A 57,671-nucleotide genomic window follows, 5' to 3' on the forward strand; every position below is an offset into this window, starting at 1 on the left:
AAGGGGGCATTCGGACCACGATGAGGGTGTCAGAGCCTCGCCGTCATAGATTGCGCGAGAGCGCTCTGGTGACGACGTATCTGGCAGTGGCGCGCCTGTCCAGCATGTAGATGTGGTTATCCAGCTCCGGCACCAGTCGTTTTTTGCGCTTGTCGTCGCGCTTTCCCACTGTCATTAAATAGATCAGCGGCAGCGCAATCCCTCCCCACACCTGGCCAGACAGCAAGTATATAAACGGCCACGGGATCAACAGGACCGCCAAAATCCACCCGTTGCCGCGCATAGTCGGGATCAATTCCTGGTAGAGAAAATCACTCGATTCCAAGTCGAAACTGAGGGAAAGATTGTGATTGCGCAGAAGTACGGGGTACATGCCTTCCTTGTGTGAACTTGCGGCGTAGATCACGTAAACCTCATGACCTTTGCGTAAATGGAAATCTTCAAAAGCATAATCCAGGCGGAGATCATCGCCCTCCTTCGTTCTGATCCAGGCCACACGACGGCCCGGCGTGTTGCTGATCACCACCCCTTGCTCGATTTGGAAATGAATCTTGAACTTGCCGAAGGTGAAATCCTGCATGCCCACTCCTTGAAATGCTGTCACCGACACCGAGCCGATCAGCCGGTAAGCGGCGGATGCTACTAAGGTGCCACCAGACTGTCCAGAAACCGGGACTACCCCTACGTCGGAAGCGATACAAAAAACTATACGACACGATATTTTCTGTTTGATATTAAATTCTGTATCGCTTATAAAGTTCTCCATGCCCTCGATTCAGATTCAAGGCGGGAGACCCCCATGTACGCACAGCTCGTAGAAACCGGCGTAAAGCGCATCAAAGACCTGTCGGAAATGTCCGAACAGGAACGTGCCTTCCAGGAAAAAATCGATTCAGAAATCAAGATCGAAGCTAAAAACTGGATGCCTGACGCCTATCGCCAAACCCTGATCCGCCAGATCTCCCAGCACGCCCACTCCGAAATCGTCGGCATGCTGCCCGAAGGCAACTGGGTCACCCGCGCGCCATCGCTCAAACGCAAACTGCAACTGATGGCCAAGATTCAGGACGAAGCCGGCCACGGCCTGTACCTGTACAGCGCCATGGAAACCCTCGGCGCCGACCGCGACGAGGAAATCGCCAAGCTGCACAGCGGCAAGGCCAAGTACTCAAGCATCTTCAATTACCCGACCTTGAACTGGGCCGACATGGGCGCGGTGGGCTGGCTGGTGGATGGTGCTGCGATCGTCAACCAGGTCGTATTGCAGCGCACTTCGTATGGCCCCTACTCCCGGGCCATGGTGCGCATCTGCAAGGAAGAAAGTTTCCACCAGCGCCAGGGCTACGAAATCCTCCTGACCATGATGCGCCACGGCAATCAGGCGCAAAAAGACATGGTCCAGGACGCAATCAATCGCCTGTGGTGGCCGTCACTGATGATGTTCGGCCCAAGCGACGAACACTCGCCGAACAGCGCGCAATCGATGGCCTGGAAAATCAAACGCCAGAGCAACGACGAACTGCGCCAGCGCTTCATTGACCAGACTATCCCGCAACTCGAATTGCTCGGTTGCACCTGCCCCGACCCGGACCTGAAGTGGAACGCCGAGCGCGGTCACTACGACTTCGGCGAAATCCAGTGGAGCGAATTCTACGAAGTGCTCAAGGGCAACGGCCCGTGCAACCAGGAACGCGTCGCCACTCGCCGCAAGGCGATTGAAGACGGCGCCTGGGTCCGCGAAGCCGCCGTCGCCCACGCTCGAAAAAAACACAAGAAGAACGCCGCCTGACTCGGCACGTTTGACGATCTTTTGATCTTGATCTTCGGCGGCTGCCATACCGCCAAAAGATCGCAGGCTGCGCCAGCTCCTACAGGAGCCGGTGATCCCATGCAGGAGCTGGCGAAGGCTGCGATCTTTTGATCTTCAGCCCCGCCAGCAAAAACCGAACAGATGTGGAGTAACTGAAATGTCCGAATGGACCCTTTTCGAAGTCTTCGTGCGCAGCAAGCACGGCCTCAACCACAAGCATGTCGGCAGTGTGCACGCCGCCGACACCACCATGGCCATCGAAAACGCGCGCGAGTTGTACACCCGTCGCAGCGAAGGCGTGAGCCTGTGGGTGGTGCCGTCAGCGCTGATCACCGCGTCGTCGCCGGATGAAAAAGCCCCACTGTTCGACCCCTCGGACGACAAGGTCTACCGCCACGCCAGCTTCTACGAGCTGCCGGCCGAAGTCGGGCACATGTGAGGTCGACCATGAACAACCAGACTGATCTGATCGAATACCTGCTGCGCCTCGGCGACAGCGCCCTGATCCAGGGCCAGCGCCTGTGCCAATGGTGCGGCAAGGCCCCGGCGCTGGAAGAAGAACTGGCGTTGATGAATGTCGGCCTCGACCTCGTCGGCCAGGCACGCAACTGGCTGGAATACGCCGCCGAACTGCTGGACGACGGCCGCGACGCCGATCACCTGGCGTTCCGCCGCGATGAACGCGCCTATCGCAATCTGCTGCTGGTGGAACAACCCAACGGCGATTACGCGGTGACCATCCTCAAGCAATTTCTCTACGACGCCTGGCACCTTCAGGTACTCAGCGGCCTGAGCCAGTCCAGCGACGAACGCATCGCCGGGATCGCCGCCAAAGCGGTGAAGGAAGTCACCTATCACCTGCGTCGCTCCGGCGAGTGGGTCGAGCGTCTGGGTGACGGCACCGAGGAAAGCCACAAGCGCATGCTCGCGGCAATCCCTGAGGTCTGGCGCTTCACCGTCGAACTGACCAGCGCCGATGACAGCGAACAACGTTTGCACGCAGCCGGCATCACTCCAGACACCGCGCAAGTCGCGGCTGCCTGGCAAGCCAAGGTCAACGAGATTTTCGCCAGCGCCACCCTGCCCGTTCCCGCCGCACCGAGCTATTTCTACCTGAATGCACGTAAGGGGCTGCACACCGAACACCTCGGCATCCTGTTGGCGGAAATGCAATTTCTGCCACGAGCGTACCCCGATGCAACCTGGTGAGCTGATCGCCAGCGACCTCGGCGCCCGGCCGGCCCAACCGACCGACCTGGCTGCCGCGTGGGCGACTTTGGCGCAAGTCATGGACCCGGAAGTGCCGGTGGTCAGCGTGGTCGACCTCGGCATCGTGCGCGATCTCGATTGGCAGGCCGGTCACTTGCACGTGGTGGTCACGCCGACCTACTCGGGCTGCCCCGCCACCGAAGTGATCGAAAGCGATATCCGCGACGCGCTGGAACTCGCCGGTTTCCGGGCGCCGCAACTGGAACGCAAATTGACCCCGGCCTGGACCACCGACTGGATCACCGACAGCGGCCGTGAACGCCTGCGCGCCTACGGCATTGCGCCGCCCGAGGGCAGCACGAGCAAACGCAGCCTGCTCGGCGAAAGCCCGGTGATCGTCTGCCCGCAATGCGGCAGCGCGCACACCGAAGTGCTCAGCGAGTTCGGCTCCACGGCGTGCAAGGCGTTGTACCGCTGCGTCGATTGCCGCGAGCCATTCGATTATTTCAAGTGCATCTGAGCGGCGATCGGCCGTCCCAGCTGGAGAACAATAATGAGTAAATTTCACAGCCTGACCATCAAGGACGTACGCGCCGAGACCCGTGACGCGGTGTCCATCGCCTTCGAGATTCCGCAGCACCTGCAAGACAGTTTTCATTTCACCCAGGGCCAGCACCTGGTGATGCGCACGCAGATGGATGGCGAAGAAGTGCGTCGTTCGTATTCGATCTGCACCGGCGTCAATGACGGCGAACTGCGCGTCGCCATCAAGCGTGTTGCGGGCGGGCGTTTCTCAGCGTTTGCCAACGAGCAATTGAAAGCCGGACACAGCCTGGAAGTGATGCCGCCAGCCGGGCATTTCCATGTCGAACTCGATCCGGCTCGCCATGGCGACTACCTGGCGGTTGCAGCAGGCAGCGGCATTACGCCGATCCTGTCGATCATCAAGACCACCCTGCAAACCGAACCGCACAGCCGCGTGACCCTGATTTATGGCAACCGTTCGAGTTCCGGCGCGCTGTTTCGTGAACAGCTCGAAGACCTGAAAAACCGTTACTTGCAGCGTCTGAACCTGATCTTCGTGTTCAGTCGCGAGCAGCAGGATGTCGACCTGTACAACGGGCGGATCAACGCCGAGAAATGCGAGCAACTGTTCACCCGCTGGCTCGACGTCAAAGCCCTCGATGCAGCGTTCATCTGCGGCCCGCAGGAAATGACCGAAACCGTGCGCGACAGCCTGAAAGCCAATGGCATGCCCGCTGAACGGATCCATTTCGAACTGTTCGCCGCCGCCGGCAGCCAGCAAAAACGCGAAGCGCGGGAGGCTGCTCGCCAGGTGGATACCGCCGTCAGCCAGATCACCGTCATCAGCGACGGCCGCGCCCTCGCCTTCGACCTGCCACGCAACAGCCAGAGCATCCTCGACGCCGGCAACGCCCAAGGCGCCGAATTGCCCTACTCGTGCAAGGCCGGCGTGTGCTCGACCTGCAAGTGCAAGGTCATCGAAGGCGAAGTGGAAATGGACAGCAACCACGCCCTGGAAGATTACGAAGTGGCGGCCGGTTATGTCCTGTCGTGCCAGGCGTATCCGGTCAGCGACAAAGTCATCCTGGATTTCGACCAACTCTGAAGCTCGCCACACCCCTTAATCCCGGATTTCGACCAACGCTGAAGATCACCACACCCCTTGTAGGAGCCGGCTTGCTGGCGATCAGGCCTTTGAGATCACCGGTGGAAATCGGGCCGCCATCGCCAGCAAGCCGGCTCCTACAGAAAACCGGTTCCAGCAACATCACGTTCCGCAACACAACAAAAACAACAACAGAGAGCGCGCCATGACACCCACGGACATAGAACTCATCCGCCAGCACCCCGACTTCATCCAGCTGGTTCGTCGCAAACAAAACCTGTACTGGTCGCTGTCGCTGATCATGCTGGTGATCTATTTCGGCTTCGTGTTGCTGGTGGCGTTCTCCCCCAGCACCCTCGGCCAATCCCTGAGCGGTGGCGTGACCTCCGTGGGCATGCTGGTCGGCGTGGTGATCGTGGTGCTGGCCTTTGCGCTGACCGGTTTCTACGTCTATCGCGCCAACAACGTCATCGACCCACTCAACGAAAAACTGAAACAGGAGTGCGCCCGATGAGCCGTCTTTTTGCATTGCTCCTGCTGCCTCTGGCCTTCGTCGCTGACTTTGCGGCAGCGGCCGACGGCGCGTCCCGCCCACTGAACTGGAACGCCATCGGCATGTTCCTGGTGTTCGTGCTGTTCACCCTCGGCGTGACGCGCTGGGCCGCGTTGCGCACCCGTTCCGCCAGCGATTTCTACACCGCGGGTGGTGGCATGACCGGTTTCCAGAACGGCCTGGCGATTGCCGGTGACATGATCTCCGCGGCGTCCTTCCTCGGCATCTCGGCGATGATGTTCCTCAACGGCTACGACGGTTTGCTCTACGCACTGGGTGTGTTGGCGGGCTGGCCGATCATTCTGTTCCTGATCGCCGAACGCCTGCGCAACCTCGGCAAATATACGTTCGCCGACGTGGTTTCCTATCGCCTCGAACAAACCCCGGTGCGCCTGACCTCGGCCTTCGGCACCCTGACCGTGGCGCTGATGTACCTGGTGGCGCAGATGGTCGGCGCCGGCAAACTGATCGAGTTGCTGTTCGGCATCGACTACCTCTACGCGGTGATGCTGGTCGGCGTGTTGATGGTGTTCTACGTCACCTTCGGCGGCATGCTCGCCACCACCTGGGTGCAGATCATCAAGGCTGTGATGCTGCTGTTCGGCACCACCTTCATGGCGTTCATGGTGCTCAAGCATTTCGGCTTCAGCACCGAAGCGATGTTCGCCGGCGCCACTGCCGTGCATGCCAAGGGCAACGCGATCATGGCCCCCGGTGGTTTGCTGTCGAACCCGATCGATGCGATCTCGCTGGGCCTGGGCATGATGTTCGGCACCGCCGGCCTGCCGCATATCCTGATGCGTTTCTTCACCGTCAGCGATGCCAGGGAAGCGCGTAAAAGCGTGTTCTACGCCACCGGTTTTATCGGTTACTTCTACCTGCTGCTGATCATCGTCGGCTTCGGCGCCATCGTGATGGTCGGCACCGATCCAGCGTTCCGCGACGCCAACGGTGCGATCATCGGCGGCGGCAACATGATCGCCGTGCACCTGGCGCAAGCCGTGGGCGGCAACCTGTTTCTCGGCTTCATCTCGGCGGTCGCCTTCGCCACCATTCTGGCGGTGGTCGCCGGTTTGGCGTTGTCCGGCGCCTCGGCGGTGTCCCACGATTTGTACGCCTGTGTGATGCGCAAAGGACAGGCTACCGAGCAGCAGGAAATTCGCGTCTCGCGAATCGCCACGCTGTGCATCGGCGTGCTGGCGATCATCCTCGGTTTGCTGTTCGAGTCGCAGAACATTGCCTTCCTCTCCGGCCTGGTGCTGGCCATCGCCGCGTCGGTGAATTTCCCGGTGCTGTTCCTCTCGATGTACTGGAAAGGCCTGACCACTCGCGGCGCGGTCACCGGCAGCCTGGCAGGCCTGGTCTCGGCGATTGTCCTGCTGGTGCTGAGCCCGGCGGTGTGGGTCAACGTGCTGCATCACGACAAGGCGCTGTTCCCCTACTCCAACCCGGCGCTGTTTTCCATGAGCCTGGCGTTCTTCAGTGCCTGGCTGTTTTCGGTCACCGACACCTCGCCGCGAGCGGCCCTTGAGCGCGGCCGTTACCTGGCGCAGTTCATCCGTTCGATGACGGGTATCGGTGCCTCCGGCGCCAGCAAGCACTAACAACGACCGACTGATGCCAGGGAATAAAAATAATGAAGCCCGCACCCTACGAATCACTGTTTTCGCTAGCCGCCGCATTGAGTCTGCCCATGGTCGCACCCAGCGCCTTGGCCGACTTCATCGACGACAGCAAGGCCCGTATTGAAATGCGCAACCACTACATCAATCGCGATTTCCGTCAGGACAACGCGCCGCAATCCAAGGCTGAAGAATGGGCGCAGGGGTTCACCGCGCGCATCGAGTCCGGGTTCACCGACGGCACCTTCGGCTTCGGTCTCGACGCGCTGGGGGAACTGGGGTTGAAACTCGATTCCAGCCCGGACCGCCGTGGCACCGGGCTGCTGCCCTTCGGCCGGAACAGCCATGAGCCTGCGGACGAGTTCAGCGAGCTGGGGCTGACCGGCAAGCTGCGAGTGTCGAAAAGCGTATTGAAGCTCGGCACCCTGCAACCCTTGTTGCCGGTGGCGACCTACAACGACACCCGTCTGCTGGGTTCGACCTTTGAGGGCGGCTTGCTGACCAGCCAGGAAATCAGCGGTCTGACACTGAATACCGGGCGCCTGACCAAGGCCAATCTACGGGACTCCTCAAGCAACGATGACATCGGCTATGGCGCCGCCAGCAGCGACCACTTCGACTTCGCCGGTGGCAGCTACGCGTTCAGTCCGCAACTGAACCTGAGCTACTACTACGGCAAGCTTGAGCAGATTTATCGCCAGCAATTCGTCGGGCTGGTGCATACCCAGCCGCTGGGCAATGGTTTCAACCTGCGCAGCGACCTGCGCTATTTCGACAGCCGGGGCGACGGCGCAGAGCGGGCCGGGCGTATCGACAACCGCAATTTCAACAGCATGTTCACCGTGTCCCACGGTGCCCACAAAGTCAGTGCCACGTACCAGCAGTTGTCCGGCGACAGTGCCTTTCCGTTCCTCAACGGCGGCGATCCGTACGTGGTCAACCTGGTGACCTACAACACCTACACCCGCGCCGACGAGGACTCCTGGCAGCTGCGTTACGACTATGACTTCGCGGCGCAAGGCATCCCCGGCCTGACCTTCATGACCCGCTACACCGACGGTCGCCACGTCAAGGCCGGTGCCGTCGACAACGGCCGTGAATGGGAGCGCGACACCGACATCAGTTACGTGATCCAGAGCGGCCCGTTCAAGGACGTCAGCCTGCGCTGGCGCAACGTGACTTTCCGTTCCGGCAATGGCTTGAACACCGCCCTCGATGAAAACCGCCTGATCGTCGGTTACACCGTGGCGCTTTGGTAATCCCTGAAAGGCGCGGTCGCGGCCGCGCCAACACCTTTCACAACCTGGAGGAATCGTGATGCCTCACGCCCCTACCCTGCAAAGTTTCATCGCCGGTCGCTGGATCGGCCAACACGGTGCCCAGGTGCTGCGCAGCGCCATCGACGGCCACGAGATTGCGCGCACCCACGAAGAGCGTCCGGACTTCGCCGAAGCCATCGAGCACGGTCGCCTCCAGGGCGTCAGCGGGTTGATGGCGCTGGATTTCCAGCAGCGCGCCCAGCGTCTCAAGGCATTGGCCTTGTACCTGAGCGAGCGCAAGGAACAGCTGTACGCGATTTCCCACCACAGCGGCGCGACCCGCGCCGACAGCTGGATCGATATCGAAGGAGGCAACAGCACGCTGTTCACCTACGCCAGCCTCGGCTCGCGGGAGCTGCCCTCGGGCAACATCGTCCATGAAGGCCCGGCGATGCAGCTGAGCAAACTGGGGACCTTCGCCGGCACGCATATCCTGGTGCCACGCGGCGGCCTGGCGGTGCACATCAACGCCTTCAACTTCCCTATCTGGGGCATGCTGGAAAAGTTCGCGCCAAGCTTTCTCGCCGGCATGCCATGCATCGTCAAGCCGGCCAGCGCCACCAGCTACCTGACCGAAGCCGTGGTACGCCTGATGGACGAATCCGGTTTGCTGCCGGCGGGCAGCCTGCAATTGATCATCGGCAGCACCGGTGATTTGCTCGACCGCCTGCAAGGCCAGGACGTGGTGACGTTCACCGGTTCCGCCGACACCGCGGCCAAGCTGCGGGTCAACCCGAACCTGATCCGTCATTCGGTGCCGTTCAACGCCGAGGCCGACTCGCTGAACTGCGCGATCCTCGCCCCGGATGTCACGCCGGACGATGAAGAATTCGAGCTGTTCATCAAGGAAGTCGCCCGGGAAATGACCACCAAGGCCGGGCAGAAATGCACCGCCATCCGCCGTGCGATCGTGCCGGCCAGACACATCGATGCGGTCGCCAGCCGTTTGCGCGATCGGCTGAAGAAAGTCGTGGTCGGCGACCCGTCGGTGGAAGGTGTGCGCATGGGTGCGCTGGCCTCTCACGACCAGCAAAAAGACGTCGCCGAACGCCTGGAAAGCTTGCTGCAAAGCAGCGATATGCTGTTCGGCGCCCGCGACGGTTTTGAACCGCGTGGCGAGAACGTCAGCCAGGGTGCGTTCTTCGCGCCGACCCTGTTGCAGGCCCGCGACCCGCACGCCGAGGGTGGCGCCCACGACATCGAAGCGTTCGGTCCGGTCAGCACCTTGATGGCCTATGACGATCTGGATGAAGCACTGGTTCTGGCCGCTCGCGGCAAAGGCAGTCTGGTGGCGAGCTTGATCACCAAGGACCCGCAGATTGCCGCCAAAGCCATCCCGGTCGCGGCAGCCTGGCACGGTCGCCTACTGGTGCTGGATCGTGAATCCGCTGCCGAATCCACCGGCCACGGCTCGCCCCTGCCACAACTCAAACATGGTGGCCCGGGTCGCGCCGGCGGCGGTGAGGAACTCGGTGGTTTGCGCGCGGTGAAGCACTACCTGCAACGCGCTGCGGTGCAAGGTTCCCCGACCATGCTGGCCGCCGTTACCGGCGAATACGTGCGGGGCGCCAAGGTCATCGAAACCGACGTGCATCCGTTCCGCCGGTTCTTCCAGGACTTGCAGATCGGTGAGTCGCTGCTGACCCACCGTCGTACCGTGACCGAGGCTGATCTGGTGAACTTCGGTTGCCTGTCCGGCGATCATTTCTACATGCACTTCGACGAGATCGCGGCCAAGGAATCGCAATTCGGCAAACGCATCGCCCATGGCTACTTTGTGCTGTCCGCGGCGGCCGGTCTGTTCGTGTCGCCAGCACCGGGTCCAGTATTGGCCAACTATGGCCTGGATACGTTGCGCTTCATCAACCCGGTGGGCATCGGCGACACCATCCAGGCGCGCCTGACCTGCAAACGCAAAATCGATCAGGGCAAAAAGAGCCCGCAGGGCATTCCACAGGGCGTGGTGGCGTGGGATGTGGAAGTCACCAACCAGCTGGGCGAACTGGTTGCCAGTTACGACATCCTCACATTGGTAGTAAAACGCGAGGACTAACACCGTCCTGCAGGAGCCGGCTTGCTGGCGATGCAGGCAACTCGGTGCAACTGGATGACCGAGGTGATGCCGTCGCCAGCAAGCCGGCTCCTACAACAGCGAAACAACTCCGATCGCGAGCCGACGCTCAGCTTCAAGTACAGATTCTTGCGATGCAGGCGCACCGTCTGCGAGACGCGAGAATCAACTCACCCCGTAGGAGCCGGCTTGCTGGCGATGCAGGCAACTCGGTGCAACTGGATGACCGAGGTGATGCCATCGCCAGCAAGCCGGCTCCTACAACAGCGAAACAACTCCGACCGCGAGCCGACGCTCAGCTTCAAGTACAGATTCTTGCGATGCAGGCGCACCGTCTGCGAGACGCGAGAATCAACTCACCCTGCAGGAGCCGGCTTGCTGGCGATGCAGGCAACTCGGTGCAACTGGATGACCGAGGTGATGCCGTCGCCAGCAGCATCGCCAGCGCACCGCACACCATCAAGGTTTCACCCAACGCCTGTGCCCAGCCTGCCAGCATCAGCCCGCCACCAATCAACAGGTAATACAGCAAACCAAACAACGCACCCGCCGTGCCCAGCCGATCCCCGTAACCGGCCAGTGCCGAGCCGAGAACGTTCGGGATGGCCATGCCGAACGCCAGCACCACCAACAGCATCGGCAACACAAACAAAGGGCTTTCTGCAAACAGCAATACGCCACCGCCCCCGACCAGTTGCAGCGTCGTTGCCACCTGAATCAGCTGCGGGCCGCTCACACCTCGATGCAGCAGCCGCTTGTTAAGCCAGGCGCCAAGACCGGAACCCAACGCCAGAATGACCCCGCTGTAACCAAACCACTGCGCACTCAGGCCCAATCGCTGAAACGCGAAAGGACCGAGGCTGTAGTAGCTGAACAGAGCAACGTTGAAAAGCGCCACCAGCAGCGCCGAACGCCAGATATCGCGGTCGCCGAGCATTTGCCACAGCGTCTCGAACAGGGCTGGCGTTGCTACAGGTGGCGGTCGTGTTTCGGGCAAGACGCGCAGGCACCAGAGCCATAACGCCGAGGACAACAGCAACAGGCACGCCACCACACCTCGATAACCGAAACCTTCCACCAGGCTCGCCCCGGTGAACAATCCAATCGCCGGGCTCGCCGCCAGGGCGATGCCCATTGCCGAAAATACTTGCGCCAGCTCCGCACCCTTGAAGCGGTCACGCAGGACGGTTTGCGTCACCACCGAGCCCACTGCCGCACCGAACGCGGCCAGTGCTTGCGCCATCAACAATGCATCGAATGTGCGGACGTTCAGCGCCAGCGTGGATGCACCGGCGTACAACGCCAGACCAGCGAGCATTGACGGTCGACGTCCGAGGCGATCGCACATCCGGCCCCAGACCACCACGCCGAATGCGAAGGCCAGGAAATACACCGACAGCATCTGCGCAGTCTCTTGCGCAGTGACGATGAACGCCTGGCCAATGTCTGCCAACGCCGGGCTGTAAAGGGTTTGGGCGATCTGCGCAAACATCAGCAAGGCAATAGCCAACACCAGCAGGCTTCTGGAATTCATCACGGCTTCACTCTTCAGGAAAAACTGGCGAGCAGCTTAATTAGCCGTGACTGACGTACTATCAAAATCCTGACAACTAATCGATGAAATCGGACAAACCATGGCTTGGCTCGATGCCCGCGCCCGATTCGACCCCGACCGCTACACGGCCCCCGTCATCGGTATCGCCGCGACCCTTGGCGATCACGATTCAGACGTGCATCAGCATCAACGTGGCCAGCTGCTGTTCACCCGAAAAGGCTGCACCCGAATTACCCTGGCGCAGCAGTTATGCCTGCTGCCACCCTCCCGCGCCGCGTGGATTCCGTCCGGGGTGGCGCACCGCGCAGTGATGCAGCAGAGCGTCGACTACCGCTCGATTTACCTGACACCCGCCTTGTGCGCCGAGCTCCCGCAACAGGTCTGTGTGATTGAGGTCAGCCCGCTACTGCGCGCGGTGCTGGAGCCGATCGCCCTCGCCGACTTCGACACCGATTGGCAGCACGGTAAATTCGTTCACCTGCTGGGCCTGTGCCTCAGCGAAATTCGCGATGCCGCTCAACAACCGATGCTGCTGCCGTTGCCTTGGGACAAACGCCTGGCGCCCCTGCTCGCATCGCTCGATCAGTTGCCACCCGAACTTCAGGTTCTGGAAGCGCAGATCGGCGCCAGCGGCCGCACCATCGGCCGAATCTTCCAGCGAGAAACCGGCATGAGCTATCAGCAATGGCGCCAACAGTGGCGGTTGATGCGCGCCGTCGAATTGCTCGCCACCGGACGAAACATCGGTTACAGCGCGTTCGAACTGGGGTTTGCCAGCGACAGCGCCTTCATCGCTTTCTTCAAGGACATGACGGGCATCACCCCCGGTGCGTGGCTGAAATAATTACCTGACGACCGGCGACAAAAATAAATTGCCACTAAATATGACATGCGTCATATTACGCTCGTAATTAAATGCGGTTTCCTACAGGTAATCCTCTATGACCAGCATGCCTCACGTTGAGCCCGACCTGGCTGTCCCGGTGACCACTCCAAAGCCTCCCCTGCTCAAGCGCCTGATCTTGCTGACTCTGGCCATTGCCGCTCTGGTGTTTGCGGGTTTCTACGCAGCCCATTGGTGGACCGCCGGCCGCTTCATCGAAGAAACCGACGATGCCTACATCGGTGGCGACGTGACGGTGATCGGGCCGAAGGTCGCGGGTTACATCGAAGAAGTGCTGGTCACCGACAACCAGAAAGTGAAGGCCGGTGATGTGCTGATCCGCCTCGACGCCCGCGACTACCGCGCCAACCTGGCCAAGGCCGAAGGTGCGGTCGCCGCAGAAGAAGCCTTGCTCGCCAACCTCGATGCCACGGAACAACTGCAACAGGCCGTGATCGGTCAGGCCCGCGCCGGGATCGATGCCGCCGGTGCCGAGACCGCCCGCTCCCGGGATGACGATGCGCGCTACAAAAAACTGGTCGGCAGCAACGCTGTCTCGGTCGAAAGCGCTCAACGCGCCAACGCCACCTTCAAGACCGCCCAGGCACTCAGTGCCCGGGCCCAGGCCGAACTGCTGGCCGCGCAACGTCAGTTGAACGTGATCGCCACGCAGAAACAACAAGCTCGCGCCGCGCTGATGCAGGCCCGCGCCGAGCGTGATCTGGCGCAACTGAACGTCGGTTACACCGAACTGCGCGCCCCCATCGATGGCGTGATCGGCAACCGCCGGGCGCGGGTCGGCGCGTATGCACAGGCCGGTTCGCAACAGTTATCGGTGGTGCCGGCGAGCGGGCTGTGGGTCGATGCCAACTTCAAGGAAGACCAACTGGCGCGCATGATTCCGGGCCAACGGGTGGTCATTCATGCCGACGTGCTCTCGGGCCAGGCATTCCACGGTCATCTGGACAGTCTCGCGCCAGCCAGTGGCTCGCAGTTCAGCGTGTTGCCACCGGAAAACGCCACCGGCAACTTCACCAAGATCGTGCAACGAGTGCCGGTGCGGATCGTGCTCGATCCAGCCGATGGCGTGCTCGGTCATTTGCGTCCGGGCCTTTCAGTGACCGCTGAAGTGGATACGCGCAAGGAGCCTGAAACCCCAGCCGTGGCCAGCGCGCCATGAGCCGCGCCCTCGCCGCCCCTGCGCAACCGTTCAACGCCGCCAGCATGGCGACGGCGACCAAGGTCTTTGCCTTCGCCACCATGTGCATGGGCATGTTCATTGCGCTGCTGGATATCCAGATCGTTTCGGCCTCGTTGCGCGATATCGGCGGCGGGCTGTCGGCAGGCACTGACGAAACCGCCTGGGTGCAGACCAGCTACTTGATCGCCGAAATCATCGTGATTCCGCTGTCCGGCTGGCTCTCGCGCGTGTTCTCGACCCGCTGGCTGTTCTGCGCATCCGCGGTGGGTTTCACCCTGGCCAGCCTGCTCTGCGGCGCGGCCTGGAACATCCAGAGCATGATCGCCTTCCGCGCCCTGCAAGGGTTTCTCGGCGGCTCGATGATCCCGCTGGTGTTCACCACCGCGTTCTTTTTCTTCACCGGCAAACAACGGGTGATCGCCGCCGCGACCATCGGTGCAGTGGCGTCACTGGCGCCGACACTGGGCCCGGTGATCGGCGGCTGGATCACCGACGTTTCCTCCTGGCACTGGCTGTTCTACATCAACCTGGTGCCGGGGATTTTCGTCGCGGTGGCGGTGCCGATGCTGGTGAAAATCGATCAGCCGGAACTGTCGCTGCTCAAGGGCGCCGACTACCTCAGCATGGTGTTTTTGGCGTTGTTTCTCGGCTGCCTGGAATACACCCTCGAAGAAGGCCCGCGCTGGAACTGGTTCAGTGACCGCACGATTCTGACCACCGCATGGATCAGTGGCCTGGCGGGCCTGGCGTTCATCGGCCGAACCTTGCATGTGGCCAATCCGATTGTCGATTTGCGCGCCCTGAAAGACCGCAACTTCGCCCTCGGTTGTTTCTTCTCGTTCGTCACCGGGATCGGCCTGTTCGCCACCATTTACCTGACGCCGCTGTTTCTTGGCCGAGTACGTGGCTACGGCGCGCTGGACATTGGTCTGGCGGTTTTTTCCACCGGGGTGTTCCAGATCATGGCGATTCCGCTGTACGCCTTTCTGGCCAACCGCATCGATCTACGCTGGATCATGATGACCGGCCTTGGCTTGTTCGCGTTGTCGATGTGGGATTTCAGCCCGATCACCCATGACTGGGGGGCCAAGGAGTTAATGTTGCCGCAGGCCCTGCGCGGGATTGCCCAGCAACTGGCGGTGCCGCCCGCAGTGACGTTGACCCTCGGCGGACTGGCGCCCGCCCGGCTCAAACATGCGTCGGGATTGTTCAACTTGATGCGAAACCTGGGGGGCGCCATTGGCATCGCCGCCTGCGCAACGATCCTCAATGACCGGACCAATCTGCACTTCACCCGCCTGGCGGAAAACCTCAACAGCACCAACGAGGCGCTGAACCAGTGGCTGTCCCAGGTCGGCAACAACTTCGCCGCCCTCGGCCAGAGCGGTGACACCGGTGTCACCGCCAGCCTGCATCAGCTATGGCTGCTGACCTATCGCGAAGCACAGACACAAACCTACGGCGACGCATTTTTGATGATCGGGGTCTGCTTCGTCATCGCCACGGCGATGGTGCCCTTGATGCGCAAGGTGCAACCACCGGCCGCGCCGTCAGCTGATGCTCACTGATCAGGCCTGAGGCATTTTACGGAAGCCTACCGCCAGGCGATTCCAGCTGTTGATGGTAGAAATCGCCACGGTCAGGTCGACCATTTCCTTGGGGCTGAACTGTGCAGCGACCACGTCGTAATCTTCGTCCGGGGCGTGGGTCAGGCTCAGTTGAGTCAAGGATTCGGTCCACAGCAGCGCAGCGCGTTCGCGATCGCTGAAGAACGGCGCCTCGCGCCAGGCCGTTACAGCGAACAGGCGACGCGGTGTTTCCCCGCCCTTGATGGCATCGGCGGTGTGCATGTCGATGCAGAAGGCACAGCCATTGATTTGCGACGCACGCAGCTTGACCAGTTCGATCAGGTTTTTTTCCAGTGGCAGCTTCGAGACGGCGGTTTCCAGCGCGATCATCGCTTTCAGTGCATCAGGGGAAGCGGTGTAGAAATCGATACGAGGTTTCATGGCGGACTCCAGTAGCAAGTGGGGATGGAGCTAAGTTAATCCCGCAGACCCACTACTCAAATAGCCAATACTCCAGAAGTCGAGGAGGCCACTGACGATCCCTTGTAGGAGCCGGCTTGCTGGCGATGCGGGCAACTCGGAGCAAATGGATGACCAGGGTGATGCTATCGCCAGCAAGCCGGCTCCTACAGGGTACGAAAAATAGTCTGTCAGGCTGATTGCCAGTACTTGGTCCGCGCCACTAGAATGCGATCAATTCTTAATTGCAATCAGGCCAGGACGCCCGAAACGAGTATCTGTCCCCTATGTCGTCAGCCGACCAGCCTTCGAACCAGCAAATCCATACCCTCTATAGCGAACACCACGGTTGGCTTCAGGGATGGTTGCATCGAAAACTCGGCAACCGCTGCGACGCGGCCGATCTGGCCCACGATACGTTCCTGCGCCTGTTGACCCGGCAAGTCGTCAAACCCTTGGGCAGCGAGCCCCGTGCCTTGCTGACGCACATCGCCAAGGGCCTGGTGATCGATCGCTGGCGACGTCAGGACATCGAGCGCGCCTATCTGGAAACCATCGCTCAACTGCCGCTCGCCGAGGTCCCGTCGCCGGAAACCCGCCTGCTGATTCTCGAAACCCTGATGCGCATCGAAGCGTTGTTGCGCGAATTGCCGACGGTCACTCGCGACACCTTCATGCTGTCGCAGATCGAAGGGCTGACTTACGCGCAGATCGCCGAGCGACTGAGTGTGTCGCTGATCACCGTCAAACGGCACATGCGTGCCGCGTTCATTGCCTGCCTGAGTGTCGCCTGATGAATTCGTCGATGATCAACCCGCAGATTCTCGGCGAAGCCGCCGACTGGCTGGTGCAGCTGCATTCGGGGACCGCAACGCCGTCCGACCATCAGGCCATTGCCCATTGGCGCAATCGCAGCGCCGAGCATGCCCAGGCCTGGCTGCGGGCCGAAGCGCTGCTCGGCGAATTTCGCAGCGTACCGGCCAACCTCGCCCTCCAGACCCTGCAACGGGCGTCGCGCAAAGAAGGCCTCAGCCGTCGCCAGACCCTCACGCGCATGGGACTGTTCCTGATGGCCGGCCCTTTGGGCTTCGCCTCGCAACATATGCCCTGGCAGCAATGGACCGCCGATCAGCGTACCGCCGTGGGCGAACAGAAACGCCTGCAATTGCCCGACGGCAGCGAGCTGCTGCTCAACACGGAAAGTGCCGTCAACATTGCCTTCAACGGGCATGAGCGACGCGTCATGTTGCTGGAGGGCGAAGTGTTGATCAACGCCGCGAGTGATCCGGGTGCACGGCCGTTTATCGTTGAAACCCCGCAATGCGTTGCCCGTGCGCCAGGTGCCCGGTTTTGCGTGCGGATCCACGGCTCGCGAAGCCAGGTGTCCGTGCTCGAAGGGCTCGTGGAGGTCACGCCGCTGTTGCTTTCCCAGAGCGCCACGCTCAAGGCCGGTGAACGCCAGAGCTTCAAGCTCGACCGGTTCGACTCACTGGAACGATTCGACACCCGTGCGCTGGCCTGGGACAAGGGCATGTTGCTGGCCAACAATATGCGCCTGGATGAATTGCTCGGTGAATTGAGCCGCTACCGCCCCGGCGTGTTGCGCTGTCATGCCGATGTCGCGGGTCTGCGGGTGTCGGGGGCGTTTTCCCTGCGCGATACCGACGCCAGCCTGCGCCTGCTCAGCGATACGTTGCCGCTGAAAATCAGCAGCCTGACCCGGTATTGGATGTCGGTCGAACCGCGGGTCTGACGGCGCTATAAATTATTTTCACTGCCCCCTGATACCTTTCTGCGTTTCGTTCGGTGTGTGGATAGACCTCTTCAATTCCACGCGCTCGACAGGAACGCCGAATGACTTCAACGCCACTGCAACGCCCCGCCGATTTCCCGCTCAAGGCCTTGAGCCTGAGCATTGCCCTGGCCTTTACCGCGTTGCTGCCCTTCACCAGTCAGGCCGCCGACAGTGTCAATGAAAGTGCCAGCCGCAACGTCAACATCGGGCCGGGGTTGCTCAGCCAGACGCTGGCGCAATTTGCCGTGGCGGTCGGGGTGCCGCTGTCATTCGATCCGGCACAACTGGGCGATCGCCAGAGTCCGGGTTTGCAGGGCAACTACAGCGTGCAATCGGGCTTCGCACAACTGCTTGAAGGCAGTGGTTTCGAGCTGATCAGCACGGGCGGGAACGGTTACACCATAGCGCCGCAATTGGCCGTCGACGGCGCGCTGGAACTGGGCGCCACCAACGTCAGCGCGATGCGTGACGACAACGCTGACACCTACGGCGGCGGCCAGATCGCCAAAGTGGCGCAGGTCGGCATGCTCGGCAATCAGGCGCTGAAAGACCTGCCGTTCAGCGTCACCAGCTACACCGCCAAAACCATCGCCGACCAACAGGCCCAAACCGTCGGCGATGTGTTGCTCAACGATGCCTCGGTGCGTCAGTCCGCCGGTTTCGGCAACTTTTCCCAGGTGTTCATGATTCGTGGTTTGCCGCTGGCGTCCGATGACATTTCCTATAACGGCCTGTACGGCGTTTTGCCGCGACAGATCATCGCCACCGAAGCGCTGGAACGGGTCGAGTTGTTCAAGGGGCCGAACGCTTTCGTCAACGGCGTCACGCCCAGCGGCAGCGGGATTGGCGGCGGCGTCAACCTGCAACCCAAACGCGCCAATGATGTGCCGACCCGCAGCGTCACCCTCGATTACAGCGCCGATGGCCGGGTCGGCGGGCACCTCGACCTGGGCCAGCGCTTTGGCGAAGACAACCGCTTCGGCGCGCGGATCAACCTGTTGCAACGCGAAGGCGACACCGCGGTCGACGATGAGGACCAGCGCTCGTCGCTGATCAGCCTCGGCCTGGACTATCGCGGCGATCGCCTGCGTGTGTCGACCGACCTGGGCTACCAGAAACAAGTGATCAATCAGGGTCGTTCGGTGGTGTACGTCGACTCGTCCTTGCAGAAAGCCCCCAAGGTGCCGGACGCCAATGCCGGCTATGCGCAGAGCTGGAGCTACTCGCAACTGGAAGACACCTTCGGCATGGCCCGCGCCGAATATGACCTCAGCGACAGCTGGACCGCCTACGTTTCCGGCGGCGCCAAACACACCCGGGAAAACGGCGTGTATTCGTCGCTGACCGTCACCAACCTCAACGGCGCCGCCCGTGGCGGCATGCTTTACTCGCCGCACGACGAGGATAACCAGAGCCTGATGGCCGGCCTCAATGGGCATCTGAATACCGGCCCGATCAGCCACCAGCTCAACCTCGGTCTGGCAGGCATTTGGGGCCAGCAGCGCTCGGCGTTCGAAACGATTGCCACCGCCGGGCGCTACAGCACCAACCTCTACGACGTCACCGATAAACCGCGTCCACGAGCCACTTCATTCGGCAGCGACATTGATGATCCGCGCATCGTCGGCAAAAACACCCTGCGTAGCGCGGCGGTGTCCGACACGCTGGGTTTCATCGATGATCGCGTGTTGCTGACCCTGGGCGTACGCCGCCAGACACTGAACGTCGACGGCTGGAACACCACCACCGGCGCGCGCACATCAAGCTATGAAGAGTCGATCACCACGCCGGTCTATGGCCTGGTGATCAAGCCGTGGGAACACGTTTCGTTTTACGCCAACCGCATCGAAGGCCTGGCCAAGGGCCCGACACCGCCGACCAGCGCGATCAACCGCGACGAAACCTTCGCCCCGGTGCGCAGCAAGCAAATCGAAGCCGGCGTGCGTCTTGACATGGACACTTATGGTGCGAGCCTGGGGGTGTACCGCATCGAACAGCCGTCGAGCTATACGCAGAACGGGATCTTCCGTGTCGATGGCCAGCAACAGAACAAGGGCGTGGAGCTGAACATCTACGGTGAACCCCTCGACGGCCTGCGTCTGCTGAGCGGCGCGACGCTGATGAAAACCGAAATCGAAGGCAGCACCAACGGCGTCAACGACGGCAACCGCGCCGTCGGCGTACCGCGTTTTCAACTCAATGTCGGGGCGGATTGGGACGTGCCGGGGATTGAAGGTGCGGCGCTCAGTGCGCGGATGCTGCGCACGGGCGGGCAATATTTGAATGCCGCCAACACCCAGAGCATTCCGGCGTGGAACCGCTTTGATGTGGGGTCGCGGTATGCGTTCAGGCTTGATGAGAAGGAAATCACCTTGCGGGCCAATCTGGAGAACGTGGCGAACAAGGCGTATTGGGCGTCGGCGAACGGCGGGTACCTGACGCAGGGGACGCCCAGGACGTTGAAGGTGTCGGCGACTTTGGATTTCTGATCTGAATCATGCGGTGAGCCTGCAGCCGCCATCGCGAGCAAGCCCGCGCCCACAATGGATCTGTGTCGAACGCAAATTTTCGGTTCACTGGAGATCAACTGTGGGAGCGGACTTGCTCGCGAACCGCGCAGCGGCCATTCACTACAAACCGCTAAGCCCGACTCCGTAACCACTGCAAAAACCCCTTCTTCTCCACCACCTTCGGCGCTTCCTGGGTCAACGACTGCGCCTTGTGCAAGCGGAAATCCAGCAGCGCCTTCATCGCTTCACCAATGTCGTGCCGCGCATCCAGGCACGGTTTGAGGTAGTCCTTCTCGATCCGGTACAAACTGCAGGCCGTCTTGGCGGTGAAGTCCGCCGGCAGCGCCGTGTCCGACAGAATTCCGCCCTCGCCGATCACCTCGCCCGGCCCCATGCGTCCGGACTCGAACTTGACCCCGGCGCGACTCAGCGCCACCGACACCACGCCGGATTCGATGATGAACAAATGATCGCTGACCTCCCCCGCCGGCAGGATCATTTCCCCGGGACGGAAGGTTTGCAGGGTCATGTGCTGGCTGAAAGTTTCTTTCTCTTCCTGGCGCAGGGTCGAGAAGATGGCCGAACTTTCCAGCAACGCCCTTGGGCGTGACAGACCCACCGGTGCATTCGATTCGACGTTGGACAACAGGCTCACACCCGACGCCTGCAAGTGCCGGAACGCGAGGTCGAACAGCAGATTGCGCACCATGCGTTTCTGATCCATCGAGACCACAAAGCCGCTGATTTCGTATTCCACGCCGGTAGCACTCGAACCTTTCAGTGAAACGCTCGGCGCCGGTTTGCTCAACAGATAACGGCAACCCTCCATCGCCCGTTCCAATGCATCGATGACCGTTTGCGGTCGTACGTGCGGGCTGACTTGCAGGCTGATCGAGACGCCGAACATGTCGCTCGGCCGGCTGAAGTTGATGATCTTGGCCTTGGCCGCCAGCGAGTTGGGGATCACCGCCATACTGCCCTGGGCGGTTTGCAGGCGCGTGGCGCGCCAGTCGATATCGGTGACCCGGCCTTCGGTGCCGTCGATGGAGATCCAGTCATCCAGTTGGTAGGGTTTGGTGGTGTTGAGGACGATCCCGGAGAACACGTCACTGAGGGTGCTTTGCAACGCCAGGCCTACAATGATTGCCAACGCACCGGAGGTGGCCAGCACGCCTTTGACCGGCAGGTCGAGCACGTAGGCCAGCGCCGCGATGATCGCGATCAGGAAAATCACCGCGCCGAGCAAATCCTGGAGCAAGCGTCCGGTGTGCCCGACCCGCTGCATCATCACCGCACCGATCAGCACTGTCAGGGTCCGTGCGCCGAACAGCCACCAGCCAATCTGCAAACCGGTCGCTGCCAGGTGCAGCGGCACATTGTCGGCCCAGGGCGCGGGTTCCAACGGGTTCAAACCTTCGTTGAACAACAGGATGCTGAACAGCGAAAAAATAAGCACCCGCACCACCAGTTTCCAGTTGCTGCCGCTGGCACTGATCAGGCGCCACAGGCCCAGGTCGATGAGGATCAGGATCAGGGCGCTGACCAGCGGGTGGTTGGTAAGCAATGACAGCATCAAGCAACTCCAGCCATGTACGAATGGGCACAGTGTAGGAGCAAACGCAGGTCTGAGAACAACACAAAACACTGTAGGAACCGGCTTGCTGGCGATGGCGGTCAGACAGTCACCTGTTGCGTGATTGTGAGACCGCTATCGCCAGCAAGCCGGCTCCTGCAAGGGGCGATGTATTTCAGTGATTATTTGCTGTTGGTCAGCGTGTTGTAGCTGGTCATCAAATTGCGGTAGTCCGGGATGTGGTTGGAGAACAGCGTCGCCAGGCCTTCCACGTCGTTGCGCCAGTCGCGGTGCAGTTCACAGGCCAGGCCGAACCAGGTCATCAATTGCGCACCGGAGGACGACATGCGGTCCCAGGCCGATTGGCGGGTCAGCTCGTTGAACGTGCCGGAAGCGTCGGTCACCACGAACACCTCAAAGCCTTCCGCCAGGGCCGACAGCGCCGGGAATGCCACGCACACCTCGGTCACCACGCCGGCGATGATCAGTTGCTTCTTGCCGGTGGCCTTGATCGCCTTGACGAAATCTTCGTTGTCCCAGGCATTGATCTGGCCAGGACGGGCGATGTATGGCGCGTCCGGGAACAGCGCCTTGAGTTCAGGCACCAGCGGACCGTTGGGGCCGGTTTCGAAACTGGTGGTGAGGATCGTCGGCAATTTGAAGTACTTGGCCAGGTCGGCCAGGGCCAGCACGTTGTTCTTGAAACGGTCCGGATCGATGTCCCGCACCAGAGACAGCAGGCCCGCCTGATGATCCACCAACAGAACGGCGGCGTTATCCTTGTCGAGACGCTTGTAAGAAGTAGTCATGGGGTAATCCTCGCTTTTAATCGATGCCGAACAGTTCGGCGAACGGGTGTTTTGTTTGATCGTTCAGACGCGGCCAGACAAGCGTAGTCAGTCATGCCTTGCGCGGTGTAACCGTATATCCGTGTTTCAACCGTGCATCTGGCCAAACCGGCCGGACTGGAAGTCAGCAAAAGCCTGGTGAATTTCTTGCTCGCTGTTCATCACGAACGGACCGTGGCCGACGATCGGCTCGTCGATCGGCTCGCCGCTGAGCAGCAACACCACTGCATCGTTATTGCCTTCCAGGCTGATCTGGTTGCCATTTCGTTCGAACAACGCCAGTTGCCCCTCGCGCACCAGCTCCAGGCCGTTGACCTGAACCGTGCCGCGCAGCACGACCAACGCGGTATTGCGACCTTCATGCAGATCGAGGGTCAGCAACTTGCCGCCGTTGAGGCGCAGGTCCCAGACGTCGACCGGGGTGAATGTCCGCGCAGGACCGGTGTGGCCGTCGAACTCGCCGGCGATCAGACGCAGGCTGCCCGCCTTGTCCTTGAGCGGGATGCTCGGGATGTCGCCATCGAGAATCGTCTGGTACCCGGCGTCGGCCATTTTGTCTTTGGCTGGCAGGTTGACCCACAGCTGGACCATTTCCAGGGTGCCACCGGTTTTGGCGAAACCTTCGGAATGGAATTCTTCGTGGAGGATTCCCGAAGCGGCGGTCATCCATTGCACATCGCCCGGGCCGATCTTGCCGCCGCTGCCGGTGGAGTCGCGGTGCTCCAGTTCGCCTTTGTAAACGATAGTCACGGTTTCGAAGCCGCGGTGCGGATGCTGACCAACGCCACGACGCTCGGTGGTCGGGGTGAATTCAGCCGGACCGGCGTGATCCAGCAGCAAAAACGGGCTGATGTGTTTGCCCAGGTTGTCGTAGGAAAACAGCGTACGAACCGGAAAACCGTCGCCGACCCAATGGGTCCGTGGGCTGGTGTAGATGCCGATGATGTTTTTCATGCTGCCTCCAAATCTGTGGTTTGACGCGATGAACAAAGCTTAAAAGCGAACCCTTTGGTGCGCTAGACTGCAAAAATCAGCCTTAGCGTTCTATATGGAGAACGATGGTGGAAGACCTCAACACCCTCTACTACTTCACCCAAGTGGTGGAACATCAGGGTTTCGCCCCAGCCGGGCGGGCACTGGACATGCCCAAATCGAAGCTCAGCCGGCGCATCGCAGAACTTGAAGAGCGCCTCGGCGTGCGCTTGTTGCATCGCACCAGCCGCCATTGTTCGCTGACCGAAATCGGCCAGGCCTATTACCAGCGCTGTCTGGCCATGCGCGTCGAAGCGGAAAGCGCCGCCGAACTGATCGAACGCAACCGCTCCGAACCCCAGGGCCTGGTGCGCATCAGTTGCCCGACCGCGCTGCTCAATTCCTGGGTCGGGCCGATGCTGACCCGCTACATGCTCAAGTACCCGCTGGTGGAGTTGTTCATCGAGAGCACCAATCGCCGGGTCGACCTGATCCACGAGGGCTTCGACATTGCCCTGCGCGTACGTTTTCCACCGCTGGAAAACACCGACATGGTGATGAAGGTGCTGGGTAACAGCACCCAATGCCTGGTGGGCAGCCCGGCCTTTGCCGAGCGTTTGTCGAAGCCCGCCTCCCCGGCCGACCTCAGCGGTTTGCCCAGCGTGCATTGGGGGGCTGCGCAACGTGAATACCAGTGGGAGTTGTTCGGCGCGAACGGCGCCAGCGCGCTGATCCGGCACGCGCCGCGCATGGTCACCGATGACCTGCTAGCCTTGCGTCACGCGGTGCTCGCGGGCATCGGCGTCGCGCACCTGCCCTGCGTGGTGGTACGCGATGACATCGCCGCCGGACGCTTGGTGGAACTGGTGCCGGGCTGGGCGCCCAAGTGCGGGATCGTCCACGCGATCTTTCCGTCGCGCCGTGGATTGCTGCCGTCAGTGCGGGCGTTGATCGACTTTCTGGGGGAGGAATTCAGTCACAGCGATATTGCGTGAAGGACTCGACACACGGGGCTGGCAGAGTTTTTATTTCGGACATAATATCAGCGCAGATTACAACCATAATATCTGCGCTCGTCCGAGGACATGATCATGCAAAGCCCTAACCGAGAAGCCACCCTCGCCCAATGGATTGCTCAGGAAGATGCCATGCGCGCCCGTCTGGCTGCTCCCGGCAGTCTGTCGATGGCCGAGGTCAGCGCGCTGTCACCCAGCGAATTTTTCGACGGCATCGGCAACGGTGAACTGCCCTCGCCGCCCATTGGCACGCTGATGGATTTCATCCCCATCGAATGGTCGGCCGGGCTGTTTATCTTTCAGGGCACGCCGGATTCGCGGCATTACAACCCGCTGGGCAGCGTACATGGCGGCTATGCGGCGACCTTGCTGGATTCGTGCATGGGTTGCGCCATTCACACGCAGCTGAAAAAGGGCCAGGGGTATACGACGCTGGATCTGCGCATCAGCTATGTTCGTGCGTTGACCGGCGCCAGTGGACCGGTGCGGGCCGAGGGCAAGATTGTCCATCTGGGACGCTCGACGGCGCTGGCCGAGGGGCGGATTTACGATGTGGATGGGCGGTTGTATGCGACGGGGTCGACGACTTGCATGATTCTTGAGGCGCGGGGGTAAGTCTTCAGACCGAGTCGTGGTCTTCGCGAGCAAGCCCGCTCCCACATTTGATCTGTGTCGGACACAAAATTTGTATTCACTGCAGATCAAATGTGGGAGCGGGCTTGCTCGCGATGTGGCCAGATCCACCACCATCAATCCCCCAGACTCCCCTCGATTCATGACTTGCGGTAAACATTGCTTTGCCCCACCAGCGGTTTTTCTCAAGGATGCGCACGCGGATACTCGTGCCCATTCCCACTGCAAACCCTGGAGTCATAGATGTCTATTCCCGCATTCGGTCTCGGTACGTTTCGCTTGCAAGGCCAGGTGGTCATCGATTCGGTGAGCACCGGCCTGGCGCTGGGCTATCGGGTCATCGATACCGCGCAGATCTACGAGAACGAAGCCGAGGTCGGCGAGGCCATCGCGGCCAGTGGCATCGCCCGTGAAGAGCTGTTCATCACCAGCAAGATCTGGATCGCCAACTTCGCCAAGGATCGCTTGATCGACAGCCTCAAGGAGAGCCTGCAAAAACTGCAAATCGACTACCTGGACCTGACCCTGATTCACTGGCCGTCGCCGGAAGACCAGGTGCCGGTCGAGGAATTCATGGGCGCCCTGCTCGAAGCCAGACAGCTCGGTCTGACCCGCCAGATCGGCGTTTCCAACTTCACCGTCGACCTGATGAAACAGGCGATTGCCGCCATTGGTGCCGAACACATCGCGACCAACCAGATCGAACTGCACCCGTACCTGCAAAACCGCAAGGTCGTCGAGTTCGCACAAAGCCAGGGCATACAGATCACTTCCTACATGACCCTGGCGTATGGCGAAGTACTGAAAGACCCGGTCATCCAGCAGATCGCCGATCGCCTGCAAGCAACGCCCGCGCAAGTGACGCTGGCCTGGGCGATGCAACTCGGTTACGCGGTGATTCCTTCGTCCACCAAACGCACCAACCTGCAAAGCAATCTGAAAGCCTGCGACCTGACCCTGAGCGACGCCGACATGGCGCTGATCGCCGGTCTTGATCGCGGCCAGCGCCTGACCAGCCCCAAAGGCATCGCGCCGCACTGGGATTGACCGTCAACCCTGCGCCAGGCTTTGGTCCAGCCGCATCATGGCCTGTTGCAACTGGTCGACCGCGACGTCGATCTGCGCAGCATGGCCTTCCCTGCACGCACACTCCAGTGCCTCGCAACACTCGATCAGGCTGACCGCCCGAACCATCAACGCCCCGCCCTTGATACGGTGCGCGAGCGTGTAAAGCACCTGCTGCTCGCCGCTCGCATGCGCCTCGAGCAGTTCATCGCGATCCGTGCGATTGGTCATGACCACGTCGCGTAGCAATTGCGTGATCAATTCATGATCGCCGCCGACGTATTGCAGCAGACCGCTCAGATCGATCTCGGTGTTTGAAGGTGCTTCGGTGGTCGATTCCTGGCCGCCGGTAAATTTCGAGGCCAACCAGGCACTCAGATCCGGCAGGCCGATCGGTTTGAACAGGCAGTCGTCCATGCCCGCCTCCAGGCAACGGGCCTTCTCATCGGGCTGCGCATTGGCGGTCAACCCCAGAATCAGCGTTGGCGGCAATCCTTGCGCACGCTCTTCATCGCGTATCGCCCCCGTCAACTCATACCCGTTGAGCACCGGCATGTTGCAATCGGTCATGACCACATCGAATTGAAATTCGCGCCACCGCTCCAACCCTTGCCGCCCCTCTTCGGCGACCATCACGCTATGCCCCAGATAGCCCAGCTGCCGAGACATCAACAGACGATTGGCCGAGTAGTCATCGACCACCAGAATCGTCAGCGGACGCGTCTGCGGCAGCCCTTTGTCTTCGGACACAACGCAGGAGGGCAGCGCAGGCAACAGGGGCAGTTCGAGGCAGACATCGATCCGCGTACCACGTCCAAGCGTGCTTTCGAGGAGCAACCGCCCGCCCATCATTTCGCATAAAGTCCGGCTGATCACTAACCCCAGCCCGGAACCTTGCCGGCCTGAATGCGGATTGTTACCGGCCTGCACGAACGAACTGAACAGTCGCTGCTGATCGAGTGCGCTGATGCCAATGCCGGTGTCTGCAATGCGCACGCTGACCGCCAGATGCCCCGCCACGCCAGGTTCGACCCGCAGCGTCAGGCTCACTTCGCCTTCGCCGGTAAACTTGATCGCGTTGCCCAGCAAATTGGACAGCACCTGCTTGAAGCGCGTGGGGTCGATCAACACATCGCAATCGCTTTGATCGCCCAGTTCGACACGCCACTCCAGGTTTTTCTGCCGCGCCAGACCTTCAAAAACCCGGCATACCGACTCGACCAGCGAGCGCAAATTGGCCCGTTCCGGTGTCAGGGACAAATGCCCGGACTCGATACGCGCGATGTCCAGAATGTCGCCAATCAACGCCAGCAATTGTTGGCCGGCACTGGACGCCACTTCGATGGCCGGGCGGTCAATAACGCCTTCATCCGCTCGTTTCAATGCCAGTTCAAGCATGCCTAGCAGCGCATTCATCGGCGTGCGGATTTCATGGCTCATGGTTGCCAGAAACGTGGTTTTCGCACGGTTGGCGTCGTCCGCGGCGTCCTTGGCGTCCTGCAACTGACTGAGCAATTGCTGACGCAGGCGAATCTGTCGACGTTGCCAGGCGATCCAGGCCAGCGCCAGCAACAACAAGGCGCCGGCGGCGGCAAAGGCCTGGAAAATGTCCCGGCGATGGCCCAGCCAGAAGCTTGGCTCGACCATCAGGTCATTGCGCCAGTAGCCCGTCATTTCATCGATTTCTTCCGGTGGAATGCTGAGCAGCGCCTTGTCCAGAATCGAATGCAGCAGCACCGCCTCACGACCGGTCGCCAGGGTGGCACGGGCCGGGTCGGTGCCGACGGTGCTGGTCACCTGCAACTGGTCCCGATACTGCCGGGAAATCATGACCCTCGCGCCGATCAGCGAGTTGATGCCGCCGTCAGCCTTGCCTTGGGCAACCAGTTCCATCGCTTGCGCCGTCAATGACGCATTGACCAGTTCAATGTGCGGAAAGTGCTGACGAATGAATTCACCGGCACTGTTGCCCTGGGTGATGGCCAGCGTTTTCCCCGCCATGTCATCCAGTGTTCGGGGACTGCCCGGCTCAATACGTGTCACCAGCACATTAGGGCTGGTCAAAAACGGTCGGGTAAAGCGCAACTCGGTTTCACGTTCGATGCTGGGGCTTATCCCGGCGACCAGATCGATCTGTCCGGTCTTGATCCATTCCAGCATTTCAGCCACTGACCGGATGGGTTGAATGTCGAACTTCAGGCCTGTGCGCAGACTGATTTTTGCCAACACATCAATGCTGATGCCCCGGTACTTACCCTCACTGTCGCGAAAGGAAATCGGCATGAGGTTTTCGTTGATCGCCACTCGCACGCGCGGATGATCGTCGATCCAGCGTTGCTCGAGCACGCTGAAGAGCGGGGCCTGAGTACCTGCGATGGAGGTCCCGCTGCCGCCCCATCGACGCAGGATGTTCATCCGTTCATTGGTCGGGATCGCCGTCAGCGCCCGGTTGACGATGCGTTGCAGCTGAAGATTGTCGCGGCTCATGGCGAACGCGAAACGCCCGGACTCCAGAAGCGCAAAATCGGCCAGTTGAACATTGTTGAGGTAGTTTTTGCTGATCAGGTAGTTGGCGCTGATGGCATCGCTGAGGACAGCGTCCGCCTGACGGAACGCTACGGCCCCCACTGCTTCAAGCGTCGAGGGAAACAGCTCGACATCCGCCTTGGGATAAAACGCCCGCACGTGCTGCTCGGGCAAATAGTGGTAGAGCATCGCCAGCCGTTTGCCGGCCAGGTCAGGGTCGAGCGGCGCAGCCGAATCCGTGCGGGTCAGCACGACGGGTTGATCGTCCGCATAGGCGCCGGACATCCGCAACTGCGGGTCCTCGACCTCGTAACGATTGGCAGTTGCCAGCAGATCAGCCTTGCCTTCCTTGATCGCCCGCACTGCCTCGCCCCGCGATTTGTAGCGGCGAACATCGATTTCCACGTGCAATAGCTGCTTGAGCAGCCCGGCATAATCAGCCGTCAATCCCTCGTAATCCGTGCCGGTGGTGGTGATGTCGAAGGGCGGATAATCCGGCGCCGAGATGGCCAGCAACAACCGGCCCTTTTGCCGCAGCAACCGCGAGTCGGCATCCGAGAGTTTGACGTCATAGCCGTCGACGGTGGAGCGTCCCAGCAATGTCAGGGTTTGCGGTTGTGCGCAGACGCTGGATATCCATAGACAACCCAGCAGCGCGAGAAGTAGCAGGCAACGCGGACGTCGGAAGGTCTTCATTCAGATCAGATGATTGCGTTTGGCGAAATGACTCAGGTGAACATTGGATTCAATGTTGAGTTTTTCTTTCAGCCGGGTCTTGTAGGTGCTGGTGGTCTTGGGACTCAGGTTCATGAGTTCGGCGATTGCCTTGTTGCCCAATCCCTTGGCCAGGTACAGCAGGATGGTCAGTTCACGGTCGGAGAGATTGTCGATCAACTCATTCTCGCTGCGTTGCATTGTGCTCAGCGCCACCGAACTCGACGGCAGCTTGGCGAAATAGGTGTAACCGGCCATCACCGCGAGTACCGCTTCGTGCAAATGCTGCAAATCGTTGGCCTTGGAAACATACGCCCTGGCGCCGGCACGCATGCAACGGTCTTGATAAAACCGAGGGTCCTGGCCGGTGAAAACCAGTACTCGGCATCGCTCATCACTGGCCTGGATGCGGGCCAGTACTTCCAGCCCGCCGAGACGGGGCATCATCAGATCCAGCACCACCAGATCAGGTTGATGCTCACGAATCGCCGAAAAGACCTCGTTGCCGCTGGATACCTCGTGAATCGGATCAAACCCCTCCTGTCTAAGCAGGATTCTGACGGCTGCGCAAACCACCGGATGGTCGTCCGCGACCACCACTGATCTCGCTGGCTTCATGGCAACTCCTGTGCAAAGGCACGACAATTGAGCAATCAATACCCATGAACCAGGTCCGGGTAGTACGTAGGGCTGCGCGAAGACTGTTGCATGGATATCCGCGCCAGACTACCTGACAGAAATGACAGTGCCGACGAACGGCAATCGCGGATCAACCGCTGTCATCAACCGCTGAATGCACGCCAGATCAGGCAGCGCGGCGAGGCTCACCTGAACCTTCTGCTGGCCGCAGGCAGGGATCGACGGCCACTTCATCTGCTCGCCGTCATAGATCAATGCGTGGTGAACCTGTGGGTTATCGAGGAAGAAACCGGGCAGATCGAACGCTTCACCCGCCAGCGAGGCATTGATGACCACCAGATCAAAAGGCTCGCTCCCGTAATCGACCAGCGTCAGCAATTCCGCAAGGTCTTGAACCGGTGCCACGCGGTAATAGTCGAGCCGGTTGAACAGGCGCTCGATTCTCAGCCGCTGGAAATGCTGCTCGTCGGCAATCAGGATACGTAACGCTTTGTTCGGCAACCGGGGCCCCCAGGAGGGTTTCAGATTCGTGAGGCTGCAAGGCTACGGAAGAGCCAACGAGCTTTCTGTAGGACTATTCCTAAAATCCAGGACGCAGGAGGGGGAAAATAAAGTCAAAAGATCGCAGCCTGCGGCAGCTCCTACAGGATTGCGGCGTACCGTGTAGGCGCTGCCGCAGGCTGCGATCTTTTACCCTCCGCACCATTACTCTGTCGTACTCGGGCTCCAGAACGCCTGCACCACCAGCGTCGACGTCGAAATCCGCGCCACCAGTGCGTCCAGTTCATCCCCGTCCACCGACGTCGTCGCGAGCGTCGCTTCCACCTCGATTTCCTCGGTGCCGAATGCGTGTACGTCCACGTCGCTCGCCGGGTAATTGCTGCGTTCGAGTTCCGCCTCGAGCAGCGCCAGTACTGCTTTCTGCTGCGAACGTCGGGCGATCACGTAAACGATGTTGGTGACTTCAGCCGAAATCACATCCAGCGGCTGACGGTTGATGTTATTGACGATCGGCCGCAGCAAGGTATTGGCCGCCAGCACGAACAGCGTACCGAGCAAGGCTTCAAGGACCAGGTCGGCACCGGCGCAGGCACCGACCGCCGCCGAGGCCCAAAGCGTTGCCGCAGTGTTGAGGCCACGCACGTTGCCCTCTTCGCGCATGATCACCCCGGCACCGAGAAAGCCGATGCCGGAGACCACGTAGGCGACCACCCGCACCGCCCCTTCGGCGCCGCCGAGGCGGTTGGCCATGTCGACGAAAATCGCCGCGCCCACCGCCACCAGCACATTGGTGCGCAGGCCGGCGGTGCGTTGACGGTATTGGCGTTCGAAGCCGATCAGGCCACCGAGGATGAAGGCCGCGCTTAGGCTGACCAGGGTGTCGACCAGCGAGGTCAGGTTGATGTTGTTGAGTGCTTGCATGATGAATCCTTTGAAAAACACACGCCCCCTGTGGGAGCGGGCTTGCTCGCGAAAGCGGTGGGTCAGTCAATGATGATGGTGACTGATACATCGCATTCGCGAGCAAGCCCGCTCCCACAAGGAGATTGTTGTACTGCGGCATTACTGCCAGCCGAACCGGCGGATATAGAACCCCTTCACGGCCTGGGTCAGCGCCATGTACGCCAGCAGAATCACCGGCAGGAACACGAAGTACAGCGATGGCAGCGCCTGCAGTTTGAAGTAGTGCGCCAGCGGTCCCATCGGCAGGAAAATCCCCACGGCCATGATGATCCCGGTCATCACCATCAGCGGCATGGCCGCACGGCTTTGCAGGAACGGAATCTTCGGCGTACGGATCATGTGCACGATCAGCGTCTGCGTCAGCAGACCGACCACGAACCAGCCGGACTGGAACAGGGTTTGATGGTCCGGGGTATTGGCGTCGAACACGTACCACATCAAGGCGAACGTGGTGATGTCGAAGATCGAACTGATCGGCCCGAAAAACAGCATGAAGCGCCCGACGTCCGCCGGCTGCCAGCGCTGGGGTTGCTTGAGCATGTCTTCATCGACGTTATCGAACGGGATGGCGATCTGCGAAATGTCGTAGAGCAGGTTCTGCACCAACAGGTGCATCGGCAGCATCGGCAGGAACGGGATGAACGCGCTGGCCACCAGCACCGAGAACACGTTGCCGAAGTTCGAACTCGCGGTCATTTTGATGTACTTGAGCATGTTGGCGAAGGTCCGCCGCCCTTCCAGCACGCCCTCCTCCAGGACCATCAGGCTTTTCTCCAGCAGGATGATGTCCGCCGCTTCCTTGGCGATGTCCACGGCGCTGTCCACCGAGATACCGATGTCGGCGGTGCGCAGGGCTGGGGCGTCGTTGATGCCATCGCCCATGAACCCGACCACGTGGCCGTTGCCTTTGAGCAGACGGACGATGCGTTCCTTGTGCGACGGCGTCAGTTTGGCGAAGACGTTGGTGGTCTCCACCGCCCGCGCCAGTTCAGCGTCCGTCATGCGCTCGATGTCGTTGCCCATCAGCAGGCCTTGCTGCTCCAGGCCGACTTCGCGGCAGATCTTCGCGGTCACCAGTTCGTTGTCGCCGGTCAGCACTTTCACCGCCACACCATGTGCGGCCAGCGCTTTCAAGGCCGGCGCAGTGCTTTCCTTCGGCGGATCGAGAAACGCCACGTAACCGATCAGCGTCAGGGCCTGCTCATCCGCCAGGCTGTAAGTGTCGCGCCCCTCGATCATTGGCCGCGCGGCAACCGCCACTACGCGAAGTCCTTCGGCATTGAACGAGGCGGTGACCTGACGAATTTGCGCCAGCAGTTCATCGCTCAGTGCTTCATCGTGTTCGCCGTGACGCACCCGCGTGCACACCGCCAACACCTCTTCCACCGCACCTTTGCAGATCAACAGATGCGGTTGACCGCGCTCGGCAACCACCACCGACATGCGCCGCCGGGTGAAGTCGAACGGGATCTCGTCGACTTTGTGAAACGCCGTGCCGACTTTCAGCTCACGGTGGATTTCGACGTGTTCGAGCACCGCCACGTCCAGCAGGTTTTTCAGGCCGGTCTGGTAGTAGCTGTTGAGGTAGGCCATTTCCAGCACGTCGTCGGAGTCGTTGCCCCAGACGTCGACGTTGCGCGCCAGAAAGATTTTGTCCTGGGTCAGGGTACCGGTCTTGTCCGTGCACAGCACGTCCATGGCGCCGAAGTTCTGGATCGCGTCGAGGCGTTTGACGATGACTTTTTTGCGCGACAGGAACACCGCACCTTTCGCCAGCGTCGAGGTGACGATCATCGGCAGCATTTCCGGGGTCAGACCCACGGCAATCGACAGCGCGAACAGCAGCGCTTCGGTCCAGTCGCCTTTGGTGAAACCGTTGATGAACAGCACCAGCGGCGCCATGACGAACATGAAGCGGATCAGCAGCCAGCTGACTTTGTTGACCCCGGTCTGGAACGACGTCGGCGCGCGGTCGGTAGCACCGACCCGCTGGGCCAGCGCACCGAAATAGGTGCTGTTGCCCGTGGTCAGAGTCACCGCAATCGCGGTCCCGGACACCACGTTGGTGCCCATGAACAAGATGTTGTCGAGGTCCAGCGGGTTGCTCGTGTCGCTGTCCTGCTGGCGAGGGAATTTTTCCACCGGCATCGATTCACCGGTCATGGCTGCCTGACTGACGAACAGGTCCTTGGCGTTAAGCACCCGGCAATCGGCGGGAATCATGTCGCCGGCCGAGAGCACGATCAGATCGCCCGGCACCAACAATTTGATCGGCACTTCGGTTCGCAGGGCATCGCGACGCATCACCGTGGCGGTGTTGCTGACCATCGCCTTGAGCGAATCGGCCGCCTGGTTGGATTTGGTTTCCTGCCAGAAGCGCAGCAGTGTCGAGAGCACCACCATCGAGAAAATCACTATGGCGGCTTTCATGTCTTCGGTCAGCCAGGAGATGACCGCGAGCAATGTCAGCAGCAGGTTGAACGGATTTTTGTAGCAGTGCCACAGGTGAATCCACCACGGCAGCGGTTGCTCGTGCTCGACTTCGTTGAGACCGAATTGCACGCGCAATGCATCGGCTTCGGCTTCGCTCAGGCCGTCAGTGTGGCTGTTCAGGTTGTCCAGCAGTTGGTCGGTGTCGCTGTTGGCGGCGCTCACCAGGGTTTGCGCCAGTGTCGGCGGCACCTCGCGGCTGACCGTGGTTTCAGTGAAGTTTTCCAGCAGCGCCAGGCGACGGAAGTGTCGGGCGATGTGGCGGGTACGCAAGAATCCGGCGAAGAATTCCTTGAGCAAGGTCAGGTTCATGGCAGTTCCCCCAGGGTCAGCCGGGAAACCTTCCAGCAGGCGTGTCGGTGCGCCGCGATGACGACAACAAGTCGAACATCACGCACGGTTCAGCGTCGATGAGAGGACGTCGGGACACGGACCATGACTGGCCGCGATCGGGAGGCCGCTGCTCGCTTTTTCGGCGAGACAACGGCACAAGAAATGTGCGCGTTATCTTGCCGAGGATGTGCCGGTTACTGGAACCGGCCGACTACTGTCACTCGAACAAGTACCCACTGTGGGTCTCCGCTATTGATGAAAACGCGCGAAGCTTACGCCCCGATTTGTGGAGAGTAAACGAAGGATTGGCAAGTCGTTGGGGAATTGCGGGGTTCTTCAGGAAGGGTTCAGGATTCGATATTTTGTGCTGTTGTTCAGACCGCTATCGCCAGCAAGCCGGCTCCTACAGGTGATCGCATTCCCCTGTGGGAGCCGGCTTGCTGGCGATGGCGGCCTGACAAGCGCCAAAGATCCTAACTGGCTGTCGCCAACAACAAATCCATCACCGAACGACCATGCCCCCGGCTCTTGCCATGCTCATACAATGACCCGGCAATCTCATCCGCACGAATCGGCAGGATCGACAACAGGGTGTCGCTCAAACCATGGCTCGCCTGGCAGAAGCCCTGCATGTAGATGCCGGCCTTGCAGCGTTCGTCGGTGATCAGTTTGTAGTTGCGGTCCACCTCGAATTCACCGAGGTATTGCTCCAGCGGCGCCAACAGTTTGCGGTGCATCTGACGTTCATAACCGGTGGCCAGTACCACGGCGTCGTAATGACGGACCGTGACTTCACCGGTCGCATTGTTACGCAGGGCCAGTTCGATGCCGCGCTCGTTGGCAGTGGCCTTTTCGATAGTGGTCAGGGTACGGAAGGCATGACGGGCAATGCCCGAGACTTTCTGGCGATAGAAGATGCCGTAGATGCGTTCGATCAGGTCAATGTCCACCACCGAATAGTTGGTGTTGTGGTACTCGTTGACCAGACGCTCACGCTCGCTGCTCGCCTGCTGGAACACCAGGTCGGTGAATTCCGGCGAGAACACTTCGTTGACGAACGGGCTATCGTCCGCCGGCTTCAGCGCCGAACCGCGCAGGATCATGTCCACCTGCACCGACGGGAAGCTGTCGTTCAGATCGATGAAGGCTTCCGCCGCGCTCTGCCCGCCACCGATGATCGCAATGCTCATCGGTTGATTGTTCACGCATGGCTGCTTGGCCATCTGCGCCAGGTACTGCGAGTGGTGGAACACCCGGCCGTCATCCTTCAGCGCCTTGAACGCTTCGGGAATGCGCGGTGTACCACCGGCGCTGACCACCACCGAACGGGCAGTGCGCACGTGTTGCTGGCCCTGGGTATCGCGGGAGATCACACGCAGCGCTTCGACCTGCTGGTTGTGCAACACCGGCTCGATGGTCAGCACTTCTTCGCCATAACGGCTCTGTTCGGCAAACTGCCCGGCGACCCAGCACAGGTAGTCGTTGTACTCCATGCGGCACGGATAGAAGGTGCCGAGGTTGATGAAGTCCACCAGACGGCCGTGGTGCTTGAGGTAGTTGACGAAGGAATACGGGCTGGTCGGGTTGCGCAGGGTCACCAGGTCCTTGAGGAAGGAGATCTGCAATTCGCTCTGGGTCACCAGGGTGTTGCCGTGCCAGCGATAGTCCGCCTGCTTGTCGAGAAACAGAACATCCAGCTCGCCCTGACTCGGCCCGCGCTCTTGCAGAGCGATGGCCAACGCCAGGTTCGAAGGGCCGAAACCGACGCCGATCAGGTCGTGAACGATGGGCGATGCAATTGCCTGTGTCATTTCCAGTGTCCTCTGGATGAACCCCTCAACAAGGGGAGGAAGCCTAAGTGACCTGGCGATCCTTGGGAGCACAGCAGGTCGTCTGTTGAGTAGGAACGAGGACAATGAAATAAAATTTAACAACAAACGCTCAGTGGGCGTCCCATTGCAGCATCCGCACCCGGCAATGCTTCATCGCATTGACGATGTGCTTTTCCACCAACGCGCGGGAAATGCCCAGGTGTTCGGCGATCTCCGAATGTGACAGGCCTTCAATCTTGCGCAGCAGGAAACTCTCACGGCACAGCCGTGGCAACTCCGCCAACGCACGCTGGAGCATCTCCAGGCGCTGGCCGTGATCGAGGCAGTTGTGAGGGGACGGGGTGAAGTAGCGCTCTTCGTTGTCGAGCACTTCCAGCGATTCGACCTGACGCAAGGCATTGCGCCGATGGTCGTCGATCACCAGGTTCAGCGCGGTGCGATACAGGAAAGCCCGGGGCTGCTCGATCGGCGTGTCGCTGGAACGTTCCAGGACCCGCACATAAGCGTCATGCACCACATCTTCGGCCACCTGACGGTTGCCCAGCTTGGCGTTGAGGAAACACACCAGCTCGCGATAGTAGTTTTCCAACCATGACTCCCGGCCGCAGGGGTGCGGTTTCTATCCTTGAGCCACCGCAACGACTGCCGAAATGGGCAGTGGCACGATAGTGGCAATTCGAGTGTGTAATTTATAGTAATTCTCATATAGATTTAAAGTATTGCTTCAATTTGCCCGATAAATAGTCTTCGATCTGTTTAAAACTCACTGCTTGCAACCGGCTATTTTATGCACCCGATCCCCCCGTAGGAGCCGGCTTGCTGGCGATGGTCGTTAGCGATAACGCGTTCTGCCTGAATCAACGCGGCGCACTTTCGTCCATCGCCAGCAAGCCGGCTCCTACAACGTTTTGTGTTGTGAATATGATCCCAGCCGCTCCCGCAATGTGATTGTGTCGGCTTGTGTCGAGGGCTAAATTCCTCGCCGCGTCCCTCGTTTACAGGACAGCTCCCCGTCTCTGTCGGCTTCCCGACAGCGTTCAACTGTTGCCGAATTTCGTGCGCAGGCTGAGCGACGGGCCGATATCCATTGGCCGGAACCCTGCATGAAACGTCCCCGACAGACCCGACGCGCCCTGCTTGTAGCGCTTTGCCTGATCCCCGTTATCGCTGTGGCTGCCTGGCAGGTCATCCCGCCCGGCCGCGACAAATTCGCCACTGTGCAAGTCAGCCGCGGCGACATCGAAAGCAGCGTCACGGCCCTCGGCACCCTGCAACCTCGACGCTACGTGGACGTCGGTGCGCAGGCGTCCGGGCAGATCCAGAAGATCCATGTGGACGTCGGTGATGTGATCAAGGAAGGCCAGTTGCTGGTGGAAATCGATCCGTCCACGCAACAGGCCAAACTCGACGCCGGGCGATTCTCGATTGAAAACCTCAAGGCCCAACTCGAGGAACAGCGGGCGCAACACGAACTGGCCCGGCAAAAATTCCAGCGTCAGCAGAACCTCAAGGCCGGCGGTGCCACCCGCGAAGAAGACGTGCAAACCGCCCAGGCAGAACTGCGCGCCACCCAGGCGCGCATCGACATGTTCCAGGCGCAGATCCGCCAGGCCCAGGCCAGCCTGCGCAGCGATCAGGCCGAGCTCGGCTACACGCGCATTTACGCACCGATGTCCGGCACCGTTGTTGCACTCGATGCCCGTGAAGGCCAGACCCTGAATGCGCAACAGCAAACGCCGTTGATCCTGCGCATCGCCAAGTTGTCGCCGATGACCGTCTGGGCCGAAGTCTCGGAAGCCGACATCGGTCACGTCAAACCCGGCATGACCGCCTGGTTCACCACACTCAGCGGCGGCAAGCGTCGCTGGAGCAGCACCGTGCGGCAAATTCTGCCGGTGCCGCCCAAGCCGTTGGACCAGACCAGCCAGGGAGGCGGCAGCCCGGCCAGCTCGAGCAAAAGCGGCAGCGCCCGCGTGGTGCTGTACACCGTGTTGCTCGACGTCGACAACGCTGATAACGCGCTGATGGCGGAAATGACCACCCAGGTGTTCTTCGTTTCCGACCAGGCAAAAGGCGTGCTCACCGCGCCCGTCGCCGCGTTGCAAGGCGGTACGCAACCGAACATCCAGACCGCTCGGGTCGTGGCCAAAAACGGTGCTATCGAGCAACGCGAGGTGCGTACGGGGATAAGCGATCGCCTGCGGGTGCAAATCCTTGACGGCCTGCAGGAAGGCGATCACCTGTTGATCGGCCCGGCCGACGGGAGTGGCGGCTGAATGCTGACGCCCCTGATCGACCTGCAGGACATCCGCAAATCCTACGGCGGCGGCGATTCACCACAGGTTCACGTGTTGCGCGGCATCGACCTGTCGATCCATGCCGGTGAATTCGTGGCGATTGTCGGCGCCTCCGGTTCCGGCAAATCGACGCTGATGAATATCCTCGGCTGCCTCGACCGCCCGACCTCGGGCGAATACCGTTTCGCCGGGGAAAACGTCGCCGCCCTCGACAGCGACGAACTGGCCTGGCTGCGTCGCGAAGCCTTTGGCTTTGTGTTCCAGGGCTACCACCTGATCCCGTCCGGCTCGGCCCAGGAAAACGTCGAGATGCCGGCGATCTACGCAGGCTTGCCGGCTGCCGAACGCCACGCCCGCGCCGCCGCCCTGCTCGACCGCCTCGGCCTGGCCTCGCGCACCGGCAACCGCCCGCATCAACTCTCCGGCGGCCAACAGCAACGCGTCTCCATCGCCCGTGCCTTGATGAACGGCGGCCACATCATCCTCGCCGACGAACCTACCGGCGCCCTCGACAGCCACAGCGGCGCCGAGGTCATGACCCTGCTCGATGAACTGGCGAGCCAGGGCCACGTGGTCATCCTCATCACCCACGACCGCGAAGTCGCGGCCCGGGCCAAACGCATCATCGAAATCCGCGACGGGTTGATCATCAGCGACAGCGCCCATGACAACCCGGACGTGCAAACCTCGGCCAACCCCGGCGCCCTGCAAGCGGTCGATCTGCGCAAGCGCCTGAGCGAAGGCGCTGAAGCCACCGGGGCCTGGAAAGGCGAACTGGTGGACGCCGTGCATGCCGCGTGGCGGGTGATGTGGATCAACAAGTTCCGCACCGCCCTGACGCTGCTCGGGATCATCATCGGCGTCGCATCAGTGGTGGTGATGCTGGCCGTTGGCGAGGGCAGCAAGCGTCAGGTGATGGCGCAAATGGGCGCGTTCGGCTCGAACATCATTTACCTCAGCGGCTCGGCCCCGAACCCGCGAACGCCGCCGGGCATCATCACCCTCGATGACGTCGCGGCGGTGGGCAGCCTGCCGCAGGTGACGCGCATCATGCCGGTCAACGGCGAGGAAGCCGGGGTGCGCTTCGGCAACCTCGACCACTTGAGCTACGTCGGCGGCAACGACACCAACTTCCCGGCGATCTTCAATTGGCCCGTGGTGGAAGGCAGCTATTTCACCCAGGACGATGAACGCAACGCAGCGGCTGTCGCGGTGATCGGCCACAAGGTGCGGACCAAACTGCTCAAGGACGTGGCCAACCCGATCGGCCAATACATCCTGATCGAAAACGTGCCGTTCCAGGTGGTCGGCGTGCTCGCGGAAAAAGGTGCCAGCTCCGGCGACACCGACAGCGACGACCGCATCGCCATCCCGTATTCCGCCGCCAGCGTCCGGCTGTTCGGCACTCACAACCCCGAATACGTGGCCATTGCGGCAGCTGATGCGCGCAAGGTCAAAGAAACAGAAATGGCCATCGAACAGCTGATGTTGCGCCTGCACGACGGCAAGAAGGATTTCGAGCTGACCAACAACGCAGCAATGATCCAGGCCGAAGCACGCACGCAAAATACCCTGTCGCTGATGCTCGGTTCGATCGCCGCGATTTCGCTGCTGGTGGGCGGGATTGGCGTGATGAACATCATGCTCATGACCGTGCGCGAACGCACCCGCGAGATCGGCATCCGCATGGCCACCGGCGCCCGACAGCGCGACATCCTGCGCCAGTTCCTCACCGAAGCGGTGATGCTTTCGGTGGTCGGCGGCCTCGCCGGCATTGCCCTCGCGTTGATCGTCGGCGGCGTGCTGATCCTCAGCGAAGTCGCGGTCGCGTTTTCTTTGATAGCGGTACTCGGTGCCTTCGGCTGCGCCTTGGTCACCGGTGTTGTCTTCGGCTTCATGCCGGCTCGCAAAGCTGCCCGGCTCGACCCGGTCACGGCCCTTACCAGTGAATGATCGATCTATGAAAGCGCCACTCAGCCTGTTGACCCTCTGCGTGTTGCTCAGTGCGTGCGCCAGCCCGGACCCGCGTCAGGACAGTGGCCTGCAGCCGCCGCCCGCCTGGCATTCGGCGCACAGTGAAAACGCCGTGTTGAGCAACGCCCGGTGGTGGACGCACTTTGGCAGCCCGCAGCTCGATCAACTGATTGAACAGGCCCGCGTCGGCAGTTATGACCTGGCGGCCGCACTGGCCCGGGTGCGCCAAGCAGAGGCCACCACCGTGATCGCCGGCGGCTCGCTGTTACCGGAAGTGAAGGCCGCAGGGAACGCCAATCGCCAGAAGCTGATGCGCGGCAACGGCTACAGCCAACTGGACGCCGACGACAGCAACAAGGCCGTGGATTACTTCGACGCCAGCCTCAGCGCCAGTTATGAAATCGATTTCTGGGGCGGCCAGCGCGCCTCCCGCGACAGTGCGCAATTCAGCCTGCGGGCCAGTGAATTCGATCGCGACACGGTGGAATTGACGCTGCTCAGCGCTGTCGCCAGCACCTATGCGCAAGCCCTGTCGCTGCAAGAGCAGCACCGTATCGCGCAGCTCAATCTGGCGAACGCGCAAAAGGTCTTGAGCCTGGTACAAACCCGCTTCGACTCAGGCTCGGCCACCGCCCTGGAGTTGGCCCAGCAAAAGAGCCTGGTGGCCGCGCAACAACGGCAGCTGCCACTGATGCAGCAACAAACCGACGAAGCGCGGATCACTCTCGCGGCCCTCCTCGGCCGTCCGGTTCAGGAGTTGAAGCTCGACGATCAGCGCTTCGACCAGCTCAATTGGCCGGCCATCGGCGCGGGCGTGCCCAGCGACTTGCTCAACCGCCGCCCGGACATCGCTCGCGCCGAAGCGCAGTTGGCAGCCGCACACGCCGATGTGACCGTGGCCCGGGCGAAAATGCTGCCCACAGTGACCTTGAGCGCCCAGATCGGTTCTGGCGCCGATACCTTCAACGATGTGCTGCGCAGCCCGTTCTACAACCTCACCGCCGGATTGGTCGCGCCGATTTTCAACAACGGCCGTCTCGGCGCCGAACGCGACAAAGCCACGGCCCGTCAGGAAGAACTGCTGGAAACCTACCGTGGCGCAATCATCAACGGCTTTGCCGACGTGGAAAAAGCCCTGACCGGTATTCGCGGACTGGACGCCCAGCGCCAATGGCAGAGTGAAGAGTTGAACCAGGCGCAAACGGCTTTCGACATTGCGCAAAGCCGCTATCAGGCCGGGGCCGAGGATTTGCTGACGGTGCTGGAAACCCAGCGCGCGCTGTATGCCGCGCAGGATTTGAATGTGCAGCTGCGTCTGGCGAGGTTGCAGGCGAGTGTTGCGTTGTACAAGGCGCTTGGGGGTGGGTGGCAGGTTTTATAGATTGCGGTGTCTGTCAGGCTGCCTTCGCGAGCAAGCCCGCGCCCACATTAGCCCTGCATGCACAGGTCCATTGTGGGAGCGGGCTTGCTCGCGAAGAACGATAACGCAGTTCCCCTGATTAACTGGTCATCGGCTTGGCCTTCAGATTCCGCGCATACCACGGCCGTTGCGGCACTTTGCGGAACAGATCCTCCAGTTTCTTCTCGTCTTCGCCAAAGGTGATCCGCAGCGCCAGCTTCATGGTTTCCGGGTCCATTTCCACCGACTTGCCCGCCTGCAACCCCGGCGTGGTGTTGCAGCCATGGGTACTCGGGCCAAGCCACGGATCGTCGATCTCGACCCAGCGACCGGGCGCAAACCACGGCACGCCCTGGACCTCCAACCGACTCACCTCACCCGGATGAAAGCGCTCGTGCGCGCGGAACCAGTCTTCTAGACGGTCATCGATCCAGCCATGGAAATGCCAGAACACCGGGTTCACATGGGAGGAAAACGGGTCGCCAAGGAAGTCGTTTTCCGCTGTGAACCAACGCGCGGAGAAGTCCGCAGTGTCACGGGCAAACGGCACAGGCTGCCCGTTGGACGGGTCGCGGGGCACCGATGCCCAGCGCATGTGCAGCCAGTCATGTAGGCCCAGCTCGACCTCGGAACCGAACTGCCCCAAGGTCAACTTCGACAAGTAACGCGGGTCACGGTAGCGCGATTCCCAGACCTGAAAATTGCTGTGGTAAGTCTCGGCAGTCTTGAGATCGGCGACCCACTGCGAATACTCGTCATCATCTTCGGCGCGCCAGGCCGGTGGCAGTGCGGTGCCGTCGTGGTTGTCGAAGTAACGGGCAAAGCCCTGGCGATCGCGCACCAGCTCCGGTTGCGGCAACGGAAACTGCTGCCAGGACGGCAAATCCTGCAAGGAGCGCGCGGTGCCGAGCATATGGCGGTGCATGAAAAAAAAGTCGATGCCCGAGCCGTTGCGATCCTTGCGCGGCCCGCGCGCATCGCGCTCCTTGTCGCGAAGCCCCGGTTGCCAGCCAATACCGCGCAAGGCGTTGCGTTTGTCTTCGGACAAGGTGTGCCATTTGTCTCGAGAAGCGTGCCAGAGCTGATGGAACAGGCGGTGCTCGGGCGAAATCAGCCACGCCAGCAACGCCGGCCCCAGGCCTGTGCGCTCCCGCGCCTCGGGGAACACTTGCTTGACCGCGACGAAACGATGGTCCTGAGCGGTCAAGGCCAGCGGACGATCCAGACGCAACACGCGCCCGCTCAAGGTGCCGCTGCCGGCATTGCCGAAGGCGGCCCAGACTTCGTCCAGTTTGAAAGTGAATTCGTAGTCCGGCGTCCCGGTCGGGGATCGGGTATCGATCAAGCGCCAGCTCAACTCGGTGGTGTTCGTGCCGGCCAGGTCGCCGAGGACGCGATAGCGCGGCGTCGGTTCGCCGCGCAGCGCATCAAAGGTATCGAGAAAGCCATTGAGACCACGGCCCTTGTGACCGACGTCGAGCAACACCTGCAGCCCCTCGCGAGGCAAGCCGTCGAGCCCGGCGTCACGGCCTTCGAAACGAATGTTCCAGACGCCTTGCAGCGTATTGGCCAGACGTTGTCCGGCCACATCCGCGACGTCAAATGTGGCTTCGCCGGGGGTAATCGTCGGGTCCGGTCTTGTCAGTTCGCGATGCCCGTAATACGCCGCAGGCACGGCGGCGCCGGTCAGTGCCAGACCCGCCAGGAACCATCGTCGAGAAATCGTCATTGCCCTACCTGTGTCAGCCATGGAGCAGGCTTTATCCAAGCTAGAACGTTCGTTGCCCCGACAAATTTAGAAGCTTTCTGTAGGAGCGAGCTTGCTCGCGATGGACTCAAAAGCGCTGCGTTCATCCAGAAAACTCGTGTAATCGTTTACGTCCATCGCGAGCAAGCTCGCTACTACAGTGGATCACCATCACTAAATTTCTCACCCGGCCACTCGTTCTTCCCAGATAGCAAAGGCCCCCGCGCCTGCACCCCCGACGGCGAACCTGACTGAGATGGCAATGACAAAACCTCGTTCGAAAAAGGCTCTTTTCATTGGCCTGCCCCTGGCGCTGGCCATCGCTAGCGCGGCAGGGTTTGCGGCCTGGGATTACTGGTTCAAGGACAACCCCGGCTACCCGGTCGCGGTGATGAAACAGGCCGATGAACTGCAAGAGCGCATCCTCTCGTTCGACAGCCACATCACCGTGCCGATGGATTTCGGCACCGCCGAAAACGAGGCCGACAAGGACGGCAGCGGCCAGTTCGACCTGGTCAAGGCCGCACGCGGTCGCCTGTCCGGCGCGGCGCTGACCATTTTCGGCTGGCCCGAAATCTGGAACGGCGACAACGCCCCGCACCGCCCGACCGCCGGGTTCATCGACGAAGCCCGTCACGAGCAGGAAACCCGCTACCAAATCATCAGCACCCTAGTGCGCGACTTCCCCAATCAGGTCGCCATTGCCTACACCCCGGACGACTTCCGGCGCCTGCATGGCGAGGGCAAGTTCGCCGTGTTCATCAGCATGCTCAACGCCTACCCGCTGGGTAACGACGTCAACGCCCTGGACAAATGGGCCGCCCGAGGGATGCGCATGTTCGGCTTCAGTTACGTGGGCAACAACGCCTGGGCCGATTCGTCCCGGCCGTTGCCGTTTTTCAATGATTCCCGTGACGCCCTGGGCGGTCTGTCGGAGCTGGGCAAGCAAGCGGTACATCGCCTGAACGACCTCGGCGTGATCATCGACGTGTCGCAAATGTCGACCCAGGCCCTGGAACAAGTCAGCCAGTTGAGCCGTGCGCCGATGGTCGCCTCGCATTCGGCGCCACGGGCGCTGGTGGACATCCCGCGCAACCTCAGCGACCAGGAAATGCAGCTGATCAAGCACAGCGGCGGCGTGGTGCAGATCGTCGGTTTCCCAACCTACATCAAGCCCCTGAGCCAGGCCACCCAGGACAAACTCAACGCCCTGCGTGCGCGTTTCGACCTGCAACCGCTGCAAGGCCTGGAGATGGCACTGATGCCGGGCGACCCGGTGATCACCGTGTGGTCGGAACAACGCTTCGGCGACTACGCCAGCCAGCTCTACGGCATCCTCGATGAAGAACCGAAAGCCACTCTCAAGGATTACGGCGACGCCATCGACTATGCGGTGAAGAAAATCGGCATCGACCACGTCGGCATCAGCTCCGACTTCAACGACGGTGGCGGCCTGAACGGCTGGAAAGACGTGAGCGAGGCACGCAACGTCACCGCCGAACTGATCAGCCGAGGCTACACCGAAACCGACATTGCCAAGCTCTGGGGCGGCAATTTCCTGCGGGTCTGGGACCAGGTACAGAAGTCCTCCCGGCCTGTCGTCAAACACTGATCCTCACTTTGCCAAGCGAACCGAATTCATGACCAACCGTCGTACCTTCCTCAAACAGGCTGGCGTTATCGCGGCCGGCATCCCCCTGAGTTCCGCGGTCAGTCTGCCGGCGCTGGCCGCCACGCCCGCGCCGCTGCCCAAAGACAAATGGGCGCAATTTCGCCAGTTGTTCAATCAGGACCCCGATTACCTGCACTTCGCCAACTTTCTGGTGACTTCGCACCCACGTCCCGTGCGCGAGGCCATCGAGATGCACCGCGCCAACCTCGACCGAAACCCGGGCCTGGCCATGGACTGGCATCGTGGCGAAACCGAACGCCGCGAAGAAGAAGTCCGCGTGTGGGCCGGCCGTTACCTGAAAGCCAAACCCTCGCAGATCGCCCTGACCGGCAGCACCACCGAAGGCCTGGCAATGATTTACGCCGGCATCCATGTGCGCCCGGATCAGGAAATCCTCACCAGCGAACATGAGCACTACGCCGCCAACAGCGTGTTTGAATTCCGCACGCAAAAGGACGGCACCCAGGTTCGCAAAATCAAATTGTTCGAAGACCCGTACAAGGTGTCGACCGATGAAATACTGGCCTCGATTGCCCGCAACATTCGGCCCGAGACCCGTGTGCTCGGCATGACCTGGGTGCATTCCGGCAGCGGCGTGAAATTGCCCATTGGCGAGATCGGCAAACTGGTCGCCGAGAAAAACCGCGACCGTGAGGAAAACAATCGCATCCTTTATGTGGTCGATGGCGTCCACGGTTTCGGCGTGGAAAACCTCGATTTCCCGGACATGCAGTGCGACTACTTCATCGCCGGCACCCACAAGTGGATGTTCGGTCCACGGGGTACCGGGATCATCTGCGCGCGCTCCGACGAGATGAAGGACATCACGCCGACCATTCCGACGTTCTCCGAAGCGACCACCTTTTCGACCGTGATGACCTACGGCGGCTATCACTCGTTTGAACACCGCTGGGCGCTGACCGAAGCGTTCAAATTGCATCTGGACCTGGGCAAGGACGAGGTTCAGGCGCGCATTCACGAAATCAACAGCTACCTGAAAAAGCGCTTGCAGGAGCACCCGTCGGTGGAGCTCGTCACGCCGTTGTCGCCCGAGTATTCCGCCGGTTTCACCTTCTTCCGCATCAAGAACCGGGACTGCGAGGAAGTCGCCAATTTCCTGATGGACCAGCGCGTGGTCTGCGACGCCGTCGACCGTGATGTCGGCCCGATCATTCGCCTGTCCCCGGGCCTGCTCAACACCGAGGCGCACATCGACCGCGTCATGGCGCTGTTGGCCAGCAAGCTCTGACACACCGATTCCCTTTAGCGAGAACGCTCATGAAAAACCTCCTGCACAGACTCGGGATTCGACCCCGAACGTCACTCAAACATCTCGGTGCACTGACCCTGCTGGCGCTGCTCGGCGGTGCGCTGCCTGCCGCTGCCCAGGCTTCCAACGCGCCGCTGCCGGGCAAGGTGTTCAAGGATTGCCGCAACTGCCCGGAAATGGTGGTGCTGCCCGCCGGGACCTTCACCATGGGCACGCCGGAAGGTGAAGTCGGTCGCGAGCCCGATGAAGGGCCGATGCACGAAGTGACGTTCGCCAAGCCGTTCGCCATGAGCCGTTACCAGATCACCGCCGGTGAATGGGACCAATACATGAAGGAAACCGGGATCACCCTTCCCGACGGCGACACCCGCCCCGGGCGCGAGTGCATCAACAGCAAGCCACGTTATCCACAGGGCCCGCGTCAGCCGGCGGTGTGCATGAACTTTGCCGAGGTCAGCGCGTATGTCGCGTGGCTGTCGATCAAGACCGGCCAGCACTACCACATCGTCAGCGAGGCCCAGCGCGAATACGCCGCCCGTGCCGGCTCAACGGGACCGTTCCCGTTCCCCTTCGATGAAGGCACCGAGTACAGCATCGCCACCCATGCCAATACGTACGGGCCAACCGACGGCTACAGCTACACCTCCCCGGCCGGCAGCTTCCCGCCTAACGCCTTCGGCATGTACGACATGCACGGCAACGTCTACGAGTGGATCGCCGACTGCGAGCACACCGATTACGTCGGGGCCCCCACGGATGGCAGCGCCTGGGTCGAACCCAATTGCGAAGCCCTGCAGATTCGCGGCAACGACTGGGGCGAAGCACCGGTGTTCTCGCGCTCCGGCAACCGCAACAACATTTATCCGCAAACCCGTGGCGACTGGATCGGTTTTCGCGTGGTGCGCGATCTGCCTCCCAATGGCTGATGCCCTTCCCCGGCGGCCGCCGCCAGTCGGTGGCCGTCTAAATTAAACACCTGACCACACGTCCTATTGGGTATCTGCCTCACGACCCAAAGGAACCCTCTGCTCATGACCCAGCCTACGCGCGGTGCAATTCATGAATTGTTCACCCTCCTGAAACCGTTCCGGCTGGTGGTCAGCCTGTCGATCATTCTGGGCATGGTGGGCGGTCTGAGCGTGACGGTGCTGCTGGCCACAATCAACAATGCCCTGCATTCGGAAAGTGGCCTGACCCAAGGCGTGGTCGCCCTGTTCGGCGGCCTTTGCCTGTTGGCGCTGGCGAGTTCGATCTGCTCGGACATCGGCACCAACTACGTCGGCCAGCACATCATTGCCAAGCTGCGCAAAGAGCTGGGTGAAAAGGTGCTGTCAGCGCCCATCGAACAGATCGAACGCTACCGCAGCCACCGCCTGATTCCGGTGCTGACCCATGACGTCGACACCATCAGCGACTTCGCATTCGCCTTCGCGCCGCTGGCCATTTCCCTGACCGTGACCCTCGGCTGCATGGGCTACCTGGCGCTGCTGTCGTGGCCGATGTTCCTGATGATGGTGCTGGCGATCGCCATCGGCACCGGCATCCAGTTCTATGCACAAGGCAAGGGTATCAAGGGCTTCATGGCCGCCCGTGACGCCGAAGACGAATTGCAGAAGCACTACAACGCCATCGCTGGCGGCGCCAAGGAACTGCGCATTCACCGTCCGCGCCGCCAGCGCATGTTCACGTCGGGCATTCAGGGCACGGCGGACTTTATCTGCAACACCCAGGTGCGTTCGATCAATACCTTCGTGATCGCCAAAACGCTGGGGTCGATGCTGTTCTTCGTGGTCATCGGCCTGGCGTTGGCCCTGCAATCGTTCTGGCCCAGCGCCGACAAGTCGGTGATGAGCGGCTTCGTCCTGGTGCTGCTGTACATGAAAGGCCCCATCGAGCATCTGGTCGGTACCTTGCCGGTGGTCAGCCGCGCGCGGATTGCCTTCCGCCGGATCGCCGAACTGTCGAGCCAGTTCTCCTCGCCCGAGCCGCATCTGTTGCTCAACGACACTGGCAAAAAACCGGCCGTGGTCAACAGCCTGCAACTGGACAACGTCAGCTATGCCTTCCCCGCCGCACCGGGCAGCGAAGCGTTTCGGCTGGGGCCGGTGAACCTGACCATCGAACAGGGCGACATCATTTTCATCGTCGGCGAAAACGGTTGCGGCAAGACCACGCTGATCAAATTGTTGCTCGGCCTGTATGCGCCGCAGCAGGGTGCAATCCTGCTCAACGGCGACAGCATCGATGCGCAGAACCGTGACGACTACCGCCAACTGTTCACCACGATTTTTGCCGACTACTACCTGTTCGATGACGTGGTGCAGGGCGATCAGCACATTCCCGAAGACGCCAACACCTACCTGCAACGCCTGGAAATCGCGCACAAGGTCAGCGTCAAGAACGGCAGTTTCACCACCACCGACCTGTCCACCGGCCAGCGTAAACGCCTGGCATTGGTCAATGCCTGGCTGGAAGAACGGCCGGTGCTGGTGTTCGACGAATGGGCGGCCGACCAGGACCCGACCTTCCGCCGGATCTTCTACACCGAGCTGCTTCCAGACCTCAAGCGCCTGGGCAAAACCATCATCGTCATCTCCCACGACGATCGCTATTTCGACATGGCCGATCAGCTGGTGCGCATGGAATCGGGCCGGGTGGTGACCGAGCGGGCAACCGCCTGAGAGCAGCAACACCCATCACTCGACGATTTTTTCGGGGTTTGTTTTCCGGTTTCGTCGAAGTGACGCGTCTAATAATAATTATCATTAACTAAAAAACTGCACACCTCAGGAGCGATTTGAGCAATGCAAAGCCCTACCCTGTCCCGCGCGCCGTTGGCACTGGCCATCGCGCCGCAAAAGAAATTCCGAACAGTCGTACCGGGTGCGTTGCTGACCCTGTTGCTGCTGGGCACGTCTGAAGTCCAGGCCGCGCCGGTGAACGTCAACGTTCCTTCGCAGTCGCTGGCCAGCGCGCTACAGCAACTGGGTCAACAGACCGACCTGCAGATTCTGTACAGCCAGGACATGGTCAACGGCCTCAAATCGACGGCGGTTTCCGGCAATCTGGAGCCGGAACAGGCACTGAACACGTTGCTGCTGGGGAGCGGCATTACGTTTCAACTGACTGGCAACACCGTTTCGCTGATTCCGGTCGCCGGCAACTCCAGTGCGCTGCAACTGGGCGCGACCGCGATCTCTGGCGTTGCGCCGGGGCCGACCACCGAAGGCACGCATTCCTACACCTCCGATGAAGTCAGCATCGGCAAGGGCAACATCAAGCTCAAGGACATCCCGCAGTCGGTGTCCGTCGTCACGCGCCAGCGCATGGACGACCAGAACATGAACAGCCTGCAAGACGCGATGCGTCAGGTCACCGGCGTCACCATCAAGACGTACAACTCCGGCTCCAGCCTGAACGACGTCTACATGCGCGGCTTCCTCGTCGACCAGGTGCAGGTTGACGGCGTATCGCAACCGACTGGCCAGGGTGACATGGGCACCAGCTTCGACCTCGCGATGTACGACCGCGTCGAAGTGTTGCGCGGTCCGTCGGGCCTGTATCAAGGCGCTGGCGAACCTGGCGGCACCATTAACGTGGTGCGCAAGCGCGCCCTGAACAAATTCGCTCTCGGCGGCGAACTGGGCGCAGGCTCCTATGATCACTACCGCTCGATGGTGGACGTCACCGGCCCGTTGAACGATCAGGGCACCGTGCGCGGTCGCTTCATCACCGCTTACGAGAACAACAAATCCTTCGTCGACTCCGCCCAGAACGAACGCCCGATGGTGTACGGCCGCCTGGAATTCGACCTCGACCCGTCCACCACCCTGTCGGTCGGCGGCGCCTACCAGCAGAACCATTCCACCCCGGCGTTCGGTTTGCCGGCGTTTGCCGACGGCAAGTTGCTGGACGTGCCGCGCTCGACGTTCGTCGATGCCAAGTGGAACACCCTGAACGAGAAAGTCTGGGAATCCTTTGCCGAGGTCGATCACGCATTGGATAACGGCGGTCAGTTCAAGACCACCGTCACCTACCGCGACGCAGAAACGCCACAGCGAAACTTCACCTGGGCCGACGGTGCGGTCGAGCCCAATGGCGACAGCTGGGCCGTGGCGTACGACTACTACACCCACATCAAGACCATCGGCGTCGACAGCTTCGTGACCACGCCGTTCGAATTCGCTGATCGCCAACACGAGTTCACCGTTGGTGCCGAGTACCAGCACCTGGACAAAGATTTCGAATACGGTGGCGGCGAGTACTTCCCGATCAACGTCTACAACCCGGGCAGTATCGATATTCCCAAGAACGACTATGAGCGGGTCAACGGCAACTGGTCCAAGTCCGACCAGTACGGCCTCTATACCCGCGCCAAGTTCAACGTCACCGACTGGCTCGACGTGATCGGCGGCAGCCGCGTGACCTGGTATGAAAGCGACGCGAAAAACGCCAACGCCTTCTTCAACACCTTCGGTGACGCGCACACCAGCATCAACCGCAAGGTCGTGCCCTACGGCGCCATCATCGCCAAGCTGACCCCGGAACTGTCGGCCTACGCCAGCTACACCGGTGTGTTCAAGCCACAGAGCGAAGCCGGTGCTGACAACTCGCCAATCGGACCGCGCAAAGGCAAGCAATACGAAATCGGCCTCAAGCGCGAATTCTACGACGGTCGCCTGAATGCCAGCATCGCGATGTTCCGCATCTACGACGAAAACCGCGCCGAATACAACTCCGACAACAATAGCTACGAAGCACAAGGCAAGGCACGCAGCCAGGGCTGGGAAACCGAGTTGAGCGGCAACCTGACCGACAACTGGAGCATCGTCACCGGCTACGCCTTCACCAGCACCAAATTGTTGAAATCCGCCGACGACAATGAAGGCAGCACCTTCAGCACCATCACGCCTAAACACAACTTCAACCTGTGGACCAAATACGACTTCACCGACGGCCCGCTCAAAGACTTCAGCGTCGGCGGCGGTGTGCGTGTAGTCAGCAAGACCTGGTACCAGCGTGAAGTGCGCTTCGAACAAAGCGGCTATGGCATCGCCACGGCGCAGGTGGGCTACAAGTTCAACGAGAACCTGTCGGCAACACTGACTGGCAACAACCTGTTTGATAAAAAGTACTACGATCGCGTGGATGCTTCGTGGGGGACTAACTTCTATGGGGATCCGCGGAATTTGACGTTGACGTTGCGGGCTAATTATTGATTGCTGTGTTCGTTAAATATTGAACACCACCGGGCCGCTTGCGGCCCGGTTTTGTATTTGGGGATGGGTATTACCGGGGCGGCTCAATAGAAGCCGACTTGATTCCAACACAGCGCCCAGGGCGCTGCTGGCCAGAGCGTCTACGCCGACTATCCTCGAACATCTTCCGGGAAATACTGTGGAAGCTTGCAATCCGGCTCACCTGCAATGCAGAGCGCACTGCCGGAATCCATATAGTCCTTGTGAGACCCCTGCCCAATGAAGGCGGAACCATCGCCATGGCAATTAGCGCCATCGGCCCCTTCATCCGCACAATAAGCAGGCTGACCTTCCCACTGGAAAATAATGACCTGTTCAGGGCTCGGATTACCCGCGACGGTGCGGCTCTCGAATTGGCGAGCCTGTGGCGCAGCTGCCTGAGTGTCTACTGCCTGGGTTGAGCGCTGGGCATTCGCCTGCGCAGCTTGGTCCTGCTCACGGGCACGTTTGTCTTCTTCGATTCTGGCGACATGCGCATCGAACATCTGCACCATTCGATCGACGGACTCGACGCCTGCCTTTCCGGTGGGTTCGAACAACGTCCACAGATAGAGCTCATCAGACACGCCATTGATGATCCCCAGTGAATGTTTCCCATCGGTAATCTGGAAAGCAACGATTCCTGCAACGCCAGCGACACTTTTCAGAAAGCGCTTCGGCACGACGCCGAAAACGATCTTCAGTTGCTTGCCTCCAGCGATATCGGCGGTTGCCGCCACGAGTTTGAGACCACTGGACAGCTCGACCTGCCGGGCTTCGTCGGTGTCCACGTAATCGATATCGACATTGGACAAACGATCATTGTCGTCCAAGGCATCCTCAAGCTCCATGGACGTATCGATGCCCATCCTTTTCAGCATGTTCTCTCGTTGTTCCGGGTCTTGGCCCTTCATCCCGGTCAACGGGATCAGGTCAATGGGAGTCAGCTCTTCGACAGCGTCGATGGCGTTGTTGGAGAACACATAGAACGGAAGATAGAGGGTCAGCGAAACGATAGTCGCGCCGAGCCAAAGCTTAAATAGAGTGCGCATAGAGCGTCCTTGCTTCTTGAGGTTGGAGGGTGTGCAGCTGCCGGTAATCAGCGTCGGCGGGGGAAAGCTGGCTTTGCAGTTTACGAGATACTGGCTACCTGAGCTGCCATTCGAAACGACATCATAATGCCATTATTGAAAATTGTCCGTCCTCCCGAAGTTTTGGGTGGAGTCCGCCCCGTCGCCCAAAATGGCGGAGTGAGTGAAAACAGGTACCGAAAACGTGCCGCTGACGATTGAACTCGCGCGACGTCCGCTGCTTAACTTGCCGCTGGCTGGAGCCATTTCCGCAGCCCTCCCCTACACCCTGGGTATTGCATTGACTTGACCCGCCCATTTGCAGTGATTACCGGCAGTGAACGGCAGATGTATCCCTTCTGTTAGCGTCGAGACACTGCTTCTCATTGTTGGTACGTCCTCACCGCAGCGATGAGCATCTGCCGGATATGATCCCTCAGGGTAATGGGCTCCAATACTTCTATATCCGCAGCGTTCGCCATTAGAAAAAGTCGCAGCCCTTGAGAGTCGCGAGTCTTGCATGTCAGCAACCATTTGTTCCCGAATGGCTCCAGCTTCTGGTCTTTTTCGAGTGGGTTTTCAGCAAGCCGGTTGTACAGGTTGTCACTTAGAAGAAGGCGCGTTAATTGCGGGGGCGTGTAAACGCTCACAAGGTCTTTCTGTGCTTCGTCTGAGAGAACATCGTAGCCTTCTGGGTCGTTGATATTCCGCTTTCCAGGCTCGACTTTTGTGATTCGATGAAGCATCAGCGCGCAAAGTTTATTGGGACCATTGCTGCTGTATTTACCACGCGGCAATTCAGGATCAGGCTCTTTGCCGAGCCACTTCTCTTCGACAACATAGGCGGAGAGATAAATATTGGAGTCCTGGTGGGACAGCCCCAGCGGTTTTAGTTGGTAGATGCACTCAACGCCGTCGGCATCGCGAGGAAGGTACCCAACCTCCAAGGGAGTGTCCTTCATGATGGCTGTCTGCAAACATTTGAGATGTTCGGGGTTGTGCTTACCAGGCTGCAGTACCGTAAATCGGGTGCCGGAGGTAATACGCTTAGTGAAATCCAGCTTTCGTTCGCAGCCGTCTTGCATGACCAGCTCAGCGTAGTGCCGCAGGCCCTTGAGCTCCTCAGTCGCTGACTGCAGGCCAAAACGTTCGGCGTGCTGGAAGATCGAAGTGAGTGACATTGCGTCTGAAGGTGACAGTACTAGCGAGTGGCTTCGGCCAACCGCTTTCCAGAACAACTCCCTCTTGTCATCTTCCCCCGCTTCGGATTCGACGTAGTGAAGTTCTTTCAGCACCTTCAAGTCCCTGCGGGTGGTTCTTTCGTGATGAACATCACTTCCATCACCATTGCGCGAAACCCAGCCGACCAGTCGCTTGTGAAGGTAGGCGGTACTGACCGATTTGCCGGCTGCAAGAAGGATTTGCCGCAAGTAATCACGGCGGTGAGCACGATTTATCATTTTTTTTCGATAGGGACAGGAAGTGACCCTATTTGATTTCATGATGCTCCTCATTGGCAAGGCAATCACGTTGAGCACGTCGAACCCCACCCGCGGGGCAGGCGGATGAAGGAGGCATCAATGAGCAACATCGAGATGTTAAAAGCGCTGGTGTTTCAGGCCGCGACCGGGGGGATCAATGCAACTGATCTGCGTCGGCGGGTAATGCAGGAAAAGGTCCACCCAAGCGAGGCTGAATTCCAGTCGATTATTCTGGGGTTACAGGAAGAAGAACGCCTGTGTGGCCAAGAGGTTGACGGCCAGTGGATTTACACCGCAATCGACAAGAACGATCCTGGCTTTTCCCCTCTGGAGTACAGCCCACAATTTGCCGAACGGATCATCGCGGCGTCGTGTGGCGAATTCAAAGAAATCGACGTTGATGAGATGATCAGCCAGCTTGACGACATGATCGCGAAAGCGCGATCACGCAAAAACGATAACAAGTAACCGCCCGCGACTGGGCACACGTAAGCCAACCTCAGCACTCGCTACCCACTGAAAGGAAATCGATTCCATGGTTACAGATGTGACGTCTGCCATTAACAATGCCAAACCAGGCATCAAGAAATACCTGGCACTGATGGATCAAGTGGCGAAGGTGAATGTCTCGACGGATGCAGAGTTTCAGCGAGCTTATAACGGGTTCTATCGAGTCCAGCGTCGGCAGGCATCCTGGTATTCCACCTATTACAACCTCATGGAGGAGTTGAAAGGTTCGAAGCCCACTTTTGGTGACGTTCTAGACCGTGTGTACGAAGTAACTGGACGCTACGAACCGTCTTTTTCCAGCAAACTGGTCGCGACGTTATGTGATGACAAGCCTGTATGGGACCAGCACGTCCTTAAAAACATTGGCCAGAAGGCTCCATCCTATGCGTCTCACACCAAGATTCGTGACGCCAAACTCCGCTACGCCGATATCGAAAACTGGTACAAAACTTTTCTGACGTCCGACAAGGGTGTCAATTGGATCAACCAGTTTAACGACCTGATACCCGAGCACGGCAAGCTTACCGATCTCAAGAAAGTGGATTTAATACTCTGGCAGATGCGCGACTAGCGGTTTGATTCGATATTTTTTCGCACTTACCTCGTGTGCAGGAACCGCGCAGCCACTGCGGTTTTGCATAGCTTGTTTAAGCGGCCTACAGGTTACTTCGTGAAAGCTACATCACCTTGCGTCGTTGCCTACAGGTACGCCAGAATCCGCCGGCTTGTGCGTCATGAGCATGGTCTCTATCGTTTCCCTGCCACTGCAAATCAGTGGTCGGGTTTGGTAGCCCGTTTCGCTTAGGCGCATAGCTTCACCTTATGCAGTCGCTTTCTCAGGGCTCTGATTTATGGGGGCCATGCGCAGGGCTCCCTCGGGGGCGCCGGGGTCCTAATGCGACCGGTCTACCAACCCGCGTATGGCCGCCACCTTCGTTTGGTAGCGAGGGTGATGGCTCCTTGCTTTTCGCGTTAGGAGTTCCATCTATGCCCAAGGTCACACCCAACCCGCCGGAACTCGATCCGGCCTCCCCCAATGAAAACGTCGACTCCTCCACTAACCCCAGGCCTGATATCCAACCTTCATTCGCCGACATCAAAGCCACCCCACGCACCATGAACACGATGTTCATCGTCAATCCGGAATTCGATATCGAAACCCTGTTGGGCTATGCGTGTGAATCACTGGCCTCGGCCGAGGTGATGGCCAATGATCTGGCTGATCATTTGCAGGGATCGTCGCGCAATTCGCTGCTGGGTATTTCGCAGGTGATCATGCTGGCGGAGTTGACGGTGAATCGGGCATTGGACCATCTGGATCCGATAGAGGACGTGCATTAGTCCGGCAATCGCACTGCGTTATCGTTCTTCCTCGGAACGTCGCCGGGCCAAGCTTTAATGCCAGTCATTCAAGCAAAAGTTGATTCCTGTGGGAGCGAGCTTGCTCGCGATGGATGCCAACGATAACGCGTATTTTCTGGATATACGCGCCGTCCTTAAGTCCATCGAGAGCAAGCTCGCTCCTACAAAGTCACAAGCGATAGGATCGCCCACGAGAGTGCGGAACGATCGCTGCGAGTGCATCAACTCAGGCTTTCGGTGATCTGCCCCGCCAGTTGCTCCAGCATCCCCGGCACTTCCTGAACCATCTCCCCCATCCGTGCGAAGTCGTGGGTCATCCCCGCTTTCACATCCAGCACCACAGGTTGTCCGGCGGCACGCAATTTTTCGGCCCAGGCCAGGCCTTCATCCAGCAACGGATCGTATTCGGCCAGCCACAGTACGGTCGGTGTCAGCCCCTGCAGGGTCTCGGCGAACAACGGGGAAAAGCGCCAGTCACGACGATCATCGGCGCTACGTTGGTACTGCTGATAGAACCACTCCAACGTGGTCGCTTCCAGCAGATAGCCCTCGGCGAAACGTGCGAGGGACGGGCGTTTTTCCACGGCGTCGATCACCGGGTACAACAACACTTGCACCCGTGGCGTCAGCGGCCAGGCTTGCGGATTCTGTGCGATGGCGATCGACAACGAGGCCACCAGGCTGCCGCCGACGCTGTCGCCAGCCAATGCGATGCGGTTTGCGTCCAGGCCCAGAGCACCGGCGCCGTTGGTGGCGAGCCAGCGTGTCACGTCTTCGGCATCTTCGTAGGCCGTGGGAAAACGGTGTTCCGGGGCCAGTCGATAATCCGCCGACAGCACCGTAAAACCACCCGCCAGCGCCAATCGTCGGCACAGGGTGTCGTGGGAATCGAGGCTGCCGACCACGTAGCCGCCGCCGTGAAAGTACAGCAGCACCGGACGTTCCTGAGTGCCCAGCGACGGGCGAGCGTAGAGGCGCGCATTCAGCAAGTGGCCGTCGCGGGCCGGAATGCTGACGGCGGTCACGGTCAGCGCGCCCATTGGTGCGGCGTCGAGCAGCTGCGAGGTTTGTTCGAATTGCTGGCGCGCTTCGGCCGGGGCCAGCTCGTGCATGGGCAGGCTTTTGCCGGTGAGGCGGCCGAACTCGGCCAGCTCCAGAAAACCTTCGATGTCCGGGTGCAGTGCCATGGGCGGTGGTCTCCAAAAAATAAAAAAGCTCGCCCTATAAACGATCCGCGAGGGCCGTTCATTAGGGCGAGCTTGTTTTGGCGCGGTAAAACCTCAGTCCTGCGCCACCACCTCCCGACCGAGGGCCGTCACCACGGCGCTCAGGCATTCCTCCCGTTGCAGGATATCGAAGTGG

General features: G+C 60.5%; 47 protein-coding genes (1 of these 47 running past the window's edge). 29 read left to right on the plus strand and 18 right to left on the minus strand.

Going from position 1 to position 57,671, the window contains the following annotated elements; genetic code table 11:
• Window positions 1–43: 43 nt before the first annotated feature.
• Entirely contained in the window at window positions 44–580 is a 537-nt protein-coding gene (locus PMI01S_RS16245; protein ID WP_084321002.1) for a hypothetical protein, read from the minus strand.
• Window positions 581–799: 219 nt separating this feature from the next.
• On the opposite strand from PMI01S_RS16245, the gene paaA reads away from it, so the two are divergent.
• From paaA to paaZ, 9 genes are all read left to right on the plus strand, one after another.
• A complete protein-coding gene (paaA, locus tag PMI01S_RS16250) occupies window positions 800–1,789 on the plus strand; it encodes a 1,2-phenylacetyl-CoA epoxidase subunit PaaA (protein ID WP_084321003.1) in 990 nt (329 codons plus the stop codon).
• Between the two features lie 178 nt (window positions 1,790–1,967).
• Entirely contained in the window at window positions 1,968–2,249 is a 282-nt protein-coding gene (gene paaB / locus PMI01S_RS16255; protein ID WP_084321004.1) for a 1,2-phenylacetyl-CoA epoxidase subunit PaaB, read from the plus strand.
• Window positions 2,250–2,257: 8 nt separating this feature from the next.
• Window positions 2,258–3,019, plus strand: coding sequence for a 1,2-phenylacetyl-CoA epoxidase subunit PaaC (gene paaC, locus PMI01S_RS16260; RefSeq protein WP_084321005.1), 762 nt, complete (start codon window positions 2,258–2,260; stop codon window positions 3,017–3,019).
• Window positions 3,006–3,539: a 1,2-phenylacetyl-CoA epoxidase subunit PaaD gene (gene paaD, locus PMI01S_RS16265; protein ID WP_084321006.1), complete on the plus strand. Its 534-nt coding sequence runs from the start codon at window positions 3,006–3,008 to the stop codon at window positions 3,537–3,539. The genes paaC and paaD overlap by 14 nt, the downstream gene beginning before the upstream one ends.
• 33 nt (window positions 3,540–3,572) lie before the next feature.
• On the plus strand, window positions 3,573–4,649 hold the full coding sequence (gene paaE, locus PMI01S_RS16270) for a 1,2-phenylacetyl-CoA epoxidase subunit PaaE (RefSeq protein WP_084321007.1): 1,077 nt from the start codon (window positions 3,573–3,575) through the stop codon (window positions 4,647–4,649).
• Between the two features lie 205 nt (window positions 4,650–4,854).
• Window positions 4,855–5,163 (plus strand): DUF485 domain-containing protein, encoded by a 309-nt coding sequence (locus PMI01S_RS16275; RefSeq protein ID WP_084321008.1) that lies wholly within the window; start codon window positions 4,855–4,857, stop codon window positions 5,161–5,163.
• Complete coding sequence (locus PMI01S_RS16280; RefSeq protein WP_084321009.1) at window positions 5,160–6,806, plus strand: cation acetate symporter; 1,647 nt, start codon at window positions 5,160–5,162, stop codon at window positions 6,804–6,806. The genes PMI01S_RS16275 and PMI01S_RS16280 overlap by 4 nt, the downstream gene beginning before the upstream one ends.
• Window positions 6,807–6,838: 32 nt before the next feature.
• A complete protein-coding gene (locus PMI01S_RS16285) occupies window positions 6,839–8,083 on the plus strand; it encodes an OprD family porin (RefSeq protein WP_084321010.1) in 1,245 nt (414 codons plus the stop codon).
• A 58-nt stretch (window positions 8,084–8,141) separates the two neighbouring features.
• Window positions 8,142–10,196 carry a phenylacetic acid degradation bifunctional protein PaaZ gene (gene paaZ / locus PMI01S_RS16290; RefSeq protein ID WP_084321011.1) on the plus strand — a complete coding sequence of 685 codons (2,055 nt, stop codon included), beginning with the start codon at window positions 8,142–8,144 and terminating at the stop codon, window positions 10,194–10,196.
• Window positions 10,197–10,515: 319 nt separating this feature from the next.
• Here the strand turns inward: paaZ and PMI01S_RS16295 are convergent, their stop codons facing one another.
• Window positions 10,516–11,748 carry an MFS transporter gene (locus PMI01S_RS16295; RefSeq protein WP_084321012.1) on the minus strand — a complete coding sequence of 411 codons (1,233 nt, stop codon included), beginning with the start codon at window positions 11,746–11,748 and terminating at the stop codon, window positions 10,516–10,518.
• 100 nt (window positions 11,749–11,848) lie between these two features.
• Here PMI01S_RS16295 and PMI01S_RS16300 point away from each other — a divergent pair, with 100 nt between their 5' ends.
• The 3 genes from PMI01S_RS16300 (at window position 11,849) to PMI01S_RS16310 (ending at window position 15,421) form a co-directional block, all read left to right on the plus strand.
• The gene (locus tag PMI01S_RS16300; protein ID WP_084321013.1) at window positions 11,849–12,613 is read left to right on the plus strand and encodes an AraC family transcriptional regulator; all 765 of its coding nucleotides are present in this window, start codon (window positions 11,849–11,851) and stop codon (window positions 12,611–12,613) included.
• Window positions 12,614–12,710: 97 nt separating this feature from the next.
• Window positions 12,711–13,832: an HlyD family secretion protein gene (locus PMI01S_RS16305; protein ID WP_084321014.1), complete on the plus strand. Its 1,122-nt coding sequence runs from the start codon at window positions 12,711–12,713 to the stop codon at window positions 13,830–13,832.
• On the plus strand, window positions 13,829–15,421 hold the full coding sequence (locus tag PMI01S_RS16310) for a DHA2 family efflux MFS transporter permease subunit (protein WP_084321015.1): 1,593 nt from the start codon (window positions 13,829–13,831) through the stop codon (window positions 15,419–15,421). The genes PMI01S_RS16305 and PMI01S_RS16310 overlap by 4 nt, the downstream gene beginning before the upstream one ends.
• On the opposite strand, the gene PMI01S_RS16315 is transcribed toward PMI01S_RS16310, so the two are convergent.
• Complete coding sequence (locus PMI01S_RS16315; RefSeq protein WP_084321016.1) at window positions 15,422–15,862, minus strand: carboxymuconolactone decarboxylase family protein; 441 nt, start codon at window positions 15,860–15,862, stop codon at window positions 15,422–15,424.
• A 305-nt stretch (window positions 15,863–16,167) separates the two neighbouring features.
• On the opposite strand from PMI01S_RS16315, the gene PMI01S_RS16320 reads away from it, so the two are divergent.
• The 3 genes from PMI01S_RS16320 to PMI01S_RS16330 all read left to right on the plus strand — a co-directional run bounded on the left by PMI01S_RS16320 (window position 16,168) and on the right by PMI01S_RS16330 (window position 20,164).
• Window positions 16,168–16,674 carry a sigma-70 family RNA polymerase sigma factor gene (locus tag PMI01S_RS16320; protein WP_084321017.1) on the plus strand — a complete coding sequence of 169 codons (507 nt, stop codon included), beginning with the start codon at window positions 16,168–16,170 and terminating at the stop codon, window positions 16,672–16,674.
• Window positions 16,674–17,633 (plus strand): FecR domain-containing protein, encoded by a 960-nt coding sequence (locus PMI01S_RS16325; protein ID WP_084321018.1) that lies wholly within the window; start codon window positions 16,674–16,676, stop codon window positions 17,631–17,633. Before PMI01S_RS16320 ends, PMI01S_RS16325 begins: the two co-directional genes overlap by 1 nt.
• Window positions 17,634–17,734: 101 nt before the next feature.
• Window positions 17,735–20,164 (plus strand): TonB-dependent receptor, encoded by a 2,430-nt coding sequence (locus tag PMI01S_RS16330; protein ID WP_084321019.1) that lies wholly within the window; start codon window positions 17,735–17,737, stop codon window positions 20,162–20,164.
• A gap of 151 nt (window positions 20,165–20,315) precedes the next feature.
• Here PMI01S_RS16330 and PMI01S_RS16335 read toward each other — a convergent pair whose 3' ends face one another.
• From PMI01S_RS16335 to PMI01S_RS16345, 3 genes are all read right to left on the minus strand, one after another.
• A complete protein-coding gene (locus PMI01S_RS16335) occupies window positions 20,316–21,758 on the minus strand; it encodes a mechanosensitive ion channel domain-containing protein (RefSeq protein WP_084321020.1) in 1,443 nt (480 codons plus the stop codon).
• A gap of 182 nt (window positions 21,759–21,940) precedes the next feature.
• Window positions 21,941–22,567 (minus strand): isochorismate family cysteine hydrolase YcaC, encoded by a 627-nt coding sequence (gene ycaC, locus PMI01S_RS16340; RefSeq protein ID WP_008011497.1) that lies wholly within the window; start codon window positions 22,565–22,567, stop codon window positions 21,941–21,943.
• Window positions 22,568–22,693: 126 nt separating this feature from the next.
• Window positions 22,694–23,560: a pirin family protein gene (locus PMI01S_RS16345; protein ID WP_084321021.1), complete on the minus strand. Its 867-nt coding sequence runs from the start codon at window positions 23,558–23,560 to the stop codon at window positions 22,694–22,696.
• A 104-nt stretch (window positions 23,561–23,664) separates the two neighbouring features.
• Between PMI01S_RS16345 and PMI01S_RS16350 the strand changes: the two genes are divergently transcribed.
• The 3 genes from PMI01S_RS16350 to dkgB all read left to right on the plus strand — a co-directional run bounded on the left by PMI01S_RS16350 (window position 23,665) and on the right by dkgB (window position 26,274).
• Window positions 23,665–24,573 (plus strand): LysR substrate-binding domain-containing protein, encoded by a 909-nt coding sequence (locus tag PMI01S_RS16350; RefSeq protein WP_084321022.1) that lies wholly within the window; start codon window positions 23,665–23,667, stop codon window positions 24,571–24,573.
• A 96-nt stretch (window positions 24,574–24,669) separates the two neighbouring features.
• Window positions 24,670–25,209, plus strand: a complete 540-nt coding sequence (locus PMI01S_RS16355) for a PaaI family thioesterase (protein ID WP_017337617.1) — start codon at window positions 24,670–24,672, stop codon at window positions 25,207–25,209.
• Window positions 25,210–25,470: 261 nt separating this feature from the next.
• Window positions 25,471–26,274, plus strand: coding sequence for a 2,5-didehydrogluconate reductase DkgB (gene dkgB, locus PMI01S_RS16360; RefSeq protein WP_084321023.1), 804 nt, complete (start codon window positions 25,471–25,473; stop codon window positions 26,272–26,274).
• A gap of 3 nt (window positions 26,275–26,277) precedes the next feature.
• Here dkgB and PMI01S_RS16365 read toward each other — a convergent pair whose 3' ends face one another.
• From PMI01S_RS16365 to PMI01S_RS16395, 7 genes are all read right to left on the minus strand, one after another.
• Window positions 26,278–29,514 (minus strand): transporter substrate-binding domain-containing protein, encoded by a 3,237-nt coding sequence (locus PMI01S_RS16365; protein ID WP_084321024.1) that lies wholly within the window; start codon window positions 29,512–29,514, stop codon window positions 26,278–26,280.
• Window positions 29,515–30,150 carry a response regulator transcription factor gene (locus tag PMI01S_RS16370; RefSeq protein ID WP_084321025.1) on the minus strand — a complete coding sequence of 212 codons (636 nt, stop codon included), beginning with the start codon at window positions 30,148–30,150 and terminating at the stop codon, window positions 29,515–29,517.
• A 108-nt stretch (window positions 30,151–30,258) separates the two neighbouring features.
• On the minus strand, window positions 30,259–30,672 hold the full coding sequence (locus tag PMI01S_RS16375; RefSeq protein ID WP_084321026.1) for an ANTAR domain-containing protein: 414 nt from the start codon (window positions 30,670–30,672) through the stop codon (window positions 30,259–30,261).
• 204 nt (window positions 30,673–30,876) lie between these two features.
• Window positions 30,877–31,593: an MgtC/SapB family protein gene (locus tag PMI01S_RS16380; RefSeq protein ID WP_084321027.1), complete on the minus strand. Its 717-nt coding sequence runs from the start codon at window positions 31,591–31,593 to the stop codon at window positions 30,877–30,879.
• Window positions 31,594–31,734: 141 nt separating this feature from the next.
• On the minus strand, window positions 31,735–34,437 hold the full coding sequence (mgtA, locus tag PMI01S_RS16385; protein ID WP_084321028.1) for a magnesium-translocating P-type ATPase: 2,703 nt from the start codon (window positions 34,435–34,437) through the stop codon (window positions 31,735–31,737).
• 494 nt (window positions 34,438–34,931) lie between these two features.
• Window positions 34,932–36,269: a lysine N(6)-hydroxylase/L-ornithine N(5)-oxygenase family protein gene (locus tag PMI01S_RS16390; RefSeq protein WP_084321029.1), complete on the minus strand. Its 1,338-nt coding sequence runs from the start codon at window positions 36,267–36,269 to the stop codon at window positions 34,932–34,934.
• Window positions 36,270–36,399: 130 nt separating this feature from the next.
• Window positions 36,400–36,879, minus strand: coding sequence for a sigma-70 family RNA polymerase sigma factor (locus PMI01S_RS16395; RefSeq protein ID WP_084321030.1), 480 nt, complete (start codon window positions 36,877–36,879; stop codon window positions 36,400–36,402).
• 514 nt (window positions 36,880–37,393) lie between these two features.
• Here PMI01S_RS16395 and PMI01S_RS16400 point away from each other — a divergent pair.
• Genes PMI01S_RS16400 through PMI01S_RS16410 form a run of 3 tightly spaced genes read left to right on the plus strand, consistent with a single transcriptional unit; the run spans window position 37,394 to window position 41,942 of the window.
• On the plus strand, window positions 37,394–38,566 hold the full coding sequence (locus tag PMI01S_RS16400; protein ID WP_084321031.1) for an efflux RND transporter periplasmic adaptor subunit: 1,173 nt from the start codon (window positions 37,394–37,396) through the stop codon (window positions 38,564–38,566).
• Window positions 38,567–40,540 carry a MacB family efflux pump subunit gene (locus PMI01S_RS16405; protein WP_084321032.1) on the plus strand — a complete coding sequence of 658 codons (1,974 nt, stop codon included), beginning with the start codon at window positions 38,567–38,569 and terminating at the stop codon, window positions 40,538–40,540. It begins immediately after the preceding gene.
• Between the two features lie 7 nt (window positions 40,541–40,547).
• On the plus strand, window positions 40,548–41,942 hold the full coding sequence (locus PMI01S_RS16410) for an efflux transporter outer membrane subunit (protein WP_084321033.1): 1,395 nt from the start codon (window positions 40,548–40,550) through the stop codon (window positions 41,940–41,942).
• A gap of 118 nt (window positions 41,943–42,060) precedes the next feature.
• On the opposite strand, the gene pvdP is transcribed toward PMI01S_RS16410, so the two are convergent.
• Entirely contained in the window at window positions 42,061–43,689 is a 1,629-nt protein-coding gene (pvdP, locus tag PMI01S_RS16415; RefSeq protein ID WP_084321034.1) for a pyoverdine maturation tyrosinase PvdP, read from the minus strand.
• A 280-nt stretch (window positions 43,690–43,969) separates the two neighbouring features.
• Between pvdP and pvdM the strand changes: the two genes are divergently transcribed.
• The 5 genes from pvdM (at window position 43,970) to PMI01S_RS16440 (ending at window position 51,868) form a co-directional block, all read left to right on the plus strand.
• Entirely contained in the window at window positions 43,970–45,319 is a 1,350-nt protein-coding gene (gene pvdM, locus PMI01S_RS16420) for a pyoverdine-tailoring dipeptidase-like protein PvdM (protein ID WP_084321035.1), read from the plus strand.
• Window positions 45,320–45,347: 28 nt separating this feature from the next.
• A complete protein-coding gene (gene pvdN / locus PMI01S_RS16425; protein WP_084321036.1) occupies window positions 45,348–46,628 on the plus strand; it encodes a pyoverdine-tailoring periplasmic protein PvdN in 1,281 nt (426 codons plus the stop codon).
• 29 nt (window positions 46,629–46,657) lie between these two features.
• Window positions 46,658–47,575: a dihydropyoverdine dehydrogenase gene (pvdO, locus tag PMI01S_RS16430; RefSeq protein ID WP_084321037.1), complete on the plus strand. Its 918-nt coding sequence runs from the start codon at window positions 46,658–46,660 to the stop codon at window positions 47,573–47,575.
• A gap of 105 nt (window positions 47,576–47,680) precedes the next feature.
• Window positions 47,681–49,330 (plus strand): cyclic peptide export ABC transporter, encoded by a 1,650-nt coding sequence (locus tag PMI01S_RS16435; protein ID WP_084321038.1) that lies wholly within the window; start codon window positions 47,681–47,683, stop codon window positions 49,328–49,330.
• Window positions 49,331–49,453: 123 nt separating this feature from the next.
• Complete coding sequence (locus tag PMI01S_RS16440; RefSeq protein WP_084321039.1) at window positions 49,454–51,868, plus strand: TonB-dependent siderophore receptor; 2,415 nt, start codon at window positions 49,454–49,456, stop codon at window positions 51,866–51,868.
• 149 nt (window positions 51,869–52,017) lie between these two features.
• Here the strand turns inward: PMI01S_RS16440 and PMI01S_RS16445 are convergent, their stop codons facing one another.
• Together PMI01S_RS16445 and PMI01S_RS16450 are read right to left on the minus strand one after the other, a co-directional pair.
• Entirely contained in the window at window positions 52,018–52,938 is a 921-nt protein-coding gene (locus tag PMI01S_RS16445) for a hypothetical protein (protein ID WP_084321040.1), read from the minus strand.
• Between the two features lie 401 nt (window positions 52,939–53,339).
• On the minus strand, window positions 53,340–54,494 hold the full coding sequence (locus tag PMI01S_RS16450; RefSeq protein ID WP_235864439.1) for a helix-turn-helix transcriptional regulator: 1,155 nt from the start codon (window positions 54,492–54,494) through the stop codon (window positions 53,340–53,342).
• A gap of 42 nt (window positions 54,495–54,536) precedes the next feature.
• Here PMI01S_RS16450 and PMI01S_RS16455 point away from each other — a divergent pair, with 42 nt between their 5' ends.
• The 3 genes from PMI01S_RS16455 to PMI01S_RS16465 all read left to right on the plus strand — a co-directional run bounded on the left by PMI01S_RS16455 (window position 54,537) and on the right by PMI01S_RS16465 (window position 56,288).
• Complete coding sequence (locus PMI01S_RS16455) at window positions 54,537–54,905, plus strand: hypothetical protein (RefSeq protein ID WP_084321042.1); 369 nt, start codon at window positions 54,537–54,539, stop codon at window positions 54,903–54,905.
• Window positions 54,906–54,972: 67 nt separating this feature from the next.
• Window positions 54,973–55,518 carry a hypothetical protein gene (locus PMI01S_RS16460; protein WP_084321043.1) on the plus strand — a complete coding sequence of 182 codons (546 nt, stop codon included), beginning with the start codon at window positions 54,973–54,975 and terminating at the stop codon, window positions 55,516–55,518.
• Between the two features lie 416 nt (window positions 55,519–55,934).
• Entirely contained in the window at window positions 55,935–56,288 is a 354-nt protein-coding gene (locus PMI01S_RS16465; protein WP_084321044.1) for a DUF6124 family protein, read from the plus strand.
• A 242-nt stretch (window positions 56,289–56,530) separates the two neighbouring features.
• Here the strand turns inward: PMI01S_RS16465 and PMI01S_RS16470 are convergent, their stop codons facing one another.
• Entirely contained in the window at window positions 56,531–57,496 is a 966-nt protein-coding gene (locus tag PMI01S_RS16470) for an alpha/beta hydrolase (RefSeq protein WP_084321045.1), read from the minus strand.
• A 93-nt stretch (window positions 57,497–57,589) separates the two neighbouring features.
• Window positions 57,590–57,671: the 3' portion of a non-ribosomal peptide synthetase gene (locus PMI01S_RS16475; RefSeq protein WP_084321046.1), read on the minus strand. It continues 11,726 nt past the right edge of the window; only the last 82 of its 11,808 coding nucleotides appear in the window; the start codon falls outside the window, past its right edge — the gene reads right to left on this strand; the stop codon is at window positions 57,590–57,592.

Source organism: Pseudomonas migulae NBRC 103157, from assembly GCF_002091715.1.
In the GTDB taxonomy this organism is placed as follows: domain Bacteria; phylum Pseudomonadota; class Gammaproteobacteria; order Pseudomonadales; family Pseudomonadaceae; genus Aquipseudomonas; species Aquipseudomonas migulae_A.

Bases quoted from the DNA above. Each gene is read 5' to 3' on its own strand.
- PMI01S_RS16245 (WP_084321002.1), bottom strand. From the start codon at position 580: ATGCAGGATTTCACCTTCGGCAAGTTCAAGATTCATTTCCAAATCGAG.
- paaA (WP_084321003.1), top strand. From the start codon at position 800: ATGTACGCACAGCTCGTAGAAACCGGCGTAAAGCGCATCAAAGACCTG.
- paaB (WP_084321004.1), top strand. From the start codon at position 1,968: ATGTCCGAATGGACCCTTTTCGAAGTCTTCGTGCGCAGCAAGCACGGC.
- paaC (WP_084321005.1), top strand. From the start codon at position 2,258: ATGAACAACCAGACTGATCTGATCGAATACCTGCTGCGCCTCGGCGAC.
- paaD (WP_084321006.1), top strand. From the start codon at position 3,006: ATGCAACCTGGTGAGCTGATCGCCAGCGACCTCGGCGCCCGGCCGGCC.
- paaE (WP_084321007.1), top strand. From the start codon at position 3,573: ATGAGTAAATTTCACAGCCTGACCATCAAGGACGTACGCGCCGAGACC.
- PMI01S_RS16275 (WP_084321008.1), top strand. From the start codon at position 4,855: ATGACACCCACGGACATAGAACTCATCCGCCAGCACCCCGACTTCATC.
- PMI01S_RS16280 (WP_084321009.1), top strand. From the start codon at position 5,160: ATGAGCCGTCTTTTTGCATTGCTCCTGCTGCCTCTGGCCTTCGTCGCT.
- PMI01S_RS16285 (WP_084321010.1), top strand. From the start codon at position 6,839: ATGAAGCCCGCACCCTACGAATCACTGTTTTCGCTAGCCGCCGCATTG.
- paaZ (WP_084321011.1), top strand. From the start codon at position 8,142: ATGCCTCACGCCCCTACCCTGCAAAGTTTCATCGCCGGTCGCTGGATC.
- PMI01S_RS16295 (WP_084321012.1), bottom strand. From the start codon at position 11,748: ATGAATTCCAGAAGCCTGCTGGTGTTGGCTATTGCCTTGCTGATGTTT.
- PMI01S_RS16300 (WP_084321013.1), top strand. From the start codon at position 11,849: ATGGCTTGGCTCGATGCCCGCGCCCGATTCGACCCCGACCGCTACACG.
- PMI01S_RS16305 (WP_084321014.1), top strand. From the start codon at position 12,711: ATGACCAGCATGCCTCACGTTGAGCCCGACCTGGCTGTCCCGGTGACC.
- PMI01S_RS16310 (WP_084321015.1), top strand. From the start codon at position 13,829: ATGAGCCGCGCCCTCGCCGCCCCTGCGCAACCGTTCAACGCCGCCAGC.
- PMI01S_RS16315 (WP_084321016.1), bottom strand. From the start codon at position 15,862: ATGAAACCTCGTATCGATTTCTACACCGCTTCCCCTGATGCACTGAAA.
- PMI01S_RS16320 (WP_084321017.1), top strand. From the start codon at position 16,168: ATGTCGTCAGCCGACCAGCCTTCGAACCAGCAAATCCATACCCTCTAT.
- PMI01S_RS16325 (WP_084321018.1), top strand. From the start codon at position 16,674: ATGAATTCGTCGATGATCAACCCGCAGATTCTCGGCGAAGCCGCCGAC.
- PMI01S_RS16330 (WP_084321019.1), top strand. From the start codon at position 17,735: ATGACTTCAACGCCACTGCAACGCCCCGCCGATTTCCCGCTCAAGGCC.
- PMI01S_RS16335 (WP_084321020.1), bottom strand. From the start codon at position 21,758: ATGCTGTCATTGCTTACCAACCACCCGCTGGTCAGCGCCCTGATCCTG.
- ycaC (WP_008011497.1), bottom strand. From the start codon at position 22,567: ATGACTACTTCTTACAAGCGTCTCGACAAGGATAACGCCGCCGTTCTG.
- PMI01S_RS16345 (WP_084321021.1), bottom strand. From the start codon at position 23,560: ATGAAAAACATCATCGGCATCTACACCAGCCCACGGACCCATTGGGTC.
- PMI01S_RS16350 (WP_084321022.1), top strand. From the start codon at position 23,665: ATGGTGGAAGACCTCAACACCCTCTACTACTTCACCCAAGTGGTGGAA.
- PMI01S_RS16355 (WP_017337617.1), top strand. From the start codon at position 24,670: ATGCAAAGCCCTAACCGAGAAGCCACCCTCGCCCAATGGATTGCTCAG.
- dkgB (WP_084321023.1), top strand. From the start codon at position 25,471: ATGTCTATTCCCGCATTCGGTCTCGGTACGTTTCGCTTGCAAGGCCAG.
- PMI01S_RS16365 (WP_084321024.1), bottom strand. From the start codon at position 29,514: ATGAAGACCTTCCGACGTCCGCGTTGCCTGCTACTTCTCGCGCTGCTG.
- PMI01S_RS16370 (WP_084321025.1), bottom strand. From the start codon at position 30,150: ATGAAGCCAGCGAGATCAGTGGTGGTCGCGGACGACCATCCGGTGGTT.
- PMI01S_RS16380 (WP_084321027.1), bottom strand. From the start codon at position 31,593: ATGCAAGCACTCAACAACATCAACCTGACCTCGCTGGTCGACACCCTG.
- mgtA (WP_084321028.1), bottom strand. From the start codon at position 34,437: ATGAACCTGACCTTGCTCAAGGAATTCTTCGCCGGATTCTTGCGTACC.
- PMI01S_RS16390 (WP_084321029.1), bottom strand. From the start codon at position 36,269: ATGACACAGGCAATTGCATCGCCCATCGTTCACGACCTGATCGGCGTC.
- PMI01S_RS16400 (WP_084321031.1), top strand. From the start codon at position 37,394: ATGAAACGTCCCCGACAGACCCGACGCGCCCTGCTTGTAGCGCTTTGC.
- PMI01S_RS16405 (WP_084321032.1), top strand. From the start codon at position 38,567: ATGCTGACGCCCCTGATCGACCTGCAGGACATCCGCAAATCCTACGGC.
- PMI01S_RS16410 (WP_084321033.1), top strand. From the start codon at position 40,548: ATGAAAGCGCCACTCAGCCTGTTGACCCTCTGCGTGTTGCTCAGTGCG.
- pvdP (WP_084321034.1), bottom strand. From the start codon at position 43,689: ATGACGATTTCTCGACGATGGTTCCTGGCGGGTCTGGCACTGACCGGC.
- pvdM (WP_084321035.1), top strand. From the start codon at position 43,970: ATGACAAAACCTCGTTCGAAAAAGGCTCTTTTCATTGGCCTGCCCCTG.
- pvdN (WP_084321036.1), top strand. From the start codon at position 45,348: ATGACCAACCGTCGTACCTTCCTCAAACAGGCTGGCGTTATCGCGGCC.
- pvdO (WP_084321037.1), top strand. From the start codon at position 46,658: ATGAAAAACCTCCTGCACAGACTCGGGATTCGACCCCGAACGTCACTC.
- PMI01S_RS16435 (WP_084321038.1), top strand. From the start codon at position 47,681: ATGACCCAGCCTACGCGCGGTGCAATTCATGAATTGTTCACCCTCCTG.
- PMI01S_RS16440 (WP_084321039.1), top strand. From the start codon at position 49,454: ATGCAAAGCCCTACCCTGTCCCGCGCGCCGTTGGCACTGGCCATCGCG.
- PMI01S_RS16445 (WP_084321040.1), bottom strand. From the start codon at position 52,938: ATGCGCACTCTATTTAAGCTTTGGCTCGGCGCGACTATCGTTTCGCTG.
- PMI01S_RS16455 (WP_084321042.1), top strand. From the start codon at position 54,537: ATGAGCAACATCGAGATGTTAAAAGCGCTGGTGTTTCAGGCCGCGACC.
- PMI01S_RS16460 (WP_084321043.1), top strand. From the start codon at position 54,973: ATGGTTACAGATGTGACGTCTGCCATTAACAATGCCAAACCAGGCATC.
- PMI01S_RS16465 (WP_084321044.1), top strand. From the start codon at position 55,935: ATGCCCAAGGTCACACCCAACCCGCCGGAACTCGATCCGGCCTCCCCC.
- PMI01S_RS16470 (WP_084321045.1), bottom strand. From the start codon at position 57,496: ATGGCACTGCACCCGGACATCGAAGGTTTTCTGGAGCTGGCCGAGTTC.